Origin of the sequence: Amycolatopsis sp. VC5-11, assembly GCF_037034185.1 — a bacterium.
Taxonomy (GTDB): domain Bacteria; phylum Actinomycetota; class Actinomycetes; order Mycobacteriales; family Pseudonocardiaceae; genus Amycolatopsis; species Amycolatopsis nivea.
This window is the reverse complement of the sequence record NZ_JBAGKF010000031.1, coordinates 1-46,477: the sequence shown is the minus strand read 5'-3', so window position 1 is coordinate 46,477 and position 46,477 is coordinate 1. Positions and strand designations below refer to the sequence as shown.

The following is a 46,477-nucleotide window of genomic DNA, read 5'->3' as shown; positions in this document are numbered from 1 at the left end:
CTCTTCCGCCCGCTTGGCAAGGCCGTCGTGCAGCTTCCGCAGCAGTTCGCGGCGGTCGGCCCGGCTGGTCTCCGCCCACGCCGGGAACGCCTCGCGCGCCGCCCGGACCGCCCGGTCGACGTCCGCGGCCGTGCCCTCCGGAATGTGCGCCTGGACCTGCTCGGTGGCCGGGTTTTCCACCGGGATCGAAGCTCCGCCGTCCGAGCGGACCCATTCGCCGCCGATGTACAGCACGTCGCGCTCAGCCACCGAGTCTCCTTCGCCCTGGGTTCTGTCCCTCGGGCCGGATTCTATAGAAAACGCTCCGGCTGTCTAGTGCGCCGCGAGCACGCCCTGCGCCGCGAGGAAGTCGACCAGCAGGTCCCCGGCCTCGCGGATGTGCGCCGCCATCGCTTCCCGCGCCGCTTCCGGCTTGCGCTCGTTCAACGCGGCGAGCACCCGATCGTGGTCGTCGCGCGCGAGCAGCGGCCAGCCGGGAATGTCCGCGTACGCCGAGAACGGCACGTACCGGAGGGTCAACGACAGCATCCACGTGAACTTCGGCGCGGCAGCCGCGTGATTCACCATGCGGTGCAACGCGAAATCGGCCCGCTCGGTCGCGTCGAGGTCGCCTTCGCGCACGGTCTTCTCGATCTCGCGCTGGAGGTCGTCCAGCCGCGCCAGCCCCGCCGGATCGAACGCTTCCGCCGCCCGCGCGGCCAGCTCGCCGGAGACGTAGGCCTGCATCGCGTACACGTCGACGACGTCCCGGCGCGTCACCGGGATCACCCGGAATCCGCGCCCTGGACGGAAATCCACCATGCCCTCGCCCGCGAGCGCCATCAACGCTTCGCGCACCGGTGTCGCACTGACGCCGAGCCGCTCCGCGAGATGCTCGGTGCGCAGCCGCTCGCCGCCGCGGACCGCGCCGGTCAGGATCAGGTCGCGCACCTGCTTGGCGACCCGCGGACTCAGCCGTTCGCGCGCTTCTCCGGCCACTGTCACGAAAACTCCCCGCCAGCGTTGGATTTCCCGCTATCGTAGCCTTTCCCCACCAGTGTGACCCCCGTCACTTTTCGTGCCGGAGAGAACCTGCGGAGGGGGTCGCGGCGACTACCCGGACGAACCCCATAACCCGGGGTGAACCGCAGTGTCCTCAATGGACATACCGAGGGAGGGAACCCGAATGTCAGCGAAGTCTTCCATCCTGCGCCACGGCCGCCTTGTCGCAGGCACGGCACTGGCCGCAGCCGTCATCGCAGGCGGCACGATCGGCGTCGCGGCGGCCGCCACCAGCGATCATCCAGCCGCGCCTGTCGCTGCTGCCGCGCCTGCCGCTGTCGCCCAGCCGCCCGCCGCCGAACAGCCGCCGGAGGGCGCCCGGGCAACCGTGAAGGTCGACCCGAACCCCGCCGCTCCCGGCGGAGAAGTCACGATCACCGGCAACTGCGGCGGAGGAAAGGGCCTGAAGAAGGTGATCGGCGGCTACCCAGGCCACCAGATCCTCAAGGACCTCAAGATCGTCGACCCGAACCCGGACGCCTTCAAGGCAACAGCGAAACTCACGACGAAGATCGGCAACGGAGTAGGCCCAGTCATGGTCGACTGCGACGGAGAAGCAGGCGTGACCCTGCTGGTCACCCACACCCCGCCGGCGGGTGAGTGACCATGCCGATCCGCGGCACGCGAGTAACCCGCTTCGGCTCGGAGGCGGTGTCGCCTAGGTAGGCGCCCGACTTCGTCAGATCGAAGTCGTGGGCACGCTGTTGCCGGTCCGGCCGGTGGCCAACGCCCGGACCGGCAACAGCCGCCGACTCGACGCAAATCGAGTGGGTGACCGGAGACCGCACGGGCTCGACCATGCGGCCGTCCCGCAGGCTGCCTGCCCAGCAGGTGACCGGCCAGTCCCCCAGGCTGGCCGGTCGCCCGGGGCCGAGGGCAGCGCGCCCGCCGGTACCGCCGCATACAGCCTGTATGACCTGCCAGCCCACCAGACTGGCCGGTCACCCCGCGAACCCGGGCATCCCCAACCACAGCCAGGCCACATCCCGCGGCGCTGCCCGCATGACCGCCAGACCACCAAACTCGCCGATCACCCCACGAACCCGGGCAACCCCAACCACAGCCAGGCCGCAACCCGCGGCGCTGCCCGCATGACCGCCAGACCACCAAACTCGCCGATCACCCCACGAACCCGGGCAACCCCAACCTCAACCAGGCCACATCCCGCGGCGCTGACCACATGACCCGCCAGCCCACCAAGCTGGCCGTTCATGCCGCACCCGACACCGATGCGGGTGTCGAGAAGGCACCTCCCAGCGCTCGCCAACCCCCCGCGCACCACCCCCGCGAGGGTGGAAAATCCCGGCCTCCCCCGACCCGAAATCCCCCTGCTGTGAGCGGATGTGCGAGCGCTGTGAGGTTGCTGTGCATCCGGCCGCACAGGATGCCCGGCGAGCGTCGGCATGGTCATCTTGAAGCGTGAGAGTCAACGTTTCCCGCACAGCGCTGATCGTCTGCGCGGCGGCCGCGATCGTCGCGACCGGCGGCGCCAACGCCGTCGTCGACACCGCTGACGTCACCGGTCCGGCCGCCCAGCCGAGCGGCACGGGCACCCCGGCCGTCGCGACCGGCGGCGATTCCCGCGGTACGGGGACGAGCACCTCCTCCAGCAACACGCCAGCAACCGCCGATTCCCCCGGCACCGGGACAAGCACCTCGTCCAGCGGCACCCCCGCAACCGCCGATTCTCCGAGCACGGGGGCGAATACTTCCCGCAGCAACACCGCAACGGCCAGCCCGGCAGTCGGCGCGTTGTTCTCCGGCGGCAACCACTTCTGCTCGGCCAGCGTGGTGCACAGCCCCACCGGCGACCTGCTCCTCACCGCCGCGCACTGCATCGGCGGCGACGTCTCCGGCATCACCTTCAAACCCGGCTACCACGACGGCATCGCCCCGTACGGCACCTGGCAGGTCACCGCCGCGGTCGTCGCCGACGGGTGGAAGTCCTCGTCCGACCAGGACCTCGACTTTGCGTTCCTCAAGGTCGCCCAGCCCGGTTCCGCCAGCCTCGAAAGCCTCACCGGCGCGAACCAGCTCGGCACGAACCAAGGCTTCTCCCACACGATCACCCTCACCGGCTACCCGGACGGCACCGAGCAACCCGTCGTCTGCACGGGCACCACCACCCAGTCCGACACCTACCAGCAACGCGTCGCCTGCCCTGGCTTCCCCGACGGCACCAGCGGCGGCCCCTGGGTCATCAACCAGGACCCGAACACCGGAACCGGTACCGTCATCGGTGCCATCGGCGGCTACCAGACCGGCGGCGCCACCCCGGACGTCTCCTACAGCGCCTACTTCGACGACGACATCGCCCAGCTTTACCGCTCAGCGATCAGCTGACCCGGACAGCGACGGAAAACAGGCTCAGGAGGACTGCGGTGAGTTCCGGATCGGGACCGTCGGCGGAGGACTTCGACGAGTGGTACTCGAACATGCTGGACAGCCCCGCCCGCGACGAGATCCCCCAGCGGCATCTGGGCCTGCCGCCGCGGCTGCTGTCGAGCAGTCTGCTCTCCTGGGACGGCATCGCGGAAGTCGTCGAGGCGCTGCGGCTCGCGCCCGGCGACCGGCTGCTGGACCTGGCGTGCGGGCGCGGCGGATACGGCCTCGAGATCGCATCCCGGACCGGGGCGCGGTTGATCGGTGTCGACTTCTCGCGGGCGGCGATCGAGCAGGCTCGGACCTTGGCTCGGCAGTTCGATTCCGTGGACGCGGAGTTCCAGGTGGGCGACCTTGCCGACACGGCCTTACCAGCGGAGTCGGTCGACGCGGTCGTGTGCGTCGACGCGATCCAGTTCCGGGCGACCGCCGAGACGTTTGACGAGATACGCCGGGTGCTCCGTCCGGGCGGACGCGTCGCGCTGACGACCTGGGAGGCTGTCGACCGCGCGGACGAGCGCGTCTCGGCACGAATCCGGGCAGTCGACACCGAAGCCGGACTCGTCGGCGCGGGCTTCGCGAACGTTGTGGTCCGGGATCGTCCGCAGTGGCGGGCCGCGGAGCGCGCGATGTGGGAAGCGGCTGCGGCGCTCGACCCTGGCGACGACGCTGCCCTGCGCTCCCTCCACGACGAAGGCGTCCACGTGCTGTCCGCTTTCGATCTGAGGCGCAGAGTCCTCGCGACCGCGGACGGCTAAGGCTCGAAGCCGAACGACCCGGCGACAAACTCGCCACGGTCACGTCGAATTTGCCCGTCAGCGCACCCGATCAGCTTGAGCTGGGCGGCGCGGCCGGAGCCTGATGCAGCGAGAGATTCTGCCCCGCCTTCTCGTCCGGAGCCCACGCCCCGGCCTCCGCGGTCCACGTCTGACCGGCGAAGCTCACCCGGTCCACGCCCAGCTTCGCCGCGCGGGCCACGAGCCAGCTCGCGATCCGCCAGCCCTCCGCGGACGGGTGCGCGCCGCTCAAGCGCGCCGTGCCGAGTTCGGCGTTCGCGACGGTCACCAGGTTCGCCGGCGGGTTCAGCGTGAGGTTCCGGCAGGTCAGCGCCGCGGGGTACTGGCCGGTCAGCGCTCCGGTCAGCGCGGTGGCCTCGTCTTCCCACTGGGCGTACGCGTCGGGAGCGCCGGAGCGCTGCACCGCCTGTGCCGCTTCGGTGATCGGAATCGTCTGCCAGTTGTCGAGTTTCGCGAGTTTCTTGTAGAACTCCGTCGCCGAGTAGACCGGGTCCTGGAGCTGGTCGGGCGTGCCCCAGCCTTGGCTCGGGCGCTGCTGGAACAGGCCGATCGAATCCCGGTCGCCGCCGCTCAGGTTGCGGAGCTTCGACTCTTGCAGGGCAGTCGCGAGGGCGACCGTCACCGCGTGCGAGGGCAGCCCCTGCTTGATCCCGACGGCGGCAATGATCGCGGCGTTGTTCATGGGTTCCGGTTGCAGCGTGTACTGCGGCGCGGAAGCGTCGTTCGGCCCCTTCGGCAACGCGACCGTGCAGCCAGGGGTCTTCACCTCGTCACTGCTCGAGAACATGACCACCACGACGACCACCGCCGCGAGCGCCACGACGACCGCCAAGATCGCCGCTCGCACGCCACACCCGCGCACCCGTGCCCGCCCTTCCCCACTGCCCACTTTAAGTGCACAGTCTGCCCGGGCGTCCGGGTCGCGGGACGCTCGGGTCGGGTCAGCCGGCGTCGGCGGCGCCCAGGAAGATCGGGTTCGACATGGCGACCATGGCGTTCGGCGTGGTCGTCTTCGGACTGCCCGACGAACGCCGCACCTCGACGCGGACCCAGCGGCTGTAGCGCGGGTACGTCGTCCACGTGACGGTCGCGGTGCCGGATTCCGGGACGGTCTCGCTGTGCTCCGGGCCGAGCTGGTCGAGGAACGTCACGGTCGTGCCGGGAACTCCCCGAACGACCGCGCGCACCTCGATCGGCGTGCCGATGCCCGCGACGAGCCGTCCGCCGATACCTGCGCTGCGGCCCGCTCCGGACACGGAGAAGTCGAGCTGCACGTCCTTCGACTCGGCGAGCCACGAACGCCCTGCCTTGAGCCCGGCGAGCAGTTCGGCCCGGCCCAGCCGGTCCGCCTGGACGACCGTGTGCGGGAGCGCGACGGTCTGGTCCGGGTTGTGCGCGTCGGAATCGCCGATCGCCGGGATCCACCGGCCGCCGCGCAGCAGACCGTCCCAGTGCGTGACGCTCGCTTCGTCGTCCGCGGTCCACGGGCCGTTCCATACCTCGACGAGGTCGGCGATCTCGTACGCGAATTCGTAGGTGCAGCCGAAACAATTCGCGAATGGGTGCGCGGCCGTGACCAGACCGCCCGCCCGGTGGACCTGGTCGGTGAACCGGCGGAAGTCGCGCGGGTCGGAAGCGCGGTAGCGCCAGTCGATCCACGTGCCTGCCGGGACGCCGATCGCGGGCCAGTGCCCGGACCGCGTGGTGACCTCTTCGCCGTTCAGGATCAGCAGGTCGTCGGTGGCGTAATTGCCCCACACCAGCTGCGAACTGGACGTGTTGTGGTCGGTGGACACGATGAAGTCCAGGCCGGCCGCGCGGGCATCCGCGACCAGTTGCTCGGGCGTGCGCTTGCCGTCGGAGTGGACGGTGTGCAGGTGGGAGTCGCCGCGATACCAGGAACGGCCGCGGTCGCGCGCGGGCGCGGTCTCCGGCGCCGGGTTCGGCTGGAACGGCTTCGCGGTGTCGCGGCCGAAGGTCAGCGTGATGTCGACGCGGTAGTTCAGCCCCTGCGGCGCGACCGTGTACGGACCGAGAATCACGTGCCAGCGGCCAGGCGTGATCGGCCCGGCGAGGTACCCGGGAGTTGCTTCGGCAGCACTGATCGAGAACCGGTCGCGGAAGCCGCCGGACCAGCCGCGGAAGCCGCGGCGGGTGCCCAGTTCGTGCCCCTCCGGCCCGAACATCCCGATGTCGCAAGCATTTCCGCGCGTCCCCGCGGGCACCGACGGCTTGTCATAGGAGTAGACGACGTCGATCTGCTTCACGCCGCGCGGCACGTCGACCGGGAGGTAGTACCAGTCGGGCACGTCCGGCCGAAAGGTGCCGGTGACGGTCTTCGTCTGCTGCCCGGCACCGGGCGCGGGCGCCGCGAACGAGACGCCCGGCACCATGCTCATCGCCGCCCCCGCCGCGACGACGCCTCCGGCCCGGAACAGGTTGCGCCGGTTGAGTTCCCCAGTGGACATGGCTTACCTCCGCAGCAATGAAGTCGCGCCGACGCTAGCCCTCGAAGCCACCCCCTTCAACGACGCTGCGGTGAACACTGGGCGACTCGCCTCGGCTGCTAGGGATCGCCGCGTTGAGCCGCGCATCCGGCCGACGACGGGCGAGAGTGGTTGCCACGCACCGGATCGTGGAGCGGGACCGGAACATTCGCTGATTCGCTTCGCCCGGCACCGACCCAGCACCACATCGACCCGCGTCACGCGACGCAGGACGACATTCCGCGCGCGGAACAGCAGAGCAGCTGACTGCCGTCGCACAGCGAGCCGCGCACGGCAGCTCGGCTCATGCAGCATCGCCCGAGGGCCCCAGCAAACCGCGCACCGTACGACGCAGGACCACTTGCCGAACCGGGAAAGCCGAGCCGCACCTGAACACCCGCCAACGCACAGCGACTCGCCCGGCACCACACGAACCCACGCACCGCACGACGCAGCACCGCCCATCACACCGCGAACAGCACCCGACCACCGCCCAGCACGCAGCGACTCGCCACGCCCGCGCACCAACCCGGCACCACACCACGCCGCGCACCACGCAACGCAGCACCGCCCGCCGCACCCGGGAACAGCCGAGCCGCACCCGACCACCCGCCACCGCAAAGCGACTCGCCCGGCACCACACGAACCGCGCACCGCCACGACGCAACATCGCTCACCACACCGCGAACAGCACCCAATCACCGCACAGCACGCAGCGATTCGCCACCCCCGGCGCACCACACCACACCGCGCACCACGTGACGCAACGGCACAACCTTGCGCAGGAAAAAGCCGAGCAGCACCCGACCGCGCGCCACCACCCAGCGCTCAGCAAGTCGCCACGCCCGGCACCGACCTGGCACCACGCTAAACCGCGCACCACACGCCGCAGGAACAGCCGGGCCCCTCAGCCAGCAAGCACCCCACCCACCCTCACGTCACCGCACCACTCCCCTCCTCGACCCGGTCCAGCCATTCGTCCATCAGCGCCTCGAACAACACCGGCTGCTCGAACTGCAGGTTGTGCCCCGCCCGGTCGAGCACCGCGTAACTCGCCCGCGGATAGTGCCCCAGCAATCCGTACAACTCAGCGAATCCCGTAGACGCGTCCTGCCGACCGCACACGATCAGCGACGGTTTCCGGTACACCGGACCGCTTTCCGGATCGACCGACAGCTTCCAGCCCGTCAGCATCCGCTGCAGCGCGGCCCGGTCAGCGGCCGCCAGACCAGGCGCGACGTCCGCGCGGAAGCGCGCCAGCGTCTCCTCGGACTGGACCACTGCCATCTCCCCGTACTCCGCCGCCTCCACCGGATCGAGACTCGCCAGCAGGTCCGGGTCGGCGCGCAGCACCTCGTGCTCCGGCACGTCCCGCTCCAGCACCGGCACCGGGCGGCCGACGGGGCACACCAGCGCCAGCCCCGCGACCTGCTCGGGCCGCGCCCGCGTGAGCCCGCGCGCCAGATAGCCGCCGTACGACTCGCCGACCAGCAGGAACGGCTCGTTCCCGATCAGGTCGTCCACCAGGTCCGCCAGCCCCGCCACCAGGTCGTCCGACCCGCGCGCGGACCCGGCGGGCGACTCGCCCATGCCGGGCAGATCCGGGTAGATCCGCCGGAATCCGGGCCGCCGCGCGAAGACCGGCTCGAGGCAGCCGGTCATCAGGCGGTGGTCCGGCATCCAGCCGTGGACGGCCAGCACCGGCGTGCCGGAACCGTGTTCGACGTAATGCATGTTCCCTCCCTGTTCGCCGGCCACCGTTGTACCGCACGGCACCGACAATTCCGGGACTCCGGCGGCCGGGAGGAGGCGGCGCCGGCCGCCGGGCGGCAATTCCGGGGGAATTCTCCGGAAAGTCAGCCGCGGGAGCTGATCAATTCTCTTTCGGGTGCCGGCCGGCCCGGGGCGGGACGGCGCGGAACACAAGCCAGCAGAAGGAAACCTGCCACGACGCCCAGGAGCACGTGGCCGGTGACGGCGCACAATCCGCACAATGCGGTCCATAGGACGATCTTCATCCACCGAGTGTAGGACCGCCGGGAATCGCCGTCGGCGGACTTGGGGAAGACTTAGGGTTCGGTTAAGCGGAATTCACCGGAAGAAGCAGAAAAGAAAGGGTTGCCTTTCCTTTACGCCGGGAAGCGGGGCCCTTGCGGTGCGACGGCGCGGGCGGTCCGGCAGGATCGGGGCCGTGCCCACGCCCGGAACCAGCGCGCTCGTCGTCACGCTCCCGTCCGCCGCCGTCCTGCTCGAAACCGCCGCGGCCGTCGACCCCGGACTCGTCCGTCCCGGTCTTCCGCCGCACGTCACGGCCCTGTACCCGTTCCTGCCCGCCGAAAGGCTCACCGAACAGACCGACGCCGACGTCACACACCTCGCCGCGAGCTTCCCCGTAACGGATGTGCAGCTCACCGACCTCGTCCTCGCACCCGGATTCGTCGCAGCGGCCGCCCCGGCGCTCCAGCCCCTCGCCGACGCCGTGTGCGATCACTGGCCCGACGTGCCCCCGTACGGCGGACGCTTCGGAGCGCACCCGCCAGCGCACCTGACGATCGCCCTTGGCGGCACCGACGACCAGCGCGCCGAGGTCGCCGAACGTGCGCGAGCAGCGCTGCCGCTCACCGCCCGGGCGGACACGCTGCACCTCGTCGTGCTCACGGAGCAGGGTTGGCAGCTCCGGCTGTCGGCTCCGCTCGGAACTCCTGCGCGATAGCCCGCAGCCGAGCCACCTCAGCCGCGAACGCGGTCTCCTGGGGCAGCACCGGCGGCTCCGCGGACTGGTCAAGCACCGGCTCAGAACTGCGCAGCACCCGCACAGCCGCGCTCGGCGACAACTCAGGCCCGACCCCGGACAGCAGCAGTCCGTCGTTGATCTCGCTCATCATCGTCAGCAGCCGCTCCCGGCCGGTCCCCGACGCGTCGTCGAGCCGGACGACATCCGGGTACCGGGAAGCCAGGTGCTCCCGCAGCGGCCGGAGCACCGCCCGCGTCCGCGCGTCGCGCACCGCCCGGCCCACCGCGGGCCACGCAGGCACCGTCAGCCCCACCACGACCAGCAGCACCGATACCGCTGGGAAGCCGACCGCGAGCGTGCACGGAACCGTCGAAAACGCGCCGCGGCACAGCTTCGTGACTGGATGCTCCGTGGTCAGATCACCGATCAGGCCGACGATCTTGCCGATCAGATAAGCGAAAGCGAACACACAGGCCAGCAACATGATGCCCAGCCCGGCCCGCAGCGCACCCGTACCCGCGCGCACCGCCCCGGCCGACACCACGGCGATGTCCGCCACCGCCAAACCCAGGTACAGCGTGTAGACGACGATGTACACGACCAGTGTCGGATTCGACCGGTACAGCTCGTCGAAGAGCCCGACGCCCGTCGGAAGCCCGCGCGTCGCGAAGAACGACGCAGTGAGCACGACGAGCGCGACAATCAACGCCCCGAGCCGCGCGCGCCGCCGACGCTCTGCCACGCCACCGATCTCCGCGACAGTCACTTCAATGCCGTACGCGGCCACCATCGTCGCGAGGTTCGACAGCAGCCGCCCCAGGCTCGGGTACAGCTGACTCTCGATCGCCTGCGCACTGTCGGCGAGCAAGCACAACGCGACGCCGAGGGCGATCAGGCTGGTCGCGAGGCCCGCGCCAGCACCGGTCCGCCGTGCTCGCACCGCGCGCCAGATCCCGACCGCGACGGCGAGCAGGCCGACGCCGAAGAACAAAACGTCGATCATCCGCGCACTACCCGAGCAGCGACGCGAAGCGCCGCGCGCGCTCCGCTGCCGGGCCGGAAGCGCCTGGCCGCAGCTGCGCACCGCTCTCGGTGGCGGCGCTCATCAGGAACACGGCAATGAGCTCCGCTTCGTACTCGTCGGAATTCGTGGTGACGCGGGTGAGCAGATGCGACAGCAGGTGCGCGCTGAGATCCGGCGCGAGCGTCGCCGCTTCGGCGTCGGTGAGCACGCATTCGCCGCGGTGCTCGCACAGCAGGTGCGCGATTTCGTGGGCGATGATGTGGTCCTGGTGCAGCGACGACGTGCCCGCCGCGTACGCGATGAGGTCGAAGTCGTCGTGCCGCTGCCACGCGCCGGAGGGCTGGCCGGGCGCGTAGTCGACCGCGACCAGGTCGATGTCGCGGCCGCGGTGCCGTTCCAGCCGGTCGATCCACGCGTTCATCGACCACGGCCGCGGGGCGGGCACGTGCCGCAGCAGGTCGCGCACCCGGTCGCGGGCGCGCGCTCGCACGGTCGGGTCGATGTCCCCTCCCGAGGCGATCGGCGGCTGGACCAGCCTGGTGCACCAGGGGGTCCCCGGCGCTCCGGCCGCCGCCAGCATAGCCGCCCGGCTCACTCCGGCTTGCGTCCGCGCCGGGTGCGGTCGCGCCCCTCGGCGTAGCTGCCGAGCTGGTCCATCAGGGCGGAAACGGTCCGCCGGTCGCGCTCGGACAGCCGCATCGCGCGCTGCGCCAGGTCGCGGGCCTGGGTGTCGCGCCAGGCGACCACGTCGGCGACCTGCTCGTCGACCCGGCCGGCGACCTCGTCGTCGAAGAAGTAGGTGACCGGCACGCCGAAGAACCGCGCGAGCGCCTGGATGTGCGACCGCTTCGGGTCGCGCCGCGCGCCCACGGCGAGCTGCTGGACGTGCGTGGCCGACATGCTGACGCCGGTCACGTCCGCGACGCCCTGGGCGATCTCGCGGTAGGAGTAGGGCTTGCGGTCCGGCGGATGCACGGTCGCGATCAGGTGCGCCAGACGTTCCGCGAAGCTGCGCTCCCCCGCCTGCTCGGCCATGCCGCCCCCATCACCGTTCCGTCTCCGTAACAGCGACCAGCATAACCGTCCCGAAAACTTGACACCAGCCGTCCCGTTCCGGCTACACTCGCCCCGCGCATCGTTTAGAAAACTAAACACCGGGATCCGCGTGCGGTCGCTGGGGGTGCCCGCACGCGGTCCCGCGCTCGCGCGGGCGAGGGACGCACAAGTGACGCACAGACTGCGGAGGTAGGTTGTGCGCCATGACACTCCCCCACAGTCCCGAAAGGACACCCGTCGTCGTCACCGGCGGCAGCGGTTTCATCGGCCGCGCTGTCGTGCGCGAGTTCCGTGAGCGCGGCTATCCGGTCACTGTCGTGGACCGCGTGCGCTACGAGACGACGGACGAGGGAGTGCGCGTCGTCGTCGGAGATCTGCGTGCCGCCGAAACGCGCGAAGCAGCTGTCGAGGCAGGCGTCGGCGGGATCGTGCACCTTGCTGCGCTGACGTCCGTGCTGAAGTCCGTAGAGCTGCCGCGCGACACGTACGCGGAGAACGTTGCGGTGACACAAGAACTTCTCGAGCTGTGTCGCGTACGCGAGGTGCCGCGCTTCATTCTCGCGTCCACGAACGCAGTGATCGGCGATGTCGGCACTAACACCATCACGGTCGACCTGCCCACGAAGCCGCTTACGCCATACGGTGCCACGAAAGCGGCCTGCGAGATGCTGCTGTCGGGTTACGCGGGCGCGTACGGCATCACGACGTGCGCGCTGCGCTTCACCAACGTGTACGGGCCTGGCATGTCGCATAAAGACAGCTTCGTGCCGCGCATGATGCGTGCGGCGTTGAATAATGAAGGCGTGCGGGTGTACGGCACCGGCGAGCAACGTCGGGACCTCGTGAATGTAGACGACGTCGTGCGCGCGATCGTGCTCGCCTACGAAAGCGGCTACACCGGTCGCGCGATCGTCGGCGCCGGACGTTCGGTGTCCGTGCTGGAAATGGTCGAGACCGTGCGCGCGGTGACCGGGGCCGAGTTGCCGATCGAGCACGTGCCCGCGCCCGCCGGGGAGATGCCGGCGGTGGTCGTGGACGTCTCGGCGAGCGCGGAAACCATCGGCTACCGCCCGGAAATCACCCTCGCCGACGGTCTCGCCACCGCGTGGAAGTACTTCTCCGGACTGGACCGGGCCGAGGCGCCGTGACCGGATTCCTCCGGCGCCACGCGTTCCTGCTGGTGCTCCTCGCCGCGGGAACCACGCTGCGGGTGCTGTCCTGGATCGCCTACCGGCCCGCGCTGCTGTACATCGATTCCTTCCGCTACCTGGACAATCTGCAGGGCCTGCGCGCCGACGGGATCAACCCGGTCGGCTACGACCTGCTGCTGAAACCGCTGCTCGCGGTCGGCGGACTGTCGTTCGTCGCCGCCGTGCAGCACCTGGCCGGACTGGCGATCGCGGTCGGCATCTACGCGCTGGCCCGGCGGCTCGGCGCGCGCAACTGGGTGGGCGCGCTGGCCGCCGCGCCCCTGCTGCTCGACGCCTACCAGGTGCAGATCGAGCAGAACATCATGGCCGAGGTGCTGTTCGAGGCACTGCTGTTCGGGCTGCTGTGGCTGGTGCTGGCCAAGGGAAAACCGAACTGGCGGCGGATCGCGCTGGCCGGGCTCGTGGTCGGGTTCGGCGTGCTGGTGCGGCTGATCGGCGTCACGATCGCCGTGCCGTTCCTGCTCTACGTGCTCGCCGCGGGCAGCGCGTGGCGTTCGTGGCGCGGCTGGCGCGACGCCGGGGTCGGCTTGCTCGCGATCCTCGTCGTGGTGGTCCCGTACGCGGCGAAAGTCAAGGCGGAGACCGGAAACTGGGGCTTGAGCGGGCCGTCCGGCAGCATGCTCTACGGCCGGACCGCCGCGGTCGCGGACTGCGCGAAACTCCAGCTCGACCCGGTCGTGCGGCAGTTCTGTCCCACCGAACCGGTCGAGAACCGGCTGGTCGACAACTACACGCACGCCGACCTCGACCCGGCGTGGCCCGGCCCGCTGCCGCCCGGCGCGGACAAGGGCGTGCTGGCGCACGAATTCGCGATGACCGCGCTGAAAGCGCAGTGGTGGGACGTCGCGACGTCGATCCTCGGCGACTTCGGGAAGAGCTTCCAGTTCACCCGCTACACCGCGCCCACCGACGTGCCGATCGACCGGTGGCAGTTCCAGCTGACCTATCCGGAGTTCGCCGATCCCGCCGCGGTCAAGGCGGTCACCCAGCAGTACGACAGCACGGATCCCCAGGTCAACGAGCCGATCGCGGCGTTCCTGCGCGACTACCAGATCAACGGCGGGTTCGTGCCCGGCGCGGTGCTCGGGTTCTTCGCGCTGCTCGGCCTGCTGACCGTGCTGCGGCGCAAGAAACCCCGGCACCCTGCGCGCAGCGGGGCGTTGTTCGCTGCGGGCACTGGGTTGTTCCTGCTGTTCGGGTCCGCGGTGTTCGAGTTTTCCTGGCGCTACCAGCTTCCCGCGCTCGTGCTGTTGCCAGTCGCGGGTGCGCTCGGGTTCACGACGCTCACTGTGGCGAGCCGTCGCCGTCTCGGCAGTTATCCCGACTCTGTCGACGAAGGCGCGATCAAGGACTTCCACGACCGGCATCCCGGCGCGAAGCTGTCCGAACTGACCGTAGTGATCGCCGCGTACAACGAAGCCGGCGGCATCGGACAAGTGCTGGAGAAGATGCCGGACGAATGTCTCGGGCTGCCGGTAGACGTCCTGGTGGTCGTAGACGGCGGTACGGACAACACTGCGGCCATCGCGGAAGACCATGGCGCGTACGTGTGCGTCGCGCCGACTAACCGCGGCCAGGGCGCCGCGCTACGCCTCGGGTACCACCTTGCGGCCGAGAACGGCGCGAAGTACATCGTCACCACCGACGGCGACGGTCAGTACGACAACAGCGAAATGGCCGAGTTGCTCGCACCGCTGCTGGACGGCACTGCCGATTTCGTGACCGGCTCCCGGCGTTTGGGCCACGAAGAGGCCGACAGCCGGATGCGCTGGATCGGCGTGCGCGTGTTCGCGTGGCTCGCGTCTGTGCTCACCTGGCGGCGGATCACCGACACGTCGTTCGGATTCCGTTCGCTGCGCGCGGAACTGGCGTGCGCGATCCCGCTCAACGAACCGCAGTACCAGTCGTCGGAACTGCTGCTGGGCGCGACCGCGCAAGGCGCGCGCGTGCTCGAACGGCCGATGAGCATGCGACTGCGCAAGGCGGGCAAGAGCAAGAAGGGCGGCAGCGTCGTGTACGGCGCGAACTACGCGCGGGTCATGACAGGGACGTGGTGGCGCGGGTACGTGCTGCGCCGCGGTCGAAAACGAACCGGTCGAGCATCGTGAACTTCGCGACGAACACCAGCGCGTAGCTGAGCACGTACGCCGCGTCGAGCAGGACGACCCACCAGAAGTGCGGCAGGTGCAACGGCGCGAGCAGGTGGCCGGCGAGCGTCGTCAGGCCCACCGAGGCGAGGCCGCCGAGCGAGATGACGAGGACGTAGGGCAGCAGCTCGCGGACGGGTTCGGGACGGCCGCGGCGGCCCCACACCCAGCGCCGGGTGAGGAAGAAGTTCAGCACCGCCCCGGCCGCGAACGCGCACGCGCTGGCCAGCCATGGGGCCCCGCCCGCGGCGAGCACCGCGATCAGCGCGGCCTGGCTGAGCAGCGTGGCGGCCACCGAACTGGCGGCCGCGCGGACGAACCTGGCCAGGCCGCGGCGGCGCGGCTCGGGCGATTCTTCCGTCGTGCGCGGGTTCGCCGGGTTGGTTACCGTCGTCATAGTCCCAGTCTCCCCTCGGGCCGCCGGCTCCGCCGCGCGACCCCCCGGCCCACAGCGGATTCACAGCTGACTGCCAGCCGAACATCAGCGGCGGGCGATTAGGTTCGGATCTGCCACCGCGACATCCGGGCGTCGTGTACAACGAAAGGCCGTGCCTGTCGCGAAAACGAAAGGAAAGGGTGCTCCGGATGCGAGTGCTGGTTCTCGGCGGTGACGGCTACCTAGGCTGGCCCACTGCGCTCCACTTGTCGGACAAAGGCCACGAAGTGGCTGTTCTGGACAACTTCGCGCGGCGGCAGTACGACGTCGAGCTCGGCGCCGAGAGCCTCGTCCCCATCGAAGACCTGAGCACCCGCGTCGACGCGTGGCACGAGGTGTCCGGGAAGCGCATCACGAGCTACGAAGGCGACCTGCTCGACGCGGAATTCCTCTTCGACGCGGTGCGCGATTTCCGCCCCGCGGCGATCGTGCACTTCGCCGAGCAGCGGTCCGCGCCGTATTCGATGATCGACCGCGAGCACGCCGTCTACACGCAGCACAACAACGTGGTCGGCAACCTCAACCTGCTCTACGCGATCGCCGAGATCGACCCGGACATCCACCTGGTCAAGCTGGGAACGATGGGCGAGTACGGGACCCCGAACATCGACATCGAGGAAGGCTGGCTCGAGGTCGAGCACAACGGCCGCCGCGACCGGATGCTGTACCCGAAGAAGCCGGGCTCGTTCTACCACCTGTCGAAGGTGCACGACTCGCACAACATCGAGTTCGCCTGCCGGATCTGGGAACTGCGCGCGACCGACCTCAACCAGGGCGTCGTGTACGGCCAGCAGACGCCGCAGACCGCGCTCGACCCGCGCCTGGCCACGCGGTTCGACTACGACGCGGTGTTCGGCACGGTGCTCAACCGGTTCGTCATCCAGGCCGTGCTGGGGCAGCCGCTCACGGTGTACGGCAAGGGCGGGCAGACGCGCGGGCTGATCGACATCCGCGACACCGTCGAGTGCATCCGGCTGGCCGTGGAGAATCCGGCCGGGCGCGGCGAGTTCCGGGTCTTCAACCAGATGACCGAGAGCATGTCGGTGCGGGAGATCGCCGAACTCGTCGCCGACCGCTTCCCCGGGCCGGTGCAGATCGAGAACCTGGACAACCCGCGGGTGGAGCAGCCCGAGCACTACTACAACGTCAAGCACACCGGGCTGGTCGGGCTGGGGCTGGAGCCGCATCTGCTGTCGGACACGCTGATCGAGTCGATGTTCGACATCGTCGGCGCGAACAAGCACCGGGTGAACGACGACCGGCTGCGGCCCACGGTGCGCTGGCGCGGGGCGGTCGAATCCTCCTGATTTCCGCTGCTCTCCCCCGCCGCCCGCGGAAATTGTCGGTGGCGGGTGGGATGCTCTTCGAGTCAGCCCCCGAGGGGGGAAGAACTGGAAGAGCGGCAAGGAAAACGTGGGGGACGAAGCAGCGGCGCGGTGGAGCCCGGAGCGGGTGCTCGAACTCGCTCCGGACGCCGCGTCGGCGAAAGCCGGGCGCGGGCAGGCGGCGCCGGCGAAGTGGTCGGACGCGGGCGCGTCCGCCCGTGCGGTCTGGGGCGCGTGCCAAGGCAGCGGGAAGCGGCCGTACCAGACGACGGTGGAAACGGCCGGGCCCGCGTTCCGGTGCACCTGCCCGAGCCGGAAGTTCCCGTGCAAGCACGCGCTGGGGTTGCTGCTGCTCTGGGCCGACGGCCAGGTCCCCCGCGCGGAGGAGCCCGGATGGGTGCACCCGTGGCTGGACGAACGGGCCGCGCGCGCGGAGCGGGCCGAGAAGAAGACGGACGCGCCGAAGGATCTCGAAGCTGCGGCGAAGCGGGCGCAGGAACGGCTCGCGCGGGTCACCTCCGGAGCCGCTGAGCTGCGCGGATGGCTTGCCGACCGGGTGTCCGCCGGGTTCGCGGCGTTCGAACGCGGCGGCGCCGACGAGCTGTACACGGTCGCCTCGCGCATGGTCGACGCGCAAGCTCCCGGGCTGGCGAACGGCCTGCGCCGGGCGGCGGCGCTGGTCGGCCGCGGCCGGGACTGGCCGGATCGGCTGCTGGCCGAGTTGTCGCTGGTGTACGTGCTCGCGGACGCGGCGAGCAGGCTGGAGTCGCTGCCCGCCGGGCTCGCCGACACCGTCCGGACCCGGCTCGGGTTCTCGGTGAGCAACGCGCAAGTGCTGGAGTCCGGCGAACGGGTGCCGGACCAATGGCTGGTCACCGGCGCGATCGACGAGGAGCAGGAGTCGCTGCGCAGCAGGCGCACGTGGCTGCGGGGCAAACGCAGCGGCCGGCACGCGCTGGTGCTGTCGTTCGCTCCGCCCGGGCGTCCGCTGGACAGTTCGCTGCCGCCGGGATACGTCGTCGCGGGCGAGCTGGTGTTCCACCCGGGTGCGGTGCCGCTGCGGGCGGTGTTCGACCACCGGGAGGAACCCGTCGCTCCGGAAAGCGGGCCGGTGGGCGGGACCTTCGCTGCCGCGCTGGCCGAACACGCCGCCGCGCTCGCGGCTGATCCTTGGCTGGACCGGTGGCCGGTGCTGGTGAGCGATCTTCGTCCGGCGCGGCACGGGGAGGAATGGGCACTGTCCGATGTGGACGGTGCAGCGCTGCCTCTGGTTCCGTCCGTGGATCCGTGGCCGCTGCTGGCGCTCGCGGCCGAGCGGCCGGTCACGGTGGCCGCGGAGTGGACGACAGCGGGGCTGCGGCCGTTGAGCTGCTGGCATCGCGACGGGATGGTGCGACTGTGACTGCCTGGAACGATCTCGTCAGCACCGTCTTGCTCGGCACCCGCCGCCGGATCCTCGACCCCGCCGGATTACCGCCCGGGGTAACGGAAATCGCCGGACACCGCAGGGAGCCCGCCGACCAAGCGCTCGTCGCGGCGGCGGCGTACACCGGCTATCGGCGCGCCGGGCAGCGACCGCTCGCCGGCATCGAACCCGAACCCGCCGCGGCGGAGGACACCCGTCCGTTCATCCCGAACGTGGCGCGGGCGCGGCTCGGGCACCTGCTCTCCGCGAACCGGCCGGAGCTGGTCGAGGAATGGCTCGCCACGGTGGCGCACAAGGGATTCCGCGTTCCGGCCGAGCGGCTGCCCGCGTTGGCCGACGCGGCACGGACCCGGGTGTCGCTGCGGGCGCCGCTCGCGACGGTCGCCGGGCCGGTCGGCGCATGGCTCGGCGAGCGGAACCCGGATTGGGCGTTCCTGGTCGCCGCCGACGACGACACCAGCGACGACGCCTGGCAGTTCGGCACCGCCGCGCGTCGGCAGGCCTGGCTGGAACGCGTGCTCGCCGCCGATCCTGCCCGCGCGCGGGAGACGCTCGCCGCGGCTTGGGGGAACGAACCGGCCGACGTCCGGGCGACGTTCCTGGCTCTGCTCGGCGAGCACCTCACCGAGGAGGACGAGCCGTTCGTCGAAGCCGCGCTCGGCGACCGGGCGGCCGGGGTGCGCGAGATCGCGCTGCGGCTGATCGGCCGGTACCCCGATTCGGCCTCCGGCGAGCGAATGATCGAACGGCTGCGCGCCTGCGTCACCGTACGCAGCCGTGCGCTGCGGGCCGACGTCCTCGAATTCACCCCGCCCGAACCGGACGACAGCCTGATCCGCGACGGCATCCGCGTCCCGGCCGGGCCCGGGCAGGGCACCGCCCGGCTGCGCGCGATCATCGCCGCCACTCCCCTGCGGTTCTGGGCCGAGTACGGCACCCCGGGCGAACTGGCCGGGATGCTCGTCGAAGGCCCGCCGCTGAACGTGGTGCGCGAAAGCTGGGCCACCGCCGCGCTCCGGCAACGCGACGAGCAATGGGCGCAAGCCCTCGTGGAAGCCGAACCCGGCGGGCGCAGCACCGCCGCGCTCATCGGCGTGCTGTCGCCCGAACAACAGGCCGCCACGGTCGCGAAGCTGACCCGCGGCCTGCCGGTCGAGGCCTTGACCCGGCTCATCCTCGACCTGCCGCAGCCGTGGCCCGCCGCGCTCGGCACGGTGCTGCTCGACTGGGTAGCCGGGCAGCGCGACCACCGGCTGGTCGCGCACGCGGCCGCGCTGATCGCGAAAGCCGTGCCCGTCGCCTGCCTCGGCCACCCGCTGGCCGAGATCCCGCTTCCCGGCGAGGCCGCCCCGTGGCGGCGCGCAGTCGCCGAAACCCTGTCCTTCCGCCGTGAAATGCACAAGGAGCTCGCATGACGTCCCCCGTCCTCCGGCCGCACGCCGAACAGGAATACGCCGACGAACTGGCCGCTCTCGCCGCGGCCGACGACCGGGCGAAACCGCCGTCGTGGCGGCTGTCCCCGTGGGCGGTGGTCACCTACCTGCTCGGCGGGAAACTCGACGACGGCACCGAGATCAGCCCGAAGTACGTCGGCCCGCGGCGGCTGATCGAGGTCGCGGTCGCCACCCTCGCCACCGACCGCGCGCTGCTGCTGCTCGGCGTGCCGGGCACGGCGAAGACCTGGGTGTCCGAACACCTCGCGGCGGCGATCAGCGGGGACTCCACGCTGCTCGTCCAGGGCACCGCGGGCACCGCCGAGGAGCAGATCCGCTACGGCTGGAACTACGCGCGGCTCATCGCCGAAGGGCCGAGCGACCGGGCGCTGGTCGAAAGCCCGATCCTGCGGGCGATGCGCGACGGCAAGGTCGCGCGGCTCGAGGAACTCACCCGGATCCCGGCGGACGTGCAGGACTCGCTCATCACGATCCTGTCCGAGAAGACGCTGCCGATCCCCGAGCTGGGCTCCGAGGTGCAGGCCCGGCCCGGGTTCACGCTGGTGGCCACGGCGAACAACCGGGACAAGGGCGTCAACGAGCTGTCGAGCGCGCTGCGGCGGCGGTTCAACACCGTCGTGCTGCCGCTGCCGGACACCGCCGAAGCCGAGGTGGACATCGTCCGGCGGCGGGTCGGTCAGCTCGGCGCCGCGCTGTCGCTGCCCGCCGAAGCCGCCGATCTCGCCGAAATCCGCCGGGTGGTCACGGTGTTCCGCGAGTTGCGGGCCGGCCGCACCGAGGACGGCCGCACTGCGGTCAAAACCCCGTCGGGCACGCTCTCGACGGCCGAGGCGATCAGCGTGCTCACCGGCGGTCTCGCGCTGGCCGCCCACTTCGGCGACGGCGTGCTGCGCGCGCAGGACGTCGCGGCGGGGATTCACGGTGCGGTGGTGAAGGATCCGGTCGCGGACAGCGCGATCTGGAGCGAGTACCTGGAGACCGTGGTGCGCGAGCGGGAAGGCTGGGCCGACTTCTACCGGGCAGGCCAGGAGATCGCCGGATGACCACTCACCTCCTCGGGATCAGGCACCACGGTCCCGGTTCGGCGCGGGCGGTCGCCGCCCGGCTCGCCGAACTGGAACCGGACGTGGTGCTGATCGAGGGACCGCCGGAAGCGGACCAGCTCGTCGATCTCGCCGCGGACGACGGCATGCGTCCGCCGGTGGCGCTGCTGGCGTACGCGTCCGACGACGTGTCGCGCGCGGCGTTCTGGCCGTTCGCGGTGTTCAGCCCGGAATGGCAGGCCCTGCGGTACGCCGCCGCGGCTGGTGTTCCGGTGAAGTTCTGCGATCTCCCCGCGGCACACCAGTTCGCGCTCGGCGAGGAACGGACCGCACCGCGCACCGACCCGCTCGCGGAGCTCGCCGCAGCGGGCGGGTACGACGATCCGGAACGCTGGTGGGACGACTTCGTCGAATCCCGCCGTGGCGAGGAATCGCCGTTCGAGGTGATCGCCGACGCGATGACCGCGCTGCGCGAGGGCGACCGGCCGGACGATCCGCACGAGCAGCGGCGCGAGGCGTACATGCGGAACGTGCTGCGCAAGACGCGGAAGGAAGGCTACGAACGGATCGCCGTGGTGTGCGGGGCCTGGCACGTGCCCGCGCTGGCCGATCCGCTGCCGCCCGCGTCCAAGGACCAGGCTGTCCTCAAAGGACTCCCGAAGCGGAAGGTCGTGTGCACGTGGGTGCCGTGGACGCACGGCAGGCTCGCGTCGGTCACCGGCTACGGCGCGGGCGTCCGCTCTCCCGGCTGGTACCACCACCTGTTCAGCACCTCCGTCGACGTCACCACCCGGTGGCTCACCGCCGTCGCCGGGGTGCTGCGCGAAGAAGACCTGCCGGTCTCCACCGCGCACGTGATCGAAGCGGTGCGGCTGGCCGACACGCTGGCCGCCCTGCGCGGCCGGTCGTCCGCCGGACTGGCCGAGGTCGACGCCGCCACCCGCGCGGTCCTGTGCGGAGGCGACGACGTCCAGGCCGACCTGGTCACGCGACGGCTCGTGGTCGGCGAACTGCTCGGCGAGGTCCCGGACCACGTGCCGCAAGCGCCATTGGCCGCCGACCTGATCGCCACCGCCCGGCGGCTCCGGCTCAAACGCGAACCTCAAGCGCGGGAACTGGATCTGGACCTGCGCACCCCCGGCGGTCTCGACCGCTCGCGCCTGCTGCACCGCCTGCAGATCCTCGGCATCCCCTGGGGCGAGCCGGAACTGTCCTCGGTGCGCAACAAGGGCACCTTCCGCGAGACCTGGACCTTGTGCTGGGAACCAGGGTTCGAGGTCGACCTGGTCGCAGCCGCGGTCCACGGCACCACCGTGCCCGCCGCCGCCACCGCGGTCGTGCGCGAAACCGTCGCCGAATCTCCGCCGCTCGCCGACATCACCGCCGCGGTAGAACGCTGCCTCCTCGCCGACCTGGGCGACGCCCTGCCGGAAACCCTCGCCGCTCTGGACACCCGCGCCGCCGCCGACGCGGACGTCGCGCACCTCATGACCGCGCTGCCTCCGCTGGCGCGGGCAACCCGCTACGGCGACGTCCGCGGCACCGACACCGCGCAATTGCAAGAAGTCGCCGACCGAATCCTCACCCGGGTCTGCGCCGGCCTTCCGCCCGCCGTGCACGGGATCGACGAGGAAGCCGCCGCACAGTTCTGCGAACTCATCGACGACGTCCACGAAGCCACCGACCTCCTCGGCGACGCCGCCCGCGACCGCTGGTTCACCGCACTGGCCCGCCTCGCCACCCGCGACGCCCTGCCCCCGCTGCTGGCAGGCCGCATCGTGCGCCTGCTGCACGACGCCGACCTGCTGGACGGCGCGGAGGTCGAACTCCGGCTGAGCCGCATGCTCACCCCCGGCATCGTCCCCACCGACGGCGCGGCCTACGTCGAAGGCTTCTTCTCCGGCGGCGCGCTCCTGCTGGTGCACGACGAACGCATGCTGCGCGTAGTCGACACCTGGCTGACCTCGATCCCGCCCGAGGTCTTCACCGAGGTGCTTCCCTTGCTGCGCCGCACTTTCGGTGCCTTCGCCAGTCCGGAAAAACGCGCGATCGGCGAACGCGCCGCCACCCTGTCCGGCACTCGCCGGGTCGAGCCGGCGCTCGCCGAAGACCTGGACGAGATCCGCGCCGCAGCCGCCCTGCCGGTCTTCGCCACCCTCCTGGGAGCCGCCCCGTGACCACCGACCCCGAACGCCTCCGTCGCTGGCGCCTAGTGCTGGGCGGAGATTCCGACGGCACCGGCCACGCACTGTCCGAAGGGGACACCGGCGTCGACAACGTGCTGGCCGCCCTCTACGACGAGCGCCCCAAAAACTCCCGCAGCAGCGGCGACCGCAGCGGCGGCCTGCAAGCCTCCGCACCACGAGTCGCGCGCTGGCTCGGCGACATCCGGAAGTACTTCCCCGGCTCCGTAGTCCAAGTCATGCAACGCGACGCCGTAGACCGCTTGGGCATAACCCGGATGCTGCTGGAACCGGAACTGCTCAGCGCCGTGGAACCGGACGTCCACCTGGTCGGCACCCTGTTGTCCCTCAACAACGTCCTGCCCGAGGAGACGAAGGAAACCGCACGCACCGTCGTACGCAAAGTCGTCACCGAGCTGGAGGAACGCCTAGCCGAACGCACCCGAGCAGCAGTCCGCGGTGCACTGGACCGTGCCGCCCGCACCCAACGCCCCCGAGGCGCGGACATCGACTGGGACCGCACCGTCCGCCGGAACCTGAAGCACTACTCCCCCAAGCTGAAAACCATTGTGCCCGAACAGCTTTTCGGCTTCGGCCGCCGAGAACAAAGCGTCCGCCGCGACGTGATCCTCGCGGTCGACCAGTCCGGCTCAATGGCAGAATCCGTGGTGTACTCAGGCGTTTTCGGCGCGGCGCTGGCCTCGATGCGCGCCCTGAGCACGAAATTCGTCGCGTTCGACACGGCGGTCGCCGACCTGTCCGACCACCTGGACGACCCGGTCGACGTCCTCTTCGGCACCCAACTAGGCGGCGGCACCGACATCAACCGCGCATTGGCGTACTGCCAAGGACTCGTGGAACGCCCCGAACAAACCCTCCTGGTGCTGATCAGCGACCTGTACGAAGGCGGATTACGAGACGATCTGCTGCGCCGAGTCGCAGACCTGGTGGGATCCGGAGTGCAAGTGGTCACGCTGCTGGCACTGTCGGACTCGGGAGCGCCGTTCTACGACCACGAGAACGCGGCCGCGCTCAGCGAACTGGGGGTGCCCGCTTTCGCCTGCACGCCAGACCTTTTCCCGGATCTGATGGCCGCCGCACTCCGAAGGGAGGACTTGTCCCGATGGGCCGCCTCGGCGACCGCTCAATGACCCGGCGCGCCTAGCCTCTTCCGCCGGGAACGGTTCGGCGAGCGCGGGCTAGGGAGCGAACCCCCGCTCGCTGGTCCGTCCAGCCCAGCGAAACGCGTCGCGCGAGCCGACACGTTTCCCGCTCGAGAAATCTCAGCCGGCCGAGCGGTCCAGCGCGTCAAGCAGCCAGGTATGCGCGACCACGAACGGCGCGGCTTCTCCAGTGATCTCGCCCGCGAGACGCCAATAGCGGCGCACCTGCGGATGCCGATCGCCAGCGGTGCGCCGTCGCAGTGTGCAGCGGAACTCCGGGGTGTCGCGGGTGCCGGACGCGGCGGCGTGGGCCGCGGCGAACCGGTCGAGTGCCGGTCCTGGTTCCGGCTCGGATCCGGCCGCTACCTGCGGGGCCGCCAGCTCGCAGGCCTCGCCGACGCCTTCGTGGAGGGCACCCAGGTGCGTGACCAGCGGGCTGGCGCGCAGCCGGGCGGCGAACGCGCGGTCGGCGGCGAGCAGCACTAACTCGGCGTAGGCGACGACCTGCGCTGGGGTCGGCAGTTCCGGCGGCCGCGGCGCGCTCGCGGCGAGGAACATGTCTGCCGTGTCCGGCGGGACGGCGCCGGTGGCCATCGGGTGCCAAAGGCGGACCAGGGCCGCATGCGCGCCGAAGCCGTCCGTCGCGACGGACAGCAGCTCGAGCCGGGCGGCGCGGGCGGCAGGCGGTGCCTCCTCGACGGCGCGGAGGGCTGAGCGTCGCCAGGCCAGCGTCGTCAGCTCGCGGTCCAGCGCGGCGCGCTCTGCGGACACGACGTCGGAAAGGGAACTTTCTCCGGCAAGGACGTCCATGATCGGCTTCAAGCTCAGCCCGAGTCCGCGCAAGCGCCGCACCAGGACGAGGCGGCTGACGTCCGCCGGGTCGAATCGACGGTGTCCGCCGGCGCTGCGCACGGGTGCCAGCAGTCCCTCGTCGCAGTAAAAGCGGATCGTGCGGACGGGCACGCCGGTGCGCCGCGCCAGGTCGCCGATTCCGAGTGTGTCGCCAGTCACTTCCGATGGAACCTCCAGCCGGGTGGAGTTCCTACGGTACGGCCATGGATCTCGATACCGCACGATTTGTCCAGGGATTGCACGAACACACGGAGGGATTCGCGAAGGCCGTCGCCGGCGCGGATCCGGAGGCTCCGGTGCCCACCTGCCCGGAGTGGCCGCTGCGAGTGCTGGCCGGTCACGTCGGCCAGGCGCACCGCTGGGCGGCGGACCTCATCAGATCCGGCCCGGCCCCGGTCCCCGACCCGTTCGAGGCGGACCCAGGCGCGCCGAGCGGATGGTTCGCCTGGCTGCAAGCGGGCGCCGCGGACCTCGCCGACGCGGTGCTCGCTGCCGCCGACCGTCCAGTGTGGACCTACTTCGGCCCGCGACCGGCGACGTTCTGGCTGCGCCGCATGCTCCACGACACGACGGTGCACCACGCGGACGCGGCCTTCGCCACCGGGACCGCGTTCGCAGTAGCGCCGGACTTCGCGGCCGACGCGATCAGCGAGTGGCTGGAAATGCTGTCCCATCCGGTCATGGCGACCCTGAGACCGGGTTTCTCGGCCCTGCGCGGCACCGGCCAGACGCTCCAGCTCCGACCTGGCGACGGCTCGGGCTGGCTGATCACCCGCACTCCCGACGGCGTCCGATGGACGCGCGCGACGGACGCTGCGGACGCGACGCTGACAGGTTCGGTCCAGGACCTCCTGCTGGTGCTCACCCGGCGCCTGCCAGCCGACCGGGTAACGATCACTGGCGACCGCGACCTGGCCGACCACTGGCTGGCTCACTCGGCGGCGTGAGCGCGTCGAACTCCCGGAACCCAGGCTGCCGAACCCTCGACCTGTCGAGTTCAGCAGCCTGGGTTCCTTTTCGGCGAGATTCAAAAGCACACCCGCTGACCAATCACAAACGATCGAGCACAGCCCACCAGGTCAGGAGGTCACGCGCTGCGCCCCCACCCGCTCGAAACGCAGCACCCCGTCGTCCATGCGGCTCAGGCGGAGATCCGCTGCGTCCAGCAGGTAGTTCTGCCGCATCAGCCACGGGCGGCGGTCGCCTTGGCGGGGCAGGACTGAGGCGGCGCGGGTGAGGTAGCCCGACGTCAGGTTCATGATTGGCCGCCGCCGCGTGGACGGGATCGCGGGCGGGTGGGGCACGCAGGTGTCGAAACCGTTGCGCGACAGGTGGTTCAGCAACCGGCACACATACCGCGAGACGAGATCCGAGCGCAGCGTCCAGGAGGCATTCACGTAGCCGATACACCAGGCCAGGTTCGGCACCCCGCCGAGCATCATTCCCTTGTACACCAGCTGTTCCGACGGTTCGATCACCTCGCCGTCCACGCTCAGCTCGATTCCGCCGAACGCGATCACGCGCAGTCCGGTCGCGGTGACGACTACGTCCGCGGGCAGGTGTGCGCCGGATTCCAGCGTGATGCCGTCGGGGGTGAAGCGGTCGATCCGGTCGGTGACGATGTTCGCGCGGCCGCTGCGGAGTGCGCGGAAGAAATCCGCTCCGGGCGTTAGGCAGAGTCGTTGGTCCCAGGGCCGGTACCGGGGCGAGAAATGGGGGTCGACCGGGATCGAGGCGGGCAGCTGTTTCGCGGCCGCATCGCGCAAGAAAGCCGCCGCGCGGTCGGGCTGTCGGCGCGAGAACTGGTACAGCAAGGTCGTCACCAGGACGTTCTTCGCGCGCACCGCGTGGTACGCGAGCCGCGCAGGCAGGAATCTGCGCAGGCGGCGGGCGAGCGAGTCCGTCCACGGGCGGGACAGGACGTAGCTCGGCGAGCGTTGCAGCATCGTCACTGACTCCGCCGTGGAAGCCAGTTCCGGCACCAAAGTCACCGCGGTGGCGCCGCTGCCGATGACGACCACTCGTTTGCCCGTGAAGTCCGACCCCTCCGGCCAGAACTGGGGGTGCACGATCTCGCCGCGGAACGAGTCGCGGCCCGGGAAGTCGACGACGTGGCCGTTCTCGTAGCTGTAGTAGCCGCTGCACAAATACAGGAAAGAGCAGGTATGAGTGACGACCTCGCCATCGTGCGAGGCCGCTACCGTCCAGCGGGCCGAGGCGGACGACCAGGACGCGCGGATCACCCGGTGCCCGAACCGGATGTGCCGGGAGACCTCGTGCTCAACGGCGGTCTCGCGGATGTACTCGAGGATCTCGGCGCCGGACGCGATCGCCTGTTCCTTGCGCCACGGCCGGAACGGATAGCCGAGCGTGAACATGTCCGAGTCGGAGCGCACGCCCGGGTACCGGAAGAGGTCCCAGGTTCCGCCGATCGTGTCGCGCGCTTCGAGGATCGCGTACGTCCGGTCCGGGGCTTGCTGCTGCAGCCGGCAGGCCGCGCCGATGCCGGAAAGCCCGGCTCCGACCACCAGGACATCGAAATGCGCCACGATTCCTCCCCGCGAGAAGCGACTCCGCCCACTTTACGGCCGGGGCCGGATCAAGTGGGGCCCCGCCGGGCCAGGCCGGGAACCACCGGCCCGGCGGGGAAAACCGGGTTCACCGCAGGGAAACCACCTTGGTGGCGCCGAAGGTGTCCTTGAGCGGAACTTCCACCGTGCGCCGCCGCACCGTCACGCGGACGCTGTCCTGCAGCTGCGTCGGGTCGGAAATAGCGATGCTGTTCCGGCCGAGCGCTACCGAAGCCGGTCCTGAAACGGATACTTCGTCTACCGTACCCGCACTGTAGAAGTTTGCGAGCAGTGTGTTATCCCACAGCCGCAAAGCCTGGACAGCGGGCGTATTGGCCCGCACGCGCCACGCGAGCACCGACGCGACCGTCCCCGCCACCGACGCGCCGGGCAAGACCGCGTACGCGTACTTCGCGTCCACCGGCTTCGCACCGTGCTCGATCACCAGCTTCTGGTACCGCCGCGTGTTCGGCGTCGTGGTGCCCTTCGTGTTGGCACCGGTGTCGACGTCGCGCCACGCGCCGGTCCGGTCTTCGCGCAGGGCGGTGACCTCGGCGTTGTCGAGCAGGACGTACCCGCCGACCTGGTCGAGGTGCAGCCAGCGCGGCCGGTGCAGCGTGCTCGAATCGCCGACCGCGCGCGCGTCGGCCAGCAGCGTGCCGCGTCCGTTTTCGCCGAGGTTGCGGTTTTCGATCGTCGTCCGGACCGCCTGCCCGGACGTGTCGGTGATTCCCGCGCCGAGGCAGACGACGCCCGCCGGAGTGAAGAACCACGACTTCTTCGCGGTCAGCGAACCGTCTTCGGAGACGAAATCCATCGCGTACGCGCCGTGCCGGGCGTCCCAGCGCACGCCGCCGACGTGCGCTTTCGTCGTCAACGGCGTCGCTGCCAGCGGTCCCGGCGGCCCGGCCTTCGCCGTCGTGCCAGGCAGCAGCGCCGGATCGACAGTCGGCCAATAGGCGTCCGAGTAATGGCCTTTCGCGTTGGGAAGGAACAGATACAGCACCCCGTCGCCGACATGCCAGCCGTGCAGGTTCATCCCGTTGATCGACTCGTAGCGCGAGATCCGCGTGGAGCCGACGCCGAGCGACGCGGACCAGCCCTCGGTCACGTGCACCATCCGGTCCTGCTGCCCGAAGATCCGGTGCGTCGCGACGATCGGCGCGGGCCGCACGCGCCCGGCGAGCATCTCCTGGGCGAACTCGATGCCCGGCGTCGCGACGAGGTCCGGGCCGGGCGCGAACCGTTCGGGATCGGGGATTTCCAGGAACGGCGCGTACGTGCCTTCCTTGATCCATTTGGCGGCGAGTCCGGAAAGCTCGGACTGCACGGTTCCGCTCGCCGACCGCGCGAGGACCAGAGTCGCGACGGTCAGCTGGTGTCCGATGTCGTGCGCGGTTTCGCCCTGCCGCGACAGCATCCGCCCGCGCACCGGCTCCATCAGCGCGCCCGCGTACACGAACGGCGCGAACGTGTCGCCGACCAGCGCGTACACCTTCTGCTTCAGCTCGTCCGGCAGCGCGTACTCGGTGCCTTCGGTGACGTGGATCGTCCCGGCGAGCGCAGTCAGCAGGACGATGCCGTAGTGGCCGGGGTACGGGATGGTGTCGTGCTGGATGAACGAGCCGTCGGCGTGGAAACCGTCGCCCGCCGCGCGGTCCAGCTTCGCCAGCACGCTGGCCGCTCCCCCGCCGGCGACGTCGGTGATCGCGTCGATGCCGGTGCGGATCCACGCGGTGTCGCCGGTCAGCGCACCGGAGACGATCGAAATCAGCGCCTTGTCCGCCCGGTTCGCGCCGGTTTCGACGATCTTCGGGTTGTTCGCGCGCAGATTCGGGTTCCCGACGAACCGCTTGACCGGGCTGACATACCGCGCCAGCTCGTCGGCGGTCAGCTGGTCGGCGACCGTGACGAGGGTGTGCAGCAGGTAGTACGGCACGCCGATCTCGTAGGTATACCAGTTCCCGATCTCGCCGACCTGCGGGTTGTACTGGCTGGCGTAGATCAGCTCCAGCGCCTTCTTGATCCCGTCGAGCACCTTCGGATCGCCGGACAGCGTGCTGCCCGGCGTCCCCCAGTCGACGGCGATCGCGCGCAGCCGGGCGTACATCGACGTCGTGTAGTCGCTGCCGGGCCCGAGCGGCAGGTCCGTCCACAGTGGACCGTTGCCGGACACCGACATAGCGTCGTAGTAGGACTTCGCGACGCGGCCGAGGTTCTTGAGGGCGGCCGTGCGTTCCGGCGACGGGCGGTTGATGCCCGTCTGCAGCTCGCGGTAGCCGGCCACGATCTTCTTCAGCGGATCCGCGGCAGGTGCGGCGAAAGCCGGGCGCGCAGTGGCGACGAGCGCGGCCGACGCGGCGGCGACGGCACCGCCACGCAGTGCGGTTCTGCGGTTCACGGGCATGACGGTGCCTCCCAGCGGGGTTGGTTGTGCGGGGCGATCCCGGCTGGAACCGGGACCGCCGCGCACGAGGGGGTCTGCTCAGCGCGCTCCGTCGACACGGCGCGGCAGCTGCCACGGGTTCGCTTCCTGAAGGGCTTCCGGCAGCAGCGCGTCCGGGAAGCTCTGCCAGGCCACCGGGCGCAGGAAGCGTTCGATCGCGGCGGTGCCGACCGACGTCGTGGTCGGCGCGGTCGTCGCCGGGTACGGGCCGCCGTGCTGCTGGGCCCAGCTGACCGTGACGCCGGTCGGCCAGTCGTTCCACAGCAGCCGTCCGGCCAGGCGGGTCAGCGACGGCAGCAGCGGACGCACGAAGTCGGCGTCGCCGTCCTCGCCCTGGACCGTCGCGGTGAGGCCGGGTTCGAGGCTGTCCAGGACCTCGATCAGTTCGCCCTGGTCGGAGTAGGTGACGATCAGCGACGCCGGGCCGAAGTGCTCCTCGCGGACCGCCTCTCCCCCAGCCAGGAACTCCTTCGCCGTGGTGGCCAGCAGCGACGGGGTGAACGCGTCGCCGTCCTGAGCGCCTTCCACGACCGATTCGACGCCGGACACCGCACGCAGGTCCGCCAGCTTCTGCGCGAACCCGGCCGCGATGCGGTCGTTCAGCATTTCCTGCTGAGCCACCGCGCTGACCGCCTCGCGGAGAGAGTCGTCCAATCCGTGGCCCTCGGGCAGGAAGAGCAGGCCCGGCTTGGTGCAGAACTGTCCCGCGCCGAGGCTGAACGACCCGGCGTAGCCCTTCGCCACCGCTTCGCCGCGCGCGGCGACCGCACCCGGCGTGACGACGACCGGGTTGACGCTGCCCAGCTCGCCGTAGAACGGAATCGGCGTCGGCCGCGAGACCGCGATGTCGAACAGCGCGCGCCCGCCCGGCACGGAACCGGTGAACGCGGCGGCGGAAATCCGCGGGTCCTTGAGCGCCGTGACGCCCTGTTCGACGCCGTGGATCACCGCGAAGGCACCCTCCGGCGCACCGGCGGCGGTCAACGCCTGCGCGACGATCTCACCGGTCCGCGTCGAGAGTTCTTCGTGGCCCGGGTGCGCTTTGAGCACCACCGGACACCCCGCGGCCAGCGCCGAAGCGGTGTCGCCGCCCGCGACGCTGAACGCGAACGGGAAGTTGCTCGCGGCGAACACCAGCACCGGGCCGATCGGCACGAGCACCCGGCGCAGGTCCGGCCGGGCGCCCATCGGCCAGGCCGGGTCGGCGTGGTCGACGGTCGCGCCCAGGAATTCGCCGTCCCGCAGCACCTCGCCGAACAGCCGCAGCTGGAACGTGGTGCGCGCGAGCTCACCCTTCAACCGCGGCGCGGCCGGCAAGCGGGTCTCCTGGTGCGCCAGCGGAATCAGCTCTTCGGCGGCAGCGTCGAGCGCATCCGCGGCGGCGGCCAGCCACCGGGCCCGATCGGCCGGGGTGCTCTCGGCGAACGGCCGGGCGGCAGCGGCCGCGGCGGCCAGCACGCTTTCCAGTTCCGGGGCGGAAGTTTCGCGGCTCAATGGATCTCCTCGTCAAACAGGTTCAGGACGTCAGGCGCGCTGCGGCTCGATCAGCCGGGACGCGATCGCTGAACCGCCGAGCTTCAGCGGCCAACACGGGTTCCCGCGCCGGGCCGGAGGCTTCGCGGCTCAACGGACCTCCTCATCAAACAAATTCAGGACGTCGGGTGCAGCCAGCACGTCTTCCAACGCCGAGGCGACGCAACGCATCTCATCAAACAAACCGTCACGACACCGAATGCGCAGCACCAGTAGCGGCATGCAGATCCGGCCACCGCGCCGGACCGGCGAGACCCAAGTGGTACAGGTGCAATTCCGCAGCTCCCGCCTTAGCCAGTTCGCCCACATACGCCGCGATGTCCGGCACCGCGCTAGCCGCGACCGCCGTGATGTAGCTGCCGATCGCGACTCGGTCCGGCAGCGCTCGCCGTGCGGCCGCGACCGCGTCGACGCTCGCTTGCCCCGGTGCCCAGTTCTGCAGCACGACCGTCTCGGCGTCGTCGGCGGCCGTCGGGGTCAGGCCGGGCAGTGCGCCGGTGACCCACGGGTCGAGCGCGCCGTGCAGCACGATCCGCGTACCCGGCTCCAGCACCGCCAAGACCGCAGCGCGCAACGCGTCGGTCGCCTGCTGCCGACCGGAAAGCAGCTTTTCCTTCAACTCACCCGGAAGTCTATCCTCGACCACCGACAAATCCGCCGTAGCGATCAGCCGCTGCACCTCGGCCCGCAGAGTCTCGCGGACGTCGGACGGGTCGAGGCCGGTCCAGCCCTCCGCACAAGCATCGCAGCAGCAGATCGACAACAGCCGCGCGGTAGCCGGAGCCCACACGCCGTCGGTCTTTTCGTGCTGATGCTGGTGCACGCCGCCGAGCGGACCACACGCCTCCAGCAGCACCGACGAAAGCTTCAGTCCCGCAACGGATTCCGCAGTCAGCGTCGCGGCGTACTCGCGTACCGCGGGCTGCGCGGGGCACAGCGCCCACGGGTACGTCTCGCCGAAGCAGTTGCGCACGGCGTACTGCGGAAACTCCGTGCCCAGCTGCGAGTTGTGCGTGAGCACGATCCACGCGGCGGCCGGGATTCCGGCGTCGTTGAGCCGCCGGACCGCGTCGCCGCCGCTGTCCTCCGACGAGACCCAGTCCGGCGCGGCGGGGACGAGATCCCGGCCCGACCAGGCTTCCGCGCGCACCGGGCGGTAGAGCGCGGCGGTGCGCGCGACCACCGAGGTGCGCTCGGTCGACCACGGCGTCGCGGCGCGCGCGCTGTGGTAGGCCAGGGCCACCGCGACCTCGTCCACGCCGAGGTCCTGCACGCGCTCGGCGAACGCGGTGTCGCCGAGCACGTCCCACGGATACGCGTATCCGGTCACCTTCACCGGTTCACCACCTCGCCGTGTTCGGCTCGAAACCGGGCGTGTACTTGCGCATGTACGTCACATCGTCCCGTTTGGTCAGTCCACATCGGACATAGTCCTCGTGCGCCCTGGCGAGCGCGTCCTGGTCCAGCGTGATCCCGAGCCCGGGCCGGTCCGGCACCGCCACCGCTCCGTCGACAAAATTCAGCACGCCCGGTTCGATCACGTCGGCAGTCTTCCACGGCCAGTGCGTGTCGCAGGCGTACGTCAGGTGCGGGGTCGCGGCCGCGACGTGCACCATCGCGGCGAGGCTGATCCCGAGGTGGCTGTTGGAGTGCATGGACAGCCCGACGCCGAAGCTCTCGCAGGCCACCGACAGCGCCTGGGTGTCGCGCATGCCGCCCCAGAAGTGGTGGTCGGACAGCAGGACGCCGATCGCGCGCGCCCGGAACGCGGGCTCCAGGTCGCCGAAGTTCACCACGCACATGTTGGTGGCCAACGGCATGCTCGCCTCGCGCGCAACACGCGCCATGCCTTCGATGCCCGGCGTCGGGTCTTCGAGGTACTCCAGCACTCCGTCGAGTTCGGCGGCCACGCGGATGCTCGTTTCGGGCGTCCACGCCGCGTTCGGGTCGATGCGCAGCGGATGCCCGGGGAACGCTTCGGCCAGCGCGCGAATGCCCTCGATCTCTTGCTCCGGAGCGAAAACCCCGCCCTTGAGCTTGATCGAGCGGAACCCGTACTCGTCGACCATCCGCTTCGCCGAGCCGACCAGCGCTTCCGGCGTCAGGATGTCGCCCCAGCTGTCCTCGTCCGCACCGATATGCGCGCCGTACTTATAGAACAGGTACGCGGAGAAGTCGACGGCGTCGCGAGCCTTGCCGCCGAGCAGGTCGGCGACCGGACAGCCGAGGAACTGGCCTTGCGCGTCCAGGCAGGCGACCTCGAACAGCGAGTACACGCTGGCGATCGTCTTGCGGATGGAGAACCCGCCGATCAGGCCGTGCTCGTCGGTCAGCACGGTTCCGGCCAGCTCGCGCGCGATGATCCGCTTGAGGCCCGGCAGGTCGAAAATGTCGTGTCCGGCCAGTTCCGGCAGCACCTTGCGCACCTCGCCGAGGAACGCCGCGTCGCCGTAAGACTCGCCGAGGCCGACCACGCCGTCGTCGCACACCACCTGGACCACGCTGCGCAACGCGAACGGTTCGTGCACGCCCATCACGTTGAGCAGCGGTGCGTCCGCGAAGGCGACCGGGGTCAGCACTACGTCCCGGATCTTCATCAGAGGCCTTTCAGCACGGCGAAACCGTTCTCGACGACCTTGCCCAGCCGGTCGATCTGCTCCGGCGTCGGCTCGATCAACGGCGGCCGGACCGTGCCGACCTTGTCGCCGCGCAGCCGGGCAGCGGCCTTGACCAGCGACACCGCGAAGCCGGGCGTCTCGTCGCGCAACGCCACCAGCGGCAGGTAGAACCCGGCGAGCAGCGCGTCCATCGTCGCGTCGTCGTTCTCCGCGAGCGCGCGGTGGAACCGGTGCGCGATTTCCGGCGCGAAGCAGTGCACCGCCGAGGAGTAGCGCGCGACGCCTGCCGCCGCGTACGCCTTCGCGGACACCTCAGCGGTCGGCAACCCGTTGAAGAACAAGAAGTCCGCGGACCGCTGCGTGCCGAGCGCGCGGATCGTGGTGACGATCCGGGTCATCGTTTCGACGTCGCCGTAGCCGTCCTTGATGCCGACCACCGACGGGATGTCCAGCAGCTTCGCCGCGGTCGGCGCGGTGAAGACGCCGGTGCTGCGGTGGTAGACGATCACCGGGACCGACGTGTCGCCGACCGCGTAGCGCACGTAGTCGACCAGCCCGTCCTGCGGCCCGGTGACCAGGTACGGCGGGAGCAGCAACACCCCGTCGGCGTTGCCCGCCTGCGCCGCCGCGACGCCCGCGCGCGCACCGGCCGCACCGCCGCCGGCGCCGACCCACACCGGCACCCGGCCGTTCGCGACTTCGCGCGCCTTGGCCAGCAGCGCGGCGACCTCGTCGACCGACAGCGAGCTGAACTCCCCGGTGCCGCACGCGACGAACAGCGCGCCCGCACCGGCGGCGATGTGGCTCTCCACGTTCTCCGCGAACCCGTCGAGGTTGATCTCGAGGTCTTCGGTGAAGGGGGTCAGCGGGAACGCCAGCAAGCCGTCCAGCTCGATTTCGGTCTGTGCCATCAGTTTCTGCTCCAATGTTCACATTCTTGAATGGAGTCTGTTATCGTGACTATGTTCACCCACAAGAACGCTGTTCGGGACGCTAATATGGCCGGACTCACAAGTCAACGGCCCGGTTGGAGGACGCGCATGGCGCAGAAGACGGACCCCGCCACCGCTCCCGCTGAGTCCGCGGGCGTGAAGTCGGCGCGGCGCGCCATCGACCTGATCGAGACGTTCGCCGCGAACGACGTGTGGCTGTCGCTGTCGGATCTCCATGCGCGCACCGGGTTCCCCCGCTCCAGTCTGCACGGTCTGCTGCGCACCCTGCTGGACGCGGGCTGGCTGGAGGCCGACGCGAACTCCGCGCGCTACCGGCTCGGCGTGCGCGCGCTGATCTGCGGCACCGCGTACCTCGACCGCGACGCGATCGTCCCCTACGCCACCGAAGCTTTGGAGCGCATCCGCGAGAAGACCGGCTTCACCGCGCATTTCGCGCGCCGCAACGGCACCGAGGTCGTCTACCTGGAGACGCGCGAGTCGCAGCACTCCACGCACCTCATCTCGCGCGTCGGCCGCACGCTGCCCACGCACGCGACCGCGCTGGGCAAGGCCCTGCTCGCCGAGCTGACCCACGAAGAGGTCGAGGCGCTCATGCCCGACGAGCTGGTCGCGCTCACCCCGAACACCATCACCACGCTCGACGCGCTGCACGCCGACCTCGCGCGCACCCGGGAACGCGGGTACGCCGCCGAGATCGAAGAAGGCACCCTTGGCGTGCGCTGCGTGGCCGCGGTGATCCCGTACCGCATCCCCGGCACCGACGCGATGAGCTGCTCGATGCCGCTGGGCAAGGTCACCGACGCCGACGTCGAACGCGTCGGCGAGCTGCTGGCCGAAACCACCGCCGAGCTCGGCCAGCAGCTGCGCCGCGCCGGAATCCGCTGACCGCCGCCACCGTGTCGCCCGTCCGCGGGCTTTCGTGAGAGGAACTCCATGCCAGACCAGCGTGTGCTGATCACCGGATCGGCCGGCGTCGTCGGCACCCTGATGCGGCCGCGGCTGCGCCGGGAAGGCCGGGTGCTGCGCCTGCTCGACCTCGCCGAGCAGCCCGCCGCCGAGGACGGCGAAGCGGTCGAGATCGTGACCGGCTCGGTGACCGACCCCGAGGCGATGGCCGCCGCCTGCGCGGGCGCGGACGCGGTGATCCACCTGGGCGGGCTCAGCCGCGAGGCCTCCTGGGACGCCACCCTCGACGTCAACATCAACGGCACGCACACCGTCCTCGAAGCCGCCCGCGAAGCCGGGATCCGCCGGGTCGTGCTCGCGTCGAGCAACCACGCCGTCGGCTTCCGCCGGAACGCCGACGCGGGCGAGCACGGGCTGCCCGCCGACTCCAGCACCCGGCCGGACACTTATTACGGCGTAAGCAAAGCCGCCATCGAAGCGCTGGGCAGCCTGTACGCGTCGCGCTTCGACATGGACGTGATCGTCATCCGCATCGGCTCGTGTTTCGAGACCCCGCTGCCGCTCGGCATCCGTGGGCTGACCAGCTGGTTGTCGCCGGACGACGGAGCGCGGCTGTTCGAGGCCTGCCTGAGCGCGCCGTCGCCGGGCTACCGGATGATCTGGGGCGTCTCGGACAACACCCGCCGCGTCTACTCGCTCGCCGAGGCCGAGGCGCTGGGCTACAAGTCGCACGACAACGCCGAGGTCTACGCCGAGCAGCTGGCGGACAAGCCCGCGCCGACCGGGGCCGCCGCCGAGTACGTCGGCGGGCCGTTCTGCACCGCGCCGCTGGGCGTGTTCAACCCGCTCTGAGAGGTACCCTCGCCCACGGGACCCTCAAGGAGGAGGACGCCGTGGGCGAGCTCGGGCCTGCCGACACGAACGGCATCCTTTCCCTGCCGTGGATCCGCCCGGAACGCACCAGCGCGGGTCTCGGCTGGGACCGGATCTACCTGTCCAAACAGCGCGAACGGCCGTATCGCGCGGAGTTCGGGCCCGCGCGCACGCACCAGCTGATCCTGCACCTCGCCGGTCCGGTCACGGTCCGCCGCGGCGTCGGGACCCCCGGCGAGCGCAGCAGGCGGATCCCGGCGGGCGGGCTTTTTCTCCAGCCCTCGCACCAGGAACTGTCGGTGGAACTCGGCGGCGAGCTCGACACGCTGCACGTCTACCTGCCGGATTCGGCGGTGCAGGAGGCCGCCGGATCGGACGCTCCGATCCAGCTGGCCGACGAGCTCGGCAGCGTCGATCCTCTGCTCGAACAGCTCGTTCTCGCGCTCGACCGCGTCGTGCGCGAGTGGGAGCCGGGCGCTCGCGCGTACGCGGATCAGCTCAGCACCCTCGTCGCCGCGCAGCTCGCCCGCCAGCACCGGGCCGGCCGGAGCGCGCCCGCGGCGGCGAGGCCGGTCGAGGCGCTGACCGATCGGCAGTTCGCCCAGGTGCGCGAACTGATGGACGAACGCCTCGCCGAACCGCTCGGCCTCGACGAACTCGCCGCGGCGGCCGGGCTGAGCGTCAGCCGGTTCGCCCGGCGGTTCAAGGCGCGCACCGGGCTGCCGCCGCACCGGTACCTGCTGCGACTGCGCGTGGAGCAGGCCGGATTGCTGCTGCGGACCGGCACCGAACCGATCGCGGACATCGCCGTGCGCTGCGGTTTCTCCCACCAGGAACACCTCACGCGGGTCCTGCGCGCCCAGCTGGGCACCACGCCCGCCGCGCTTCGCCGGGACGGCTGACGCGCGTTTCGTGCAGTCCGCTCAGCACGTCTGTGCAGGCGCGGTCTCTCCTCCGCCCGGATACTCGACGTACCCGCGTGGAAGGACCATCGATGTTCACCTACACCGCCAACCCGGCCCGGGTCGTGTTCGGCAGCGGCACGCTCGCCGTCGTTCCCGACGAGGTGCAGCGGCTCGGGGCTGGCCGAGTGCTGCTGGTGGCCGGGAAGTCCGCCGCCGAGGCAGCCGACCGGACGGCCGGGGCGCTCGGCCCGCGGCTCGCCGCCCGCTTCGGCGAGCCCGCCATGCACACCCCGGTCGAGGTCACCGAACGCGCGCTCGCGCTGGTCACCGAGCACTCCGTGGACTGCGTCGTCGCGATCGGCGGCGGATCCGCGACCGGGCTGGCCAAAGCGCTCGCGCTCCGCACCGACATCCCGCAGATCATCGTTCCGACCACGTACGCCGGGTCGGAGATGACGCCGGTGGTCGGCCAGACCGAGAACGGCCGCAAGACCACCCAGTCGTCGCCGAAGGTGCTGCCCGAGGTGGTCGTGTACGACGTCGACCTCACTCTCGGCCTGCCCGTGCCGACCTCGCTGACCAGCGGAGTCAACGCGATGGCGCACGCGGTCGAGGCGCTCTACTCGGCGCAGGCGAATCCGATCGTCGACCAGTTCGCCCTGGAGGCGATCCGGCTGCTCGCCGCCGCGCTGCCGCAGATCGCCGCCGATCCGTCCGATGTGGACGCTCGGACAGACGCGCTGCGGGCCGCGTGGCTGGCCGGTTCGTGCCTGGGTTCGGTCGGGATGGGCTTGCACCACAAGCTGTGCCACACCCTCGGCGGCAGTTTCGGGCTGCCGCACGCGGAAACGCACACGATCGTCCTCCCGCACGCCATGGCGTACAACGCGCCGAACGCTCCAGAAGCGATGCGGCGGATCGCCGAAGCGCTCGGCGCGCCGGACGCGCCGACCGCCGTGTTCGATCTGATCGCCAGCCTGCCGGTACCGCATTCGCTGGCCGAAATCGGTCTGGCCGAAGGCGATCTCGCCAAGGCCGCCGAGTTGGCCACCGCCGCGCCGTATCCGAATCCGCGCGAACTCACCCGCGACGGCATCGAGGATCTGCTGCGGCGTGCGTGGTCCGGCATCCGGCCGACCCCCGCTGAAGGCACGCCGCCGGATCTGCGCGGCCTCACGCAGGAGGTCGTGGACAGTTTCGCCAACACACCGGACGCTCGGTTGCGCGAACTGCTGTCCGAGCTGGTCCGCACCCTGCATTCGTACGTCGTGCGCACCGATCTCACTCAGGAGGAGTGGGAGTACGCCATCGGCTTCCTCACCCGCACCGGGCAGATCAGCTCGGACACGCGGCAGGAGTTCATCCTGCTGTCGGACACCCTCGGCGTTTCGAGCGTGGCCGACGTGCTCACGAACTCGCGCACGCCGGACACCACGCCGTCGGCCGTGCTGGGCCCGTTCTACGTCGAAGGCCCGCCGGAAACCGAGCAGGGCGCGGATCTCGCCGAAGGGCTTCCGGGAACTCCACTGTGGACGGACGTCCAGGTGACCGAACCGGACGGGACTCCGGTGCCGGACGCGGTCGTGGACGTCTGGCAGTCCAATGAGGACGGTTTCTACGACGTCCAGCTGCCCGATCTGAACGGTCCGGTGCTGCGCGCCCGGTTCCGCACCGACGCCGAAGGCAGGCTGCGGTTCTGGACGATCGTGCCGTCGGCGTACCCGATCCCGGACGACGGCCCGGTCGGCGGCATGCTGGCCGCGACCGAACGGCATCCCTACCGCGCGCCGCACGTGCACTTCATGATCGCCAAACCGGGCTACCGCACGCTCGTGACCCAGCTGTTCGTCCGCGGCGGCGACTACCTCGATTCGGACACCGTGTTCGGCGTGAAGGACGGCCTGATCGTCGACTTCGCCGAGCAGACCGGCACCGCGCCGGACGGGCGCGAACCCTGGCGCCGCCTCGATTTCACCTTCCGCATCTCCCCGGGAACCCACCATGACCAGCTATGACACCGATGTCCTCGTGGTCGGCAGCGGCCCGGCAGGCGGTTCGGCCGCGCTGCTGCTCGCGACCTACGGCGTGCGCACCGTGCTCGCGACCAAGTACGGCTGGATGGCGCACACGCCCCGCGCGCACATCACCAACCAGCGGACCATGGAAGTCCTGCGCGACCTCGGCATCGAAGACCAGGCGCTCGCGCAAGGCACTCCCCCGGAGCTGATGGGCGACACCGTGCTGTGCACGTCGCTCGTCGGCGAGGAAATCGGCCGGATCGCGAGCTGGGGCACCGCCGATCGCTCGGCCGCCGAGTACGCGGCGGCGAGCCCGTGCCACATGATCGACCTGCCGCAGACCTATCTGGAACCGATCCTGGCCGCGAACGCCGCCGCTCGCGGCGCGAAACTGCGCCTGGACACGGAATTCCTCGACTTCACCCAAGACGCCGACGGGGTGACCGCGCGGCTGCGGGACCGGGTCCGCGGCGACGAGTTCCCCCTCCGCGCCCGCTACCTGATCGGCGCGGACGGTGCCCGCAGCCGCGTCGCCGAGCAGGCCGGGCTGCCGATCGACGGCCAGTCCGGCAAGGCCGGCAGCATGAACATCACCTTCACCGCCGATCTTTCCGAGCACGTCGCGCACCGGCCGAGCGTGCTGTACTGGGTGATGCGGCCCGGCGCGCACCTCGGCGGCATCGGGATGGGTCTGGTGCGGATGGTCCGGCCGTGGAACGAATGGCTGCTGACCTGGGGTTACGACATCGCACAGCCGCCGCCCGACGTGACCGCCGAGGAAGCGGCCCGGATCGTCCGCGACCTCGTCGGGGATCTCGGTCTGCCGGTGGAGATCACCTCGACTTCGCTGTGGACGGTCAACCACAGCTACGCCACGCAGTACTCGTCCGGCCGCGTTTTCTGCGCGGGCGACGCGGTGCACCGGCATCCGCCGTCGAACGGGCTCGGGTCCAACACCTCGGTGCAGGACGCGTACAACCTGGCGTGGAAACTCGCGATGGTCGTCCGCGGCGAGGCGGGCGAAGGACTTCTCGACAGCTACAGCGCCGAGCGCGCCCCGGTCGGCAAGCAGATCGTGGACCGGGCGAACCTCAGCCGCGACCAGTTCGGGCCGATCTTCGCCGCGCTCGGCATCGACGGCGACTCCGACGCGGACGCCATCACCGCCGGTCTCGCCGCCTGCACCGCCCCGACCGGGGACGGAGCGTTGCGGCGCAAGCAACTGCAGGCGGCGATCGAGCTGAAGAACTACGAGTTCAACGCGCACGGCGTGGAAATGGACCAGCGGTATGTCTCGGCCGCGGTGCTCCCGGACGGCGTCGAGCCCGCTGCGGACCGGGATCACGAGCTGTACCACCGTCCGACGACCACGCCGGGCGCGAAACTGCCGCACGTCTGGCTCGTCGGCCCGGACGGCCGCCGAGTGTCCACACTGGACCTCGTCGGCCGCGGCAGGTGGACTGTCCTCACCGGACTCACCGGCGGCGCCTGGCGGGACGCCGCCGCGAAGGCCGGTGCGGACCTCGGGCTGGACCTCCGGGTGGTGACCATCGGTTCGCCCGAGGCGCGCGATTCCTACGGCGACTGGGCGCGGATCAGCGGGATCGAGGAAGACGGCTGTCTCCTGATCCGGCCGGACGGGTACGTCGCCTGGCGGCACGCGGCCGCCGGAACCGGCCTGCCGGAAGCACTTCGCAAGCTCCTGGACCGTTGACTCACGGCATCCCCCACGGATCGCTCGCCCCGCCTGGCGCGACCGGCCGGACCGTGAAGTCCGGCCGGTCGCCGCGGCGGCAGACATACGCGTCCTGACCGCGTCCGAGATCGACCTGCACGTCTCCGTTCGCCAACCGCCGCCAGCGCCGCGGACGGCCGTGCGCGTCCGTCACCGTCAACTCGCCGTCGATGCCCGGGCGCAGGACACACGGCGCACCGGCTTCGCTGTGCACCTTCAGCCAGCGCGTTTTCCCGCCGACGCGGGAAGCGCTGAGCAAGAAAGCGCCTTCGGTCCGGAAGTCGCGCAGCGCGATGTCGCCCCACGCCTCCGGCACCGCCGGGAACAGCCGGATGACGCCGCCCCAGCTCTGCACCAGCATGTCCTGCATGGATTTCGCCGCGGACAACGGCGTTTCGATGACCGGACCGGATTCCTTGTACATCGTGTTCGGCTGGATATACCGCTTTTGCAGTTCGCCAAGGTAATACGCGGCCTTCTCGCCGCGCAGCATCTGCGCGGAAATCGACGCGGCCCCGGTGAACGTGTAGCCCTGCAACGCACCTTCGAAGCCGACCCAGTGGTTGAGCGACGTTTCGATGATCTTGCGGTGCTCCGGCTGTTCCCAGGTGATCTCGTAAAGCGGATAGATCTGCAGCAGATGCGAGTAATGCCGGTGCGATTTCGCGAACGGGACGCCCGCGCCGATCATATAGCCGTTCTCGTCGGCCGGGTAATCGGTGAGTGTGGCGAGCACCTGCTGCCACTTCCCCGCCAGCGGGTCGGCGATGCGCAGCTCGCGGGCGGTGTCCAGCAGCGTCTTGCAACCCCAGCGGATCAGGGCGAGGTCGTAATTGGTGTCCGGCGCGTTCACGCCGTACTCCGGGGAGAAGGTCGCCGGGAGATGCAGCCGGCCGTCCGCGCCGGCGGCGAGGAAGTGCAGGTAGTAGTTGATCGCCTTGCGCAGCAACGGGAACAGCGTGTCTCGGAGCAGCTGGCGGTCCATCGTGTGCCGGTAGGACAGCCAGACGTTGTGCAGTGCCCAGGTGAGGTTGCCGACCTCGGGTGTCGGAGTGTCCTTGCCCGGGATGCCGACCGGGTAGCCGCTGGTGGAATCGGCGAGACCGTTGAGCAGCGTCATGTCGGTGGTGCGCGGGATGCCCGCGGAGTCGGCCTGGTACGGCTGCGCGACCTGGCTGGTGAGCCGGTCGCGGTACTTGCCGAGCGCGTAGCTGACCGCGTCGAGTTCGAGGTGATTGGAGCCCTGGATCAGCCAGTATTCCAGCTGCACGTTGAGGTTCCACCACGTCGCGGGCCACGGCGTGTTTTCCAGCCACGGCCCGGAAGTCGCCATCACCGGCGCTTCCCGGCGCGCGGCCGACGCGACTTTGTACAGCTGGATCCAGTAGAAACTCTGCAGCCGAGTGTCCGGAATGGACAGGAAGCTGCGCCGGTAGTAATCGTGCCACCAGCGGCGGTGGTCCCAGGTCAGCACGTCCAGCGTGCTCGCGCGCCGCACCGTGTGCAACGCGCGGACCGCCGAGGTCTTCTCCGGATGCGACCACGCGACCGACGTGTACAGCGTCCGCGCACTGCCCCGGGTGACCTCGCGCCAGGCCGTCACGTGCTCGCCGCCCGCAAGCAGCGGCTGGACCGCGAGGTGCGCGTCGCCAGCCTGCTGCAGCTGGGCCGGGGGATTCTCCACGTATCCGTCCGGCGGCGGCTTCTTCCACACCGGGTCAGCGCGCGGGCTGATCGCCTTCGCCGGATGGAACACCCACTGGAAACCGCGTTCTCCCTCGGACGGCCGCACCTCCACCGCGAGCAGCGACTGTCCGGTGTGGACGATCGCACGCAGCTCCAGACTGCCCGCCGCGGTGGTGATCGTGCCGGAGAGTTCGGCGTTCCAGACGTCGAGCCGCCAGTCGAGCCCGGTGATCGCGCCGACCGGTTCGAGCGTGAAGTACCCGATCGGCAGCCGCGCCAGGCCGAACAGCGACCCGAACTGCGGCCGGTGGTCCTGCACCTGGCTGTGCTGGACGTTGAAGCGGACCGCGTTGCGCCCGGGTTCGGCGTAGATGCCGGAGCCGAGGAAACCGTTGCCCAGGAACGGTCCCTCGTACCAGGTCTTCGGCATCCGCCGCCAGCGCAGGTCCGCGGTCGCCAGGAAATCCGCCCAGTCGACGCCGTCGCGGCCCAGTTCCGCCGCACTGGCCCGCGGCAGCCCGACCGCTCCGGCGGCGATCCCGGCGAGCGCTCCGCCGAGCACTGTCCGGCGCGAGATGTCCATGTCCGCCAGCCTCCTCGTTTTTCTAGTCAGGCAAACCCCAGGCCGGAACAGCACCCAGCGAAGGAACGTCACGCGGCCCGAAGTCCGGACGACCACCGCGCGGGGTAACGGTGACCGTGCTCCCGCGCCGCAACTCCACCGTGATCCGCCGCGCCCCAACCGACCGCCACGGCAACCGCCGACCCCATTGATCACGCACGTCGATCTCGCCGTCTATGCCATGATCAAGCACCAACGGCGCACCAGCTTCGCTATGCACCCGCACGAACTCCGTCGCACCGCGCCGCCGCGACGCGTCCACCAGGAACGCGCCCTCGGTACGCAGCCCGGCGATCGACGCGTCCGGCCACTTCGCCGACACCGACGGGAACGCCTTCACCACTCCCCCAGACCCTTGCAGCAGCATGTCCACAACGGACTGCGCGGCAGTGATCGGGCTTTCGATGGCGAAGTTCGAGCCCTCGCGGTACATCGTGTTCGCGGTCAGCTCAGTGTCCGCGACGATGTTCCGATCGAGGAAGAACTTCAAGTACCGCAACGCTTCCTCAGGCTGCTCCATCACCGAGTTCATCGACGACGCGGCCGCGTAACTGTAGCCGTGCCACGCCGACTGATCCGCCGCCCAATGCCGGAAAGTGCGGGTCATGATGTCCCGATCGGCCGGACGCTCCCAATTGCGCTCCCGCAGCGGGTACAGCCACAGCAAATGCGAGAAGTGCCGATGCGAAGCAGCGAGCCGGACGCCGTCGCCGATCAGCACGCCCTCGGCCGGATCCTCATGGTACGGAACGAGTTTCGCCGCGATCTCCCGCCACATCGGCACGCGCGGCTCGTTCAATCGCAGGATCCGCGCGGACTCGACCAACGTCGTCGCGGCCCAGCGGATCAGCGACAGGTCATACGTGCAATCGGCCGCGTCGGCGTACTCCGGCGACCGGGTGAGCGGCAGGTGCAGGAGGCCGTCCGGTCCGGTGAAGAGGAAGTGCCGGTAGAAGTTGAGCGCCTTGGCGAGCGTCGGGTAGAGCACGTCGCGCAGCACCGACTGGTCGAGGTGATGGCGGTACGCGAGCCAGACATTGTGCAAGCCCCACAACAGGTTCCCGGTCTGGTCCGTTTTGGACGTAGTCCCCGGCACGCCGACCGTCCGCACGCCGCCGGGCCGCAGCCGCCAGTCCCCCGGATGCGAAAGCGCGTAAGTGTCGCCGTCCCGGTACGCGGGCGGAACCGACACCTCCAAGTTCGCATGATCGCGGCGGAACGTTTCGGTGACCGCGTCCAGCTCCGGATGGTTGGTGCTGTTCACGATCGGATACGTGACCTGGACGTTCAGGTTCCACCAGACCGCCGTCCAGCTGTTGCCGACCTCCGGGAACCACGGCCCCCATTCGGCGGTGACCGGCCCGTCCTTGCGGGTCGCCGAGGCGATTTTGTAAAGCTGGATCCAGTAGAACCGCTGGACCTGCTTGTCCGGCACGGACACGAAACTGCGCTCGTGGAAGCCGTTCCACCAGCGACGATGCCAGGCGACCAGCAGATCCGGATTCATCGCGAGCGTCCGCCCGACCAACGACACCGCGTCGCGAGTATGCGTAGACCGCGGGAAGGAATACGCGACCGCCGCCGCGAACAACCGCTTCGTGCCGACCCGCTTCTCCCGCCACGCCGTCGTATACCCACCACCGGCGATCAGCGGCTGCGCACAGTACCCACTCGCCTGCTCCGGCTCAGGATTCGCGGTGTACTCCGGCGGCTTGCGCACCGTCCGCGTCGTCGCCGACACGAGCGGCGCGAACCCCCACGTCGCCCCCGATTCGCCCGCACTAGGGTCGAGCGAGACGAGCAAGACACCAAGATCGTTGTGCACCACCGCAGAAAACGCGACCTGCCCACGCGTCGTAGTGATGGTGCCGCCGAGCTCCGCGTTGTAAAGGTCGAGCGTCCAGTCGACCCCCGTGATCGCTCCGGCGAAGGCAAGCGTGATCGCGCCGATCGGCAACCGCGACAGCCCGATCCCCGCTTCCCACTGAACGCGCTGGTCCTGGACCTGGGTGTGGCTGAGCATGAACTTCAGCACCTGCGGCGTCTGCCCGGCGTAGACCTGCACCCCGAGATAACCGTTGGCGAGAAACGGCGCCTCCTGCCAATTCTTCGGCAACCGCTGCCAGCGCATCCGCGCATCCACCGCAACATCCCGATGCGGATTGCGCTGCGCCGCCACTCCCGGCGGCGCACCCTGCGCCCACAGCCCACCGAACGCCGCCGCCCCAGCAGCGACCGACACCGATCGAAGCACCGTCCGCCGCGACACCCCGACCATGTCACCCTCCGGATTCATATTACGTTTCGCTCCCGCAGGCGCGGGGTCAGCGGAATATATCCAGACAGAGCAAGCGAAAGCCAGAGTTGTTCACCCGGAAAGCCGCACAGACATCCGATGACTGGGATCCGACGGGCGCGCGTTCAGATACCTGAAACCGCCGGATCGCCCCATCACCCGGGACAGCTTCACGCACCGCACTCGCCGAGGCTTCACCCTCCCCACGACGGGCGGCGCACGGTGACAAAGGTTGTGAAGGGCTCCTTGAGGGAACCAGATTCCCTCAAGGACCCCTTCACGGCCCACCCCGCCAGCCTCGCGCCCACCGGCCTGCTGCCCCAATGCGGCATTGGGTGCGTCCCACGCACCGAACGCCACATTGGGTGCGTCAGATGCACCCAATGCCACATTGGGGCGCTAGCCCCGCCCCGACCGACCCGCAGCCGGTGTACCCAACCATCAAGGCATCCAGCCCCAACCGCAGCCGATCCACCCAACCATCAAGGCACCCAGCCACGCCCCCGCAGGCGATCCACCCAACCCTCAAGGCACCCAGCCCTCTACCGCAGCCGAT

Annotated in this window: 36 protein-coding genes; 18 read left to right on the top strand and 18 right to left on the bottom strand. The window is 70.3% G+C overall.

Features of this window, described 5'->3' with window-relative positions; all coding sequences use genetic code 11:
* On the bottom strand, positions 1-249 hold a 249-nt coding region (locus WA670_RS43265; RefSeq protein WP_336161962.1), incomplete at its 3' end, for an aldehyde dehydrogenase family protein.
* Between the two features lie 63 nt (positions 250-312).
* Positions 313-984 carry a GntR family transcriptional regulator gene (locus tag WA670_RS43260; protein ID WP_009079497.1) on the bottom strand — a complete coding sequence of 224 codons (672 nt, stop codon included), beginning with the start codon at positions 982-984 and terminating at the stop codon, positions 313-315.
* A 181-nt stretch (positions 985-1,165) separates the two neighbouring features.
* Here WA670_RS43260 and WA670_RS43255 point away from each other — a divergent pair, with 181 nt between their 5' ends.
* The 3 genes from WA670_RS43255 to WA670_RS43245 all read left to right on the top strand — a co-directional run bounded on the left by WA670_RS43255 (position 1,166) and on the right by WA670_RS43245 (position 4,181).
* Positions 1,166-1,645 (top strand): hypothetical protein, encoded by a 480-nt coding sequence (locus WA670_RS43255; RefSeq protein WP_037815532.1) that lies wholly within the window; start codon positions 1,166-1,168, stop codon positions 1,643-1,645.
* Between the two features lie 815 nt (positions 1,646-2,460).
* Complete coding sequence (locus WA670_RS43250) at positions 2,461-3,384, top strand: trypsin-like serine peptidase (protein ID WP_037815527.1); 924 nt, start codon at positions 2,461-2,463, stop codon at positions 3,382-3,384.
* 38 nt (positions 3,385-3,422) lie between these two features.
* A complete protein-coding gene (locus WA670_RS43245; protein WP_051729105.1) occupies positions 3,423-4,181 on the top strand; it encodes a class I SAM-dependent methyltransferase in 759 nt (252 codons plus the stop codon).
* 70 nt (positions 4,182-4,251) lie between these two features.
* Here WA670_RS43245 and WA670_RS43240 read toward each other — a convergent pair whose 3' ends face one another.
* From WA670_RS43240 to WA670_RS43230, 3 genes are all read right to left on the bottom strand, one after another.
* Positions 4,252-5,067, bottom strand: a complete 816-nt coding sequence (locus tag WA670_RS43240; RefSeq protein ID WP_037815525.1) for a hypothetical protein — start codon at positions 5,065-5,067, stop codon at positions 4,252-4,254.
* A gap of 94 nt (positions 5,068-5,161) precedes the next feature.
* The gene (locus WA670_RS43235; protein ID WP_037815524.1) at positions 5,162-6,688 is read right to left on the bottom strand and encodes a CehA/McbA family metallohydrolase; all 1,527 of its coding nucleotides are present in this window, start codon (positions 6,686-6,688) and stop codon (positions 5,162-5,164) included.
* 951 nt (positions 6,689-7,639) lie between these two features.
* Complete coding sequence (locus WA670_RS43230) at positions 7,640-8,440, bottom strand: alpha/beta fold hydrolase (protein ID WP_134668113.1); 801 nt, start codon at positions 8,438-8,440, stop codon at positions 7,640-7,642.
* 457 nt (positions 8,441-8,897) lie between these two features.
* Here WA670_RS43230 and WA670_RS43225 point away from each other — a divergent pair, with 457 nt between their 5' ends.
* Positions 8,898-9,419, top strand: a complete 522-nt coding sequence (locus WA670_RS43225; RefSeq protein ID WP_238605712.1) for a 2'-5' RNA ligase family protein — start codon at positions 8,898-8,900, stop codon at positions 9,417-9,419.
* Here the strand turns inward: WA670_RS43225 and WA670_RS43220 are convergent.
* Genes WA670_RS43220 through WA670_RS43210 form a run of 3 tightly spaced genes read right to left on the bottom strand, consistent with a single transcriptional unit; the run spans position 9,361 to position 11,499 of the window.
* Complete coding sequence (locus WA670_RS43220) at positions 9,361-10,443, bottom strand: hypothetical protein (RefSeq protein ID WP_336161958.1); 1,083 nt, start codon at positions 10,441-10,443, stop codon at positions 9,361-9,363. The genes WA670_RS43225 and WA670_RS43220 overlap by 59 nt on opposite strands.
* Before the next feature lie 7 nt (positions 10,444-10,450).
* Positions 10,451-11,059 (bottom strand): hypothetical protein, encoded by a 609-nt coding sequence (locus tag WA670_RS43215; protein ID WP_235146665.1) that lies wholly within the window; start codon positions 11,057-11,059, stop codon positions 10,451-10,453.
* Entirely contained in the window at positions 11,056-11,499 is a 444-nt protein-coding gene (locus tag WA670_RS43210) for a hypothetical protein (protein WP_037815518.1), read from the bottom strand. The genes WA670_RS43215 and WA670_RS43210 overlap by 4 nt, the downstream gene beginning before the upstream one ends.
* Positions 11,500-11,723: 224 nt before the next feature.
* Between WA670_RS43210 and WA670_RS43205 the strand changes: the two genes are divergently transcribed.
* Together WA670_RS43205 and WA670_RS43200 are read left to right on the top strand one after the other, a co-directional pair.
* A complete protein-coding gene (locus tag WA670_RS43205; RefSeq protein WP_336161956.1) occupies positions 11,724-12,668 on the top strand; it encodes an NAD-dependent epimerase/dehydratase family protein in 945 nt (314 codons plus the stop codon).
* Positions 12,665-14,839, top strand: a complete 2,175-nt coding sequence (locus WA670_RS43200) for a glycosyltransferase family 2 protein (protein WP_134731290.1) — start codon at positions 12,665-12,667, stop codon at positions 14,837-14,839. Before WA670_RS43205 ends, WA670_RS43200 begins: the two co-directional genes overlap by 4 nt.
* Here WA670_RS43200 and WA670_RS43195 read toward each other — a convergent pair.
* Positions 14,769-15,275 (bottom strand): GtrA family protein, encoded by a 507-nt coding sequence (locus WA670_RS43195; RefSeq protein ID WP_043830087.1) that lies wholly within the window; start codon positions 15,273-15,275, stop codon positions 14,769-14,771. The genes WA670_RS43200 and WA670_RS43195 overlap by 71 nt on opposite strands.
* 188 nt (positions 15,276-15,463) lie before the next feature.
* On the opposite strand from WA670_RS43195, the gene WA670_RS43190 reads away from it, so the two are divergent.
* From WA670_RS43190 to WA670_RS43165, 6 genes are all read left to right on the top strand, one after another.
* Positions 15,464-16,621, top strand: a complete 1,158-nt coding sequence (locus WA670_RS43190) for an NAD-dependent epimerase/dehydratase family protein (RefSeq protein ID WP_037815513.1) — start codon at positions 15,464-15,466, stop codon at positions 16,619-16,621.
* Between the two features lie 106 nt (positions 16,622-16,727).
* Positions 16,728-18,041 (top strand): SWIM zinc finger family protein, encoded by a 1,314-nt coding sequence (locus WA670_RS43185; protein ID WP_336161955.1) that lies wholly within the window; start codon positions 16,728-16,730, stop codon positions 18,039-18,041.
* Complete coding sequence (locus tag WA670_RS43180) at positions 18,038-19,480, top strand: DUF5691 domain-containing protein (RefSeq protein ID WP_336161954.1); 1,443 nt, start codon at positions 18,038-18,040, stop codon at positions 19,478-19,480. The genes WA670_RS43185 and WA670_RS43180 overlap by 4 nt, the downstream gene beginning before the upstream one ends.
* Positions 19,477-20,562 (top strand): ATP-binding protein, encoded by a 1,086-nt coding sequence (locus WA670_RS43175; protein WP_336161953.1) that lies wholly within the window; start codon positions 19,477-19,479, stop codon positions 20,560-20,562. Before WA670_RS43180 ends, WA670_RS43175 begins: the two co-directional genes overlap by 4 nt.
* Positions 20,559-22,739: a DUF5682 family protein gene (locus tag WA670_RS43170; protein WP_336161951.1), complete on the top strand. Its 2,181-nt coding sequence runs from the start codon at positions 20,559-20,561 to the stop codon at positions 22,737-22,739. The genes WA670_RS43175 and WA670_RS43170 overlap by 4 nt, the downstream gene beginning before the upstream one ends.
* A complete protein-coding gene (locus WA670_RS43165) occupies positions 22,736-23,896 on the top strand; it encodes a VWA domain-containing protein (protein ID WP_238605704.1) in 1,161 nt (386 codons plus the stop codon). The genes WA670_RS43170 and WA670_RS43165 overlap by 4 nt, the downstream gene beginning before the upstream one ends.
* 132 nt (positions 23,897-24,028) lie before the next feature.
* Here the strand turns inward: WA670_RS43165 and WA670_RS43160 are convergent, their stop codons facing one another.
* Entirely contained in the window at positions 24,029-24,919 is an 891-nt protein-coding gene (locus WA670_RS43160) for a MerR family transcriptional regulator (protein WP_336161948.1), read from the bottom strand.
* 44 nt (positions 24,920-24,963) lie between these two features.
* Between WA670_RS43160 and WA670_RS43155 the strand changes: the two genes are divergently transcribed.
* Positions 24,964-25,707 (top strand): maleylpyruvate isomerase family mycothiol-dependent enzyme, encoded by a 744-nt coding sequence (locus WA670_RS43155; RefSeq protein ID WP_336161946.1) that lies wholly within the window; start codon positions 24,964-24,966, stop codon positions 25,705-25,707.
* Positions 25,708-25,839: 132 nt separating this feature from the next.
* Here WA670_RS43155 and WA670_RS43150 read toward each other — a convergent pair whose 3' ends face one another.
* The 6 genes from WA670_RS43150 to WA670_RS43125 form a co-directional block, all read right to left on the bottom strand.
* Complete coding sequence (locus WA670_RS43150; RefSeq protein ID WP_336161963.1) at positions 25,840-27,312, bottom strand: flavin-containing monooxygenase; 1,473 nt, start codon at positions 27,310-27,312, stop codon at positions 25,840-25,842.
* Positions 27,313-27,418: 106 nt separating this feature from the next.
* The gene (locus WA670_RS43145) at positions 27,419-29,737 is read right to left on the bottom strand and encodes a polysaccharide lyase 8 family protein (RefSeq protein WP_336161944.1); all 2,319 of its coding nucleotides are present in this window, start codon (positions 29,735-29,737) and stop codon (positions 27,419-27,421) included.
* A gap of 78 nt (positions 29,738-29,815) precedes the next feature.
* On the bottom strand, positions 29,816-31,270 hold the full coding sequence (locus tag WA670_RS43140) for an aldehyde dehydrogenase (NADP(+)) (protein ID WP_336161942.1): 1,455 nt from the start codon (positions 31,268-31,270) through the stop codon (positions 29,816-29,818).
* A gap of 226 nt (positions 31,271-31,496) precedes the next feature.
* Complete coding sequence (locus WA670_RS43135) at positions 31,497-32,645, bottom strand: hypothetical protein (protein WP_336161940.1); 1,149 nt, start codon at positions 32,643-32,645, stop codon at positions 31,497-31,499.
* A 4-nt stretch (positions 32,646-32,649) separates the two neighbouring features.
* Entirely contained in the window at positions 32,650-33,906 is a 1,257-nt protein-coding gene (locus WA670_RS43130; protein ID WP_336161939.1) for a glucarate dehydratase family protein, read from the bottom strand.
* A complete protein-coding gene (locus WA670_RS43125) occupies positions 33,906-34,838 on the bottom strand; it encodes a 5-dehydro-4-deoxyglucarate dehydratase (RefSeq protein ID WP_336161938.1) in 933 nt (310 codons plus the stop codon). Before WA670_RS43125 ends, WA670_RS43130 begins: the two co-directional genes overlap by 1 nt.
* 129 nt (positions 34,839-34,967) lie before the next feature.
* Between WA670_RS43125 and WA670_RS43120 the strand changes: the two genes are divergently transcribed.
* The 5 genes from WA670_RS43120 to WA670_RS43100 all read left to right on the top strand — a co-directional run bounded on the left by WA670_RS43120 (position 34,968) and on the right by WA670_RS43100 (position 41,296).
* Positions 34,968-35,765: an IclR family transcriptional regulator gene (locus tag WA670_RS43120; protein ID WP_037815491.1), complete on the top strand. Its 798-nt coding sequence runs from the start codon at positions 34,968-34,970 to the stop codon at positions 35,763-35,765.
* 48 nt (positions 35,766-35,813) lie between these two features.
* The gene (locus WA670_RS43115) at positions 35,814-36,638 is read left to right on the top strand and encodes an NAD-dependent epimerase/dehydratase family protein (RefSeq protein WP_238605696.1); all 825 of its coding nucleotides are present in this window, start codon (positions 35,814-35,816) and stop codon (positions 36,636-36,638) included.
* Positions 36,639-36,679: 41 nt separating this feature from the next.
* Entirely contained in the window at positions 36,680-37,561 is an 882-nt protein-coding gene (locus WA670_RS43110; RefSeq protein ID WP_043830118.1) for a helix-turn-helix domain-containing protein, read from the top strand.
* A gap of 92 nt (positions 37,562-37,653) precedes the next feature.
* Positions 37,654-39,579 (top strand): maleylacetate reductase and hydroxyquinol 1,2-dioxygenase domain-containing protein, encoded by a 1,926-nt coding sequence (locus tag WA670_RS43105; RefSeq protein ID WP_336161934.1) that lies wholly within the window; start codon positions 37,654-37,656, stop codon positions 39,577-39,579.
* The gene (locus tag WA670_RS43100) at positions 39,566-41,296 is read left to right on the top strand and encodes an FAD-dependent oxidoreductase (protein WP_336161933.1); all 1,731 of its coding nucleotides are present in this window, start codon (positions 39,566-39,568) and stop codon (positions 41,294-41,296) included. The genes WA670_RS43105 and WA670_RS43100 overlap by 14 nt, the downstream gene beginning before the upstream one ends.
* Position 41,297: 1 nt before the next feature.
* Here WA670_RS43100 and WA670_RS43095 read toward each other — a convergent pair whose 3' ends face one another.
* Both WA670_RS43095 and WA670_RS43090 read right to left on the bottom strand, forming a co-directional pair.
* Entirely contained in the window at positions 41,298-43,586 is a 2,289-nt protein-coding gene (locus WA670_RS43095; RefSeq protein ID WP_336161931.1) for a glycosyl hydrolase family 95 catalytic domain-containing protein, read from the bottom strand.
* A 22-nt stretch (positions 43,587-43,608) separates the two neighbouring features.
* Complete coding sequence (locus WA670_RS43090) at positions 43,609-45,903, bottom strand: glycosyl hydrolase family 95 catalytic domain-containing protein (protein WP_336161929.1); 2,295 nt, start codon at positions 45,901-45,903, stop codon at positions 43,609-43,611.
* Positions 45,904-46,477: the final 574 nt, after the last annotated feature.

Coding starts and splice junctions, on each gene's coding strand:
- WA670_RS43145 (WP_336161944.1), bottom strand. CDS start 29,737: ATGCCCGTGAACCGCAGAACCGCACTGCGTGGCGGTGCCGTCGCCGCC.
- WA670_RS43220 (WP_336161958.1), bottom strand. CDS start 10,443: ATGATCGACGTTTTGTTCTTCGGCGTCGGCCTGCTCGCCGTCGCGGTC.
- WA670_RS43195 (WP_043830087.1), bottom strand. CDS start 15,275: ATGACGACGGTAACCAACCCGGCGAACCCGCGCACGACGGAAGAATCG.
- WA670_RS43155 (WP_336161946.1), top strand. CDS start 24,964: ATGGATCTCGATACCGCACGATTTGTCCAGGGATTGCACGAACACACG.
- WA670_RS43255 (WP_037815532.1), top strand. CDS start 1,166: ATGTCAGCGAAGTCTTCCATCCTGCGCCACGGCCGCCTTGTCGCAGGC.
- WA670_RS43115 (WP_238605696.1), top strand. CDS start 35,814: ATGCCAGACCAGCGTGTGCTGATCACCGGATCGGCCGGCGTCGTCGGC.
- WA670_RS43210 (WP_037815518.1), bottom strand. CDS start 11,499: ATGGCCGAGCAGGCGGGGGAGCGCAGCTTCGCGGAACGTCTGGCGCAC.
- WA670_RS43105 (WP_336161934.1), top strand. CDS start 37,654: ATGTTCACCTACACCGCCAACCCGGCCCGGGTCGTGTTCGGCAGCGGC.
- WA670_RS43130 (WP_336161939.1), bottom strand. CDS start 33,906: ATGAAGATCCGGGACGTAGTGCTGACCCCGGTCGCCTTCGCGGACGCA.
- WA670_RS43190 (WP_037815513.1), top strand. CDS start 15,464: ATGCGAGTGCTGGTTCTCGGCGGTGACGGCTACCTAGGCTGGCCCACT.
- WA670_RS43170 (WP_336161951.1), top strand. CDS start 20,559: ATGACCACTCACCTCCTCGGGATCAGGCACCACGGTCCCGGTTCGGCG.
- WA670_RS43120 (WP_037815491.1), top strand. CDS start 34,968: ATGGCGCAGAAGACGGACCCCGCCACCGCTCCCGCTGAGTCCGCGGGC.
- WA670_RS43125 (WP_336161938.1), bottom strand. CDS start 34,838: ATGGCACAGACCGAAATCGAGCTGGACGGCTTGCTGGCGTTCCCGCTG.
- WA670_RS43090 (WP_336161929.1), bottom strand. CDS start 45,903: ATGGTCGGGGTGTCGCGGCGGACGGTGCTTCGATCGGTGTCGGTCGCT.
- WA670_RS43230 (WP_134668113.1), bottom strand. CDS start 8,440: ATGCATTACGTCGAACACGGTTCCGGCACGCCGGTGCTGGCCGTCCAC.
- WA670_RS43095 (WP_336161931.1), bottom strand. CDS start 43,586: ATGGACATCTCGCGCCGGACAGTGCTCGGCGGAGCGCTCGCCGGGATC.
- WA670_RS43175 (WP_336161953.1), top strand. CDS start 19,477: ATGACGTCCCCCGTCCTCCGGCCGCACGCCGAACAGGAATACGCCGAC.
- WA670_RS43235 (WP_037815524.1), bottom strand. CDS start 6,688: ATGTCCACTGGGGAACTCAACCGGCGCAACCTGTTCCGGGCCGGAGGC.
- WA670_RS43205 (WP_336161956.1), top strand. CDS start 11,724: ATGACACTCCCCCACAGTCCCGAAAGGACACCCGTCGTCGTCACCGGC.
- WA670_RS43100 (WP_336161933.1), top strand. CDS start 39,566: ATGACCAGCTATGACACCGATGTCCTCGTGGTCGGCAGCGGCCCGGCA.